The sequence below is a fragment of the Bacillus sp. FSL K6-2944 genome, from assembly GCF_038005385.1.
Classification (GTDB): Bacteria; Bacillota; Bacilli; order Bacillales; family Bacillaceae_G; genus Bacillus_A; species Bacillus_A cereus.
Genome location: NZ_JBBOTE010000004.1, coordinates 403,701 through 444,992, shown reverse-complemented (window position 1 = coordinate 444,992; position 41,292 = coordinate 403,701). Strand labels below are relative to the sequence as shown.

The following is a 41,292-nucleotide window of genomic DNA, read 5'->3' as shown; positions in this document are numbered from 1 at the left end:
TTTATCATTTTAGCCAAGAAGACTCCTTCCTCAAGGAACGCGAAGTTAGTAGGTGGGAGATGAATTGGCTTCGGACAAGGGATGGCAGGAAGCCATCTTAATTGTTCGACATACATAAACTGTTACTTCACTACCTATCGAACACATGTTTGTTGTATAATAGAAACATACCGAAATGGAGGTGAAATGAATGATGATTAATAAAGCATATAAATTTCGTATCTATCCAAATAAAGCACAAGCAACCCTAATCAATAAAACGATTGGCTGTTCTCGTTTTGTATTCAATCATTTCCTATCTCTATGGGATAATGCATACAAAGAAACAGGGAAAGGTTTGACATATGGTACATGCTCTGCCAAACTCCCTGCCATGAAGAAAGAGTTTGTTTGGCTAAAAGAAGTGGATAGTATCGCGATTCAGTCGTCTGTTCGCAACCTTGCGGATGCTTATACACGCCTTTTCAAAAAACAAAACAATGCCCCGCGTTTCAAATCTAAGAAGAACAACGTACAATCTTATACCACAAAACAAACAAATGAAAACATTGCCATTGTAGGAAACAAAATAAAATTGCCAAAACTAGGTCTTGTTCGATTTGCCAAAAGTCGTGAAGTAACAGGACGTATTTTAAATGCTACAGTTAGACGGAACCTTTCTGGCAGATACTTTGTGTCATTGTTAGTTGAAACAGAAGTGCAAGAACTTCCGAAAACAAACTCTTACATTGGAATGGATGTGGGACTAAAAGATTTCGCCATTTTGTCAGATGGAACAACCTATGAAAATCCGAAGTTTTTTCGATCATTAGAAGAGAAGTTGACAAAAGCACAGCGTGTTCTTTCTAGAAGAATGAAAGGATCTTCTCGCTGGAATAAACAACGAGTAAAAGTAGCTAGAATTCATGAATACATGACGAATGCTAGAAAAGATTACTTGGACAAAATCTCGACTGAAATCATCAAAAACCACGATGTTATCGGTATAGAGGATTTGCAAGTATCAAATATGTTAAAGAATCATAAGTTAGCAAAAGCAATTAGTGAGGTATCATGGTCTCAGTTTCGAACTATGTTGGAATACAAAGCAAAATGGTACGGCAAACAAGTCATTGTTGTATCGAAAACATTTGCTTCAAGCCAATTATGTTCTTGTTGTGGATATCAAAACAAAGACGTTAAAAATCTAAACCTACGTAAATGGGACTGCCCTTCTTGCCTTACAAACCATGATAGGGATATTAACGCAAGTATCAATCTAAAGAATGAAGCGATAAGGCTTCTAACCGCAAGGACTGTGGAGATAGCCTAATAAATTAGAGTTCGATAGAACTCTTTACTTAGGAATCCCCCTCTTCTAAACGAAGTGAAAGTGGGGGTAGTTCAATGAATGCATGTGTGTCCTATATCAAATTGTTTTGGTTATACCAATCCGGAACCTTAAAATTTTTATTAAGTTTCTTATTTGGGATAGATATACATATTAAGAATTTGAGAAATAATTATTTTATTATGATAGTTAAAAAGATGTATTTTTCAAGGGATGTACAGGTTCAAAGCCGGAAAGGTAAATTTTGAATAAATTGATATGTGGAAGGAGCTTTGCTTTTTAACGTTTCATTAGTTTGATCATTAAAATAATAATAGGCAAAGGCTTCGGCGAAATATTCTTCGGGGTAATAGTAATAAGAGTTGTTTGAAAAGGAAGCATATTCTTTAGCGTGAATTTTAAAAAATTCTTGGGAATAACTAATGTTTTGAAATACATAGTTATCAATAGCGTGAGCAGTTTCATGAAGTTCTAAATTTATAGAGGAATGCATATGCCCAGGGTTACTATAACCAATACGAGCGACCACAGGATTGCCTCCAATCCCAGGGACATCATCCCAAGTATACCCAGTTCCTTCCCAACCTCTGGGGATTTTTCCTCGTAGATAGGTGTATTCAGACAGATACGTAATAGGGAAATTAATAAGTTTAATACGTACATTTCTTGTATAGAGTGCATATAAAATATTGTTATTAATTTTGCTGATACGCTGAATCATGTATGATGCTTCTTGTTGATTATAATTGCCAGAAGTTTGTACAATAATAAGTTGTTGGAGAAAGTTTGAAGATATGATAGGCATTGTTTTTGGGGGAGTAAATAGTGATGGTGGCAATGTTTTAATATCTTTGTATAAAGCAGTAGTTTGTTTTTCCTCCGTATTTATATCAGTGTGAAGAGGAAATAATACAAGGAACATACATGTGATTTTTAAAAGGTAGTTTTTAGGGGATATAGTAATTCATCCTTTGCATATGATTTTGTTAAAACATTATATGAAGAAATTAAGGTATATGTGCTAAGTATATTAAAGGAAATTAACCCTTGAAAGTGAAGCATAATGTTTTGTGTATCCTATTTGATGAAAGGCTTGTTTTTTATCCATAAAAGGTCTGGTGGCCGTTGACTATCCCTGTTTTTGTTCTTTTAGTTGTTGAGATGTATTTAAAACTTTATAGGAGCGGGGAATTGCTGTTCATCTTACAGCTCTTCCCGAACGAAAGCCCCTCGCCTTTAGGCATGGGATGAAAATGAGGTTGGATACGGAGTACCACTAAAAATTGCAAGGTTCGTGGTACTTTAAGTATCCAAATTATAGGTAGTTTCTTTGGGTCTTTTTGTTGTAATTTTTCGAAAATAAATGATAATAGAAGAATGTTTCAAAGTGTTTGAGAGGAACATCTCCTCATCTCATGTAGTTGCAAAGTTTATGGACAAGTTCTTATTTTGTTTCTATTGCTAGAAATGCATCAAATGAACGATGCTGAAAATTAAAAAATAAGGGGATGAAACGTATGTCACAGACCCTAACAGTGAAAGTGAAATTGATTCTAACAAGAGAACAAATCCGTTTGTTGGAACAAAGCAGTCACGAATATATCAAAGTTATAAATACGCTTGTATCGGAAATGGTGGAAGCAAAGAAAAGTACGAAAAAAAGCACAAAAGATATGGAAGCAACTATCCCAAGTGCGGTGAAGAATCAGGCGATTCAAGACGCGAAAAGTTTGTTTGCTTGTTTAGTGCAAAATAAAAGTACAGAGTCGAGCAACGATTTTGTACATAGATAAAGTGCATAAAAAAAGGCTTGTCAGCTCTTAATAAATCCCTTACTGTTTTCGTTACCACACGAAACAGGAGGACTAGAAAGGATGCTAACAATGCCTGAAATTCATTATATCAAACATTTAAGAGAAAATGATGATTTAAGTATTTCTGAAATTGCAAGAAAACTAGGAAAGAATTGGAGAACTGTCAAAAAGTATGCTGATGAAGAAGTGTATCCTTCGGATACTGGTCCAGTTTGTACAAAAACAGGAATGATGTATGATAGTGAGTTTGGTGAAATTGTAGATTTATGGTTAGAGGAAGATAGTAAGCTTCGCCGTAAGGAACGAAGAACAAGTAAAAAGATATTTAATCAATTAAAAACAGAATATAAGTTTCAAGGTTCGTATCGAACCGTATGTGATTATATCCAACATCGAAGACCACAGATAAAAACAGCAAAAGAAAAACGTTACGAACGATTAGAACATCCTCCTGGAGAAGCACAAGTTGATTTTGGAAATATGACAGTTGTCAAAGATGGAGCATATAAAGATATTAAAGTACTATTGTTAAGCTTTCCCCATAGCAATACAGCATTTGCTTATCCATTACCAGCTGAAAATAAGGAATGCTTTTTAGAAGGCTTAAAACAGCTATTCCATCAAGCAGGTGGTGTACCAACACATCTTAGGATTGATAATCTATCCGCCGCTGTAATCACCATAGGAAAAGGTGAAAATCGTATTTATACAGAAGCGTTTTTACAATTTCAAATGCATTATAACTTTGAAACACAACCATGTAACCCTTATAGCGGGCATGAAAAAGGTAATGTTGAGCGTAAAGTTAGTTATACACGTAATAATTGGTTTACAACTTCACCGGTTATGGAAAGTTTTTCACAACTTGCACAGTGGCTAGAAGTACAAGCATTAGAGGATCAAAAACGACCGCATTATGATAAGAAAATCATGATAGAGGAGTTGTGGAATGATGATAAAAATGCATTAAAGCCATTGCCTTTAGAAGACCTATCGGTCTTTTCACTAGATACTACAACTGTAAATAAATATGGAGAAATTACAGTAGATCAAGAACGATTTGTTTTACGCAAAACAAATGTCAAACAAGTTATTGTCATAAAAAAAGAATGGGATCAATTTACATGTTTTACTTCTGAAGGAGAAGTAATCTTTAAAGAATATAGACCTTACATGCATACAAATAGGCCCATTCCTTGGGAAGAAATTTTTGAAGATTGGGAAAAGAAACCACGTGTAGTACGTTATTCAAGATATTTTAAATACTTACCTATGAGAGTTCAGGATTATCTCCTCTTCCAAACGGAAGAGCGTAAATCACGCTTAGTAGGGATAAAAAGATTGCTCAAAAAGTATTCTTTACAACAATTACATGTTGTTTTAGAAAATGAGGATTGGCTATCAAAAACCCCTTATGAACTTGATGGCATATTACAAGCGAAACAAGTAACTTATCCGCAGAAATGGGAAGAGAAACACACACCATCTGTTTTAGTGGATTATGAAACGGATTTAGAACAATACGATCGGAAACTCTGTCCAACTTTAGAGAGGAGTTCATTTTCACTATGATACACAGAAACCTACAAGAAGCTTGTAAAGTATTACATTTGAGTTCTATTCTAGAGCATTATGATGAAGTTGTATTTGAAAATAAAGAACAATTCTTACAGGATATTTTAAACTTAGAAATTGAAGCTCGACAAAGTAAAAAAGTATCAACTTTAATAAAAAAAGCAAAATTTAGAGAGTTAAAGTGGTTGAAAGATTATGAATGGGGTGAACAAATTCATTTACCTTCTACGACAAGCAAAGAACATATTAGTGAGTTGCGATTTTTTGAAGGAAAACAGAACCTTTTATTACTCGGATCTCCTGGAACCGGAAAAACACATTTAGCAACAGCTTTAGGTTTAAAGGCCTGTGAACAAGGATATCAGGTAAAGTTTTTTCGAGTAGCTGATTTAGTAGGCATATTAGAAGAAGCTTTAAAACAAGGGAATCTAACTCGTATAAAAAAACAAATTGAATCATGTGATCTCTTAATTTTAGATGAACTAGGTTATGTACCGTTTCAAAAGCAAGGAGCGGAGCTCCTATTCCATATTATTGCCGACTGTTATGAGCAAAAAAGTGTGATAGTTACTTCGAATTTAGAATTTGGTCAATGGAATCGTATATTTGGTGATAATCGACTTACTTCTGCATTGGTGGACCGTTTGGTCCATCATGCCCACATTATTGCATTTACGGGAGAAAGCTATCGTTTACGCAATGCGTTGTCTTCTGGAAACACTAAAATTACTATTTAAAAAATCGAGCTGCTAGCCTCTGCACTTTTCGCTGCAACTCTCTGTATTTTCTACTTGCACAAAACAGTTTGCTACAAAAGTAAAGAAAAGCAAGTATAAAATCATTCCGGTTTTAAAGAGACCTGTTTGTGTATGGAACAATCAAAATTACTCGTAACTACTCAGCCACCTTTCGGTGTCTTTTTTAAATTTTACTAGTTTCATATGCCTCCCATTTGTAAATACTGAGTATATCAAACAGGGGAGGTGAATCTTATGGTCGATCGAAAAATTATTTTAGATACATATAAAAAAGGACCTGAAGCTGTTATTTCTTTATTTGAAGAAACATTTTCTAAGTTAGAAAAACGTATACAAGAACTAGAAAATGCTTCAAAAAAAAACTCCAAAAATAGTCATAAGCCACCTTCTACAGATGGTTTGGGTAAGCCCGTTACAAAAAGTTTGCGCAAACCGTCTCATCGTCAAACGGGTGGCCAGTTGGGCCACAAGGGACATACTCTTGGTTTGACAGCGACTCCAGATCATACGATTACACATTCTCCTACATATTGTACTTGTTGTCATACTTCCTTGAACCACGAGCCTGTAAAAGGGTATCGCATTCGCCAAGTGTATGACTTACCACCTATTCAGATCGAAGTGACAGAACATAAAGTAGAACAGAAAGAATGCCCACATTGCCATTCTATCCAAGAAGCCCAATTTCCTTCGACAGTATCTCGTCCTGTTCAATATGGTCCAAATATAAAAAGACTGATTCCCTATTTAACGCATTATCAATGCATTTCTTTGAAGCGAACAAAAGAATTCTTTCAGGATTGTTTTGGACATTCTATAAGCGAAGGAACCCTGGTAAATCATACACAGGCTTTCGCTTCTCAATTGCAGCCATTCATAAAAGAAGTAAAGGAAAAGATTCTGCAGTCTCCTGTTGTCCATTTTGATGAAACTGGTATGCGTGTAGAAAACAAAACACAATGGTTACATACTGCCAGTACACCGGAGGTGACATTGCAACATATTCATCAAAAACGTGGAAAAGAAGCAATGGATGCTGGAGAAATCTTGCCATCTTTTTCTGGAATTGCGATGCATGATGGTTGGAAATCGTATGATGCGTATACAGATTGTCGTCACGTTTTATGTAATGCCCATCTCTTACGAGATTTACAAGGAATTATAGATAGTACTGGAGAACAATGGGCACAACAGATGCAGAAATTTCTAACGCAAGCGTTGACGATGAAAAAGCAATCCGAAGGTACCATGCCAAAAGCGACGCAAAAGAATCTGTTTATTATGTATCAATCCATATTGAAAGAACAACAGATTCTTTCCACGAAACAAAAGAAGAAAGGAAAGCAGACGCCTTCTCAAAATTTATGGAATCGCTTCGTCAAGTATTCTGACAGAATTCTAGCGTTTTTAGAACATCCAGCCATTCCATTTGATAACAATCAAGCAGAACGGGATATTCGGATGACGAAAGTAAAACAGAAAGTGTCTGGGACTTTCCGAAGTAAGAAAGGCGCAGAATCTTTTTGTCAGATACGAAGCTTTATGAGTACCATGAAAAAACAAAAACAATCGGTCTTACAAGCGATAAACCAAGTCATAGAAACTAGAACGGTTCCTTGGAATAACACGACTTCATAAGAGAATTTCTCTATTTGGCATAGATTCTTTCTCTGATTGGAGTATTTTCTTTTCATGTTTTCGAATCGGAAACATGTATTTGGCCTGTTTTTTTATTTGAAGAAGCTGAGTAGTTACAATCATTTGTTAGTATTGAACTTCTTATAGCACTCGCTACTGTACGCTCTTTTATAGAGTGATTACTAGCAAATCTTCTATTTCCATCACCTCGTGATTTTTGATGATTTGAGTAAAGGGCTCCTGAAAGTATTCGGATTTTATATGTTGGATTTGTTCATGAATACAAGAATTCCAATCGCTGTTCATACCAGTGTGCCCTACCCTTTGTATGTTTAGCCTCAAAATTTTTCTTCTCTCACAATCGAAATGGGGTGAAACGAACGAATGATGATACGTTTCGTATCTATCCAAATCAAGCACAAGCGACTCTAATTAATAAAAAATTGGCTTTTGTATGCAATTATTTCATATTCCAAGTGCAATGAAAAAAATCAAGAGATTAAAGACGCAAAAAATTTGTTTACTATAAAAGTAAAGAAAAACCAGTATAAAATTATCCTAATTCTAAAGAGGCGTGTTTGTGTATGGAACAATCAAAATTATTTATTTAATCCTACTTATATTTCAATCTCATTTCAGGTAAATGAAAAGTTGATTCGTATAAGAATCCAAGCTTTATTAAGCGCTACAAACAAACGTAATTTGAAGGTACACTGCGTATCACAAAAAAAGCGAATAAGTGGATAGCCTAAATAGCAGTCACACTTCCTAGTAATAAAAGGACAGGAACGAAAATTTCAGGTATAGACTTAGGTCTCAAGGTCCCCGCGGTAGGTATAATAAATATAAGAAGCGTACGTTGCGTAGTGTACGTAATAAGTAGAAATGAAATCCATTTGGCGAATGGACGATAAAGAGTAAAGACCGATGCAAGATAAAAATCATAAAATAAGTTGTGCAATTAGAACAACTAACAAATATAAAAATGATAAGGACAAGGTATAAAAACGAAAAAAACTACACACTTGGTCATTTTATCGTTTATCACAATTTATTATCTATAAAGAATAGCTGGTATTCAGATTGAATATGTGACGCCAGCTTATAGAAATCAAAGTTATCTGAAATGTACTAAAACGAATGATGCTCGAGATAGAAAATATAAGTGTCTATGTGAGTTGAAGATACATCGTGGGAGTCTCGAATGGTTAGTATTTCTAAAAATGCAATATATTAAGGAAATTTGGATGTGACTGATGTGAACAAGAAAAATAATAACGAGTATATAAAGACACTTTCTGTTCTACTTCCAGAAAAAAGAGTGTCTTTATATGATTTTGTGAAGATGGTTTGAAATGTCCTTTTATACGCACTATGTTATATCCTATACCGGCGTTATAAGATAATACATTTAGTTTATCACAGAAAAAAGAGTTTTGATGTAGAGTTATGTTATGAAAAAATACTTTTGACAAAAGTTTAATTGCTTTAAGAAAGATGCTTAATTTGTAGTATCGTTCAAGAGAAGCTATTTTTTATTTTAAATATATGGCTAATAAATCATTGGAAATTTAAATATGTTTAGAGAGGCGGAAATACTATATGAATGCAAAGCAACTACGTATACAGATTTTGGACGTACAAGATTTACATTGCCAAACTTGTTCGTTTCAAAGTGCTTCTTATACGTATTGTTATAAGCAGTGTTTAATCGGATCGTGGATCGAACAAGCTGGTAAAGCATTGTTATTAATTTCTGAAGTAGATTCTTTAGAAAAAATATATGGAGAGAGTGAGAAAAAATGGGATTATTTATGCGGAGAAGCGGTTAAATTACAAGAAACGCATGTTACCTATCGAGCTATCGCAAAATTTTTAGGTTGCGATGAGAGTACTTTACGAAAACAATTAAAAAAACGTGAAGTACAGTTTATTTGAAGGATAAAGTCAAATAAACTGTAGAAATTGAAAAGAGGGATTATAAATGAATAAAAAAGTAAAATTAGCAAGTGTTTTATTAGGAAGCGCTATATTATTCGCTGCCTGTGGGAACACAGGAGAAGTAGTTACATCAAAAGTTGGAGCGATTACCGAAAAGGAACTTGGGACAAATTTGCAAGAACAATTTGGAAAAGTAGCAGTGTATCAGATGATGGTGAAAAAAGTACTAATTCATGATTATCCAGTTTCAGAGAAAGAAGTAAATCAGAAATTAGAAGAATTAAAAAAACAAACAAACCAAAAAAATGTAACAGATTTAATTAAACAATTTGGTGTACCCAATGAGGAAGCTCTAAAAGAACAATTAAAAGCCCAAGCGGCGTTAGAAAAAGCTGTTAAAAAGTCTATTATTGAAAAGGAATTGAAAGAAAATTATAAGCCGGAAATCAGAGCTAGTCATATTTTAGTGGCGGATGAAAATACAGCTAAAGAAGTGGAAGAAAAAATTAAGCAAGGAGAAGATTTTGCGGCTTTAGCAAAACAATATTCTACAGATACAGGTTCCAAAGAGAAAGGTGGGGATCTTGGAGTATTTGGTCCCGGTATAATGCAAAAAGAATTTGAAGATGCTGCATATAAGTTGCAAGTGGGCGAGGTAAGTGAACCAGTTAAAACAACATTTGGATATCATATCATTAAATTAACAGAGAAGAAAGAATTGAAACCATTTGAACAAGAAAAAGAAAATATCCGTAAAACATTAGAACAAAAACGTTTACAAGATCAAGTATGGCAGCAGCAGTTTATTCAAAAGTTGCTTGAAAAAGCAGATATTAAGGTGAAAGATGCTGAATTTAAGGATGTTTTTAAGCCGCAGAAAAAGGAATAAGTAGATACTACCAGAGGCCATGGGGGGGAGAGTTATGCGGGGATATGCTGTGATAAAAAATTGGGCGAAATATATAGTAATAAGTTTGATTATCACTATCGTTTTACAAATCTTTGTAGTACAACCATTTCGTGTGAAAGGGGAGTCCATGAATCCAACTCTACACGATGAACAATGGGTTCTTGTATCAAAGTGGTCTCATGTATTAGGAAACGTTCCTGCATATGGTTCCATTGTGGTGTTAGACAGTCAATTAGATGAACAACATAATATGTGGAATGATTTATTGGAAACCAATATTGGTCAGTTGTTTGTTGAAAATTCTTCAGTTAATTATATTAAAAGGGTAATTGGAAAACCAGGAGATACGATTTCGTATAAAAATGGAGTTTTGTATCGAAATGGAAACAAGATACAAGAACCGTATTTGTATGAGAAAATGTCCGAACAGGAAAATCAAACATGGCGAGTACCGGCCGGACACTTATTTGTGTTAGGAGATAATAGGAATAATAGTAAAGATAGTCGCATGATAGGGTACATTCCGCTGGATCATATACTAGGTGTTGCACACGATTTTTGATAACCCTATATGTGAATAGGAAATTGAGGTGAAAGTTTGCCGCCAAAGGTAGGTATATTTGTACTGGGATTTTTGGTGGTAAGCTTTTCATTTTGGAAAAGACCTTACGTGAAAATGTATGTTTCCAGTCAACAACGCTTTAAGATATTAAAAATACTTGTTTTATAGTAGTGGAAGGAATGTTTTTAAATTCAAGAAAATCAATAATATATTTTTTATTTAAAACAGCTATTTAGGCAAAAAATACTACTTGTATTCCTCGCTTATTTGATTATACTAAACAAAAAAAGAAAGGAGTACATCCAGTCATGTTTTGAGACAGGGATGGTATAAATTATGTCTACTCAGCAACGACAACAAGAACTTATTAATATGCTATTGCAAGATCAAAAATGGCATACTTTAGAAGAAATTGCTGAACAAATTCAATGTGCAGTAAAGACTGTTCGGCGAGATTTGCATTATTTGAAAAATCAGTTACCTTTAGATTGGCAGATACACGTCATTAAAGGAAGAGGTGTAAAATTATATAAACCTCCTCATTCATCTCAAACCAGTGTGTATTCTTTTTTTAAGCAAGAAGACATGCGATTTCGAGTTTTAGAACAATTGTTACAAGGGAATATTCGTACAGTGACGGAACTAGCTGATGTACTATATGTACAAGTAGCAACTATTTCTTCAGTACTCCGTGAGGTTCAGGAATATCTAAATCATTTTGATTTAGAGTTGCATAAAAAACCTCTGCGTATTGTTGGAATAGAAGCGCATATTGTATATATGTTCTATGAATTGTATTTTACAACCTATGGATGGGATAAATGGCCATTTTCTGACGAATTTGAAATTTTTTCTTACGTAAAAAACATCGAACAAAAACTAGATATTCAATTTTATCCGATTTATAAACAACGGTTGGCTTATTTACTAGCGATTGCTGTGCAACGTAAAAAAAAGGGGGATAATATAAGTGTGTTACCTATTCATGAGGCGCTTATAATTGAAACACCCTTTTATCATAAAATTAAAGCGTTGCCTTCTGTTTTATGTGGTGTTTCACTTACAAAAACAGATAAAGTGGTAATGACAATTGCTGTAAATTGTTGTATGTTTGTTTATTCTAACAGAAGCCGTTATAAAGAAGAGCTTCTTCAATATTATTATAATGGGACATCTATGTTATATCAATACGTCAAAGATTTAGTAGTACAATTAGAAAATGAATTTAATATGCTTTTTCATCGAGATGAAGAGTTTTTGTTTTATTTGTTACAATACATTAGACAAATTTCATATAGGTATCAGTTTATTCCGACAATTACATCGCCTACATCTGAATGGCATGAAAAAGTGAAACAAATACATCCTGTAACATTTGAAAAAGTTCAAAAAGTTTATACATCATGGATACAACAATACCCATTTTTTTCTCGGGTGAACGAAGAAGATATTCTAGCCATCACATTACAATTAGAGGCTGTATTTCAATTATCTCAAGCATTTCGAAAAAATGTATGTTTGTATTTAGGGGATGCTATTTTATGGAAACGATATATACAAGGTGTACTTTATCATGAGTTTGGGAATACACTATCAATTGTATCGGAGGAAGCATTAGATATTCAAGAGTACGATTTCGAAAAAATGGGGATAGATGGTATTTTGACGACGGTTCCACTAGAAAAAATGAAAGTACCTGTGCTACACATATCAGTTATTCCGACTCGAAGAGAATTAGACGATATTAAAACCTTCTTAGAAATGGATTAAGATGGTTTGTTATGTTAATGATATTTCATGCATTATTTCTTGATAGAAAACTTCCACCTCAAGAAATAGACAGAGCAATATGTAATGAATAGGAGAGAGAAATGACAGTTATAGATAAAAGCCTAATATTTCTTCTAGTGTAGTTAAAAAAATGCTGGAATGTATTAGTGGCGGTAAACCCCCCCTTCAGACAGTCGGTGGACTGTTAAGTGGAAGAGGGGTTTACGTTTGCTGATTATATTTTATGATGTAAGGGCCGTTGTAACGATAATGTAAGTCTTTATTTATCCGACTTATTAGCTACATTCTCCATTTAGATTCTCGAACACACACATTTGTGATTTTGTGTAAGAAGGTTCTTTTCTCAAAAATGAGATGTAATGTGAAGTATCTGTGTCATGATTTTGAAAAGTAGTGGCGTAAAAGGTGAATGGTACAGGAAGAAAGTTATAGTTGTTTCAAAAACATTCAATTTTATTCAAAGCTATATTCAAATTGTGATTACCCAAATAACGACGTTACACATCTAAATCTTCGTAAATGAGATTGTCCCTATGATTCGCGTATCATAATAAGAGATAGTAACAGAATTTTTATCCTTTTCTTTTAAGATAAGTTCGATTAGCTCTGTTTGAGGGCTTTGTCCTTTTTTGATTACTGTCGTATGAACTACTATAGATTTAGTGAGTGAAACAAATCTAATTTACTCTTTGTTTACTTAGAAAGAAAAAGATTATAATTGCAAATTATTACAGAAAGCCCTTTTCTATGATTATTAAAAAATTGGAAGTGAACATCCATACTTTTCAAAAATATATCAAAATATCAACTATCCCTCCTATTCTGATTGAATATGAAAAATAGTTTGTATGGGTATATAAAATAGAAAAAAACTTGTTATTTTCAAGCTACCATATTTTATATTAAGAAGCGATCAGAATTTCACCTCATTATATAATTATATATAGTTTTTATTATATAAATGAAAAATAGCTTATAAAATCTATTATGTGGGGCAAAAATCCAGTTGCTTATCTTGTAAAAGGATTCTATAGCTAGAGTTCAAATAATATGGGAAAGAACAATTATTTAGATAATATAATCATTTTTATTTTTTGAATATTATTTATTATTCTGCATCTAATTAATTTATTATACCGTGAAAACGGATTGAGAAGTAAGGAAGAATTCAAAGACCAAAAACTAATAAAAATTGGTTATAATTACAAAAAAATGTTGAAACTATTGATGAGAGATCCAATGTAGATATTATGGAATAAAAGGTTAAAAGTTAGTGAGGTGTACAGTATGAATCCAAAAGAAAAGAGAATTCGTATTTTAGATTTACAGGATCAGTATTGTCAAACATGCGAATATCAAATGCGCTCTTTGAAAGAATGTATTCAAATTCACAACTGTATGGTGGGAAAGGAATTTCAATTTTTAACAAAGGATCTTTTTATAGAGAGTAAAGGACAAAAGACAAAAGAAGAATGGGATGAGGTTTGTAGGCAAGCTGTGGCGTTAAAAGAGCAAGGGTTTGGAGCAGGGAGCATTTCAAAGAAGCTGGATTGTTCGCGTAGTACGTTATATGACCAATTGAAAAGAAGAGGTTTGTGGCAAGGAAAAAATAAAACAGAAATACAGGAACAAAGTCGAAATAAATGGGAGCATTGGTGTCGACAAGCAAAAAACTTAAGGGAGCAGGGATGGAGTTATCCAAAAATAGCACAACATCTTAAAATCCCTGCATCGAATTTACGTAATGAAATGCGTAAACGAGGTTTTTATGGTTAATAGGTGAAGATAGTAAGAGTGAAAAAGTACCAATGTTATTAGGCGAGTATTTCAACCTTTCGGAACTTTTTCTATTTGATAAACGTTCGAAATGGCAATAAGTACTGCAGATTACGAGTTATATGTTTCTCAAGTAAATAGAGGTGTTCATATTTTTAAAAATAGTATTTGTACGCTGGATATATTTATTTATGTTTCTTACTTCGCACATCTTTCAGCATTTAGTGAATTACAATATTGTAAAATAATTATTAACGATTGTGGAAAGAAAAAGATATTTATGAATGCGCTTGTTGCTTATATATATCATACATACAGTCTATGGAGTGATGAAAAAATAGAATATGCTGGATTTTTAGGGTTTGAATCTATGACCAGATATGCATGAGTGGCCTCTATTCTGACTAATTGAGCCAATGGCTTATAGAAATGTATACTGGATAAGATAATAGGGTATTGCCATACTTTGAAAAAGAAAAACACGTTAATGGATTTTTTGATTTGATAATTAATTTAATAACATTCCTTGGTAAACTGACAAATATAGCTGATATATAATAGGGTGTTTTTGCCCATCCCCTCGAAATGGAGGAATAAGTAAATGAATATTGTATACTCCTTACATTATAAAATTATTATATTAAAACTAAATAAGTTATATCGTTTGTAAAATTCTATATTTGATGTTATTTAAACCATACACCTTTCATTGTAACAATCCAATCATCATTTGGTATTTTTTGTGTTATTCCTATACTAAAGTAGCTGTTTTAAAATGGAAGAAACATCCCCTTACAAAAATGTAAGGTTACTGTCATATCAATCAATAGCGATTCATCTTCCAAAAGAGCAAAATAAGTAAGAGAATAACAATTGTAGGAGGATATATATGACGAAACCAGTTGTAGACGTGAAAAACGTCCAAAAAGTGTACGGTAAAAAAGGAGAGAATCAATCATATGCGTTAAAAGGTGTCTCATTCTCCATTCAAGAGGGGGAGTTTGTCGGAATTATGGGGCCATCTGGTTCTGGTAAAACGACATTATTAAACGTAATTTCAACACTTGATAAAGCAACGGGCGGTGTTGTTGAAATCGCGGGTACAGATATTACGAAAATGAAGCAAGGTGAACTTTCTGATTTTCGTTCACAAAAATTAGGATTCATTTTCCAAGACTTTAACCTATTAGAGAACTTATCTATTTATGAAAACATCGCACTTCCATTATCTCTTCAAGGTGTCGCGTCACGTAATATTGGATCGAAAGTAGAAAAAGTAGCGGATATGTTAGGAATTACAGAAATACTTCAAAAGTATCCATCTGAAGTATCTGGTGGACAGAAACAACGTTCAGCCGCAGCACGTGCGTTAGTGCATGAACCTGCCATTATTTTAGGGGACGAGCCAACAGGAGCGCTTGATTCTAAAAATGCAACGAGTTTACTTGATGCGATGACAAACTTAAATAAAGAGCAAGGCGTTTCTATCATGATGGTTACACATGATCCGTATAGTGCAAGTTACTGTCAGCGAATTTTATTCATTCAAGATGGTAAGCTATATAAAGAAATTCACCGCGGCGGTACACGTGAAGAGTTTTATAAAGAAATTTTAGATGTGCTTGCGGACTTAGGTACACAAAAAGCGTAAGAAAGGAGGTCTAGGAGCATGTTATTTAAACTTTCCATGTCTGGGCTAAAAAGTAAATTTCAAGATTATATTGTCTTACTTGTTGGTCTTATCGTATCTATTTCAACTTTTTATATGTTTCAAACGTTATCATTAAATAAAACGTTCCTTCAATCAAATCCACATGCTGAGATAGTTGCAATAGCATTCCAAATCGGTTCTGTTTTATTAGCGATTGTAACGTTTTTCTACATTTTATATGCAAACTCGTTCTTATTATCTCTTCGCCAAAAAGAGTTTGGCATGTACATGATGTTAGGAGCAAAAAAACATAAAGTTACCTTACTTATGTTTATCGAAACAATCGTATTGGGCTTGATTTCTCTTGCAATCGGGATTGCGGTAGGTGTAGGACTTGCAAAAGGTATTGGTCAGTTATTAATGAAACAATTGGCATTTACAGGAGCAGGTTATCAATCATTGTATTTACCATCTATGACTGTTACTTGCATCTTCTTCCTTACATTATTTGTATTATCGGCAATTATGAATGGCATTAAATTATCTCGTATTTCTGTATTACAACTTGTACATGCAGATGCACAAACAGAGCGTATTGTAGTAAAAGGAAAAATGACAGCTGTAGTTGCATTTCTTGGTTTGCTGTTACTAGGCATGGGGTATACATCACTGATCTATATATCACAGCTACAAGGAAAAGATATACTAAGCGTTCCTATGTTCATGGCTATTGGATTAATCACAGCTACAATTGGTACGTACACGCTATTTGGATCTCTTCTCCCGGTTATGATGAAAAAGGTACAAATTAATAAAAAACGTAGGGACAAAGGGTTGAATGCTTTTACTTTTGCACAATTAAGCTTCCGTATGAATAGCCTAGCAAATGTACTCGCCACGGTAGCATTGTTAGTGGCTCTTGGAGCGGGTGGAATTGCATGTGGTATGGCATTTAAAAACGATGTTATAAAACAGACCGATAAAGGAACGATTTATGATTCGATAGTTCATAATCCAACAGTGGAAGAAAAAAAATTGTTAGACGGCATGCCATTTAAAGAGAAACTTGAATATCACTATAAGGTGGATGATACGTATGTTTATTATACAAAAGAAGAGCTAGAGAATAATCGTCCTTTAGTCATAGATAGAAAAAATGAGAAGACAATGAAAGTTTCAGAGAAAATACCCATGAATGCGTTTGTGTTGTCAAGACAATGGGGGAAAGATGATGGAAAACCAAGACAATGGAGTGATGTTTTCCAAACAATTCAACCAGAGTATATGTATCCGAATCATGAAGTGAAAATTGTCAATCAAAACATATACGATAGTATGAAAGGTACAGAAAATACCGTGTTTATTGGGAAAACAGATAATTTTGGTGCATACGTAAAAGAATGGAAAAAACTTGATGAATTACAGCTAGTTAAATATAAAAATGTGAAAGCAGAAGAACTGGGTAGTAAATATCAAACCTATAAAGGGAATCAAAGTTTTTCTAGCGGACTCATGTTTATGGGATTCTTCGTTGGAATTGCGTTCTTAGCAATGATGGCAAGCTGCCTGATGTTTAAAGTTCTGTCTGGTGCATCCAAAGATTGTATACGTTATCAAATGCTTTGTAAAATTGGTGTTCGCCGAGAGTTATTAACACAATCGATTTATAAAGAGTTATTCTTTGTATTCTTAGTCCCAGCAATGGTGGGTATTGTTCACGTATTAGTTGGTATGAATATGTTCAGCCCTCTTTTAATTGATCCGTATTTCCGTATATGGTTACCACTTGTTATTTTTGTATTGATTTACTTGATCTATTACTTCATTACGGTTCAATTATATAAAAAAATTGTACTTCCAAAAGAAGAGTAATTTGACACTCCCACGGCTAAAGCCGCAAGTCCTACACCTTACGGTATAACGGATGGGATTCATGAATGACTAAGCGTTCGCAGTCCATTTCTGTTTTTGAACAGCCTTCAAGAGGAGGGTGTGCCATCACCCCTCCTAAGACAGACCATATAGGTTCTTAGGCTGATCAACCACAGTTGCGTAGCGAATATTCATCGCCCCAACGATATCACGATGTTTCTCAAATCCACATGGGCACTTGTATGTTCTGTCTTGCGCCTTGTTCTTTTCAGAACATTTCGGACATGTTTGACTTGTATAAGAAGGGTCCACATATTCGACTTTTATGCCAACTAATGTCGCTTTGTACGCGATGAATGGTGCGAAACGATGGAATGACCAAGTATGTAGATTTTTTTCGTTTTTACGGCTTGTTCGTGCCGTCTGTCTCATGTTCGTGAGTTGCTCTAATCGAATGACAGAAATAGTATGATCCGTTGCAAAATCGACGATTTCACGACTTACTTTGTGGTCTTGCACCCATCTTTGTTCTTTATCATCAAGTTGACGAAGGGCATTCCGTTTACCATAAACGAAATTGAAATGTGCGTGAAATCAAATGAATCGTTTTGGTTATTCCATACACAAACAGGTCTTTTTAGAATCGGAACGATTTTGTATGCACTCTTTTTCACCTTTGTAGAAAACACACTTTTCGCATCTTTCATGGCTTGATTTTTCACCGCACTTGGGAGATTGGCCTCCATATCTTTTGTACTTTTCTTCGTGCTTTTCTTTGCTTCAACCATTTCAGATACAAGGGCATTCATGACTTTTATATACTCGTGGCTACTTTGTTCCAATAGCATGATTTGTTTTTTTGTTGGCAATCATTTCACTTTGACCGCGATAGTTTGTGTCACCAGTTTCACCCCCTCATTTTTTGATTTTCAACATACTGTTTTATTGTCCCACTTGATACATTTCCAGCAGTAGAAACAAAATAAGAACGCGTCCATAGGCTCGGCAAGTGTTGAAGATGAGGAAACACTTCTCTCACACGTTTTGATGTCACTCCTTTGATTTTCACCATTGTATCAGCAGGACTACGTGTTGGAAGTGTATACAAAAACAAGTGAACGTGGTCTTTGTCACATTCCATTGCGACAATAATAATATCCAATTCGTTACATACCTCTTGGACCAACTCTTTGAAACGGTCTTCTACTTTTGTATGAAGAAAAATCTTTTTTCTGTATTGTGGGAAAAACACAAGATGATAGTGAATGACACGGTTGTTTTGGTGCTTCTATAATCATTCATCATGTTTACAATGCGTCTGTTAGATTGTAAAACTGCAACAAAAAGATAAAAACATAAAAGATACCAACATTTTGGATACTTAAAGTGCCACAAACCTTGCGGTTTTTAGTAGTACTTCGTATCCAACCTCACTTTCATCCCATGCCGAAAGGCGAAGGGCTTTCTCGTTCGGGAAGGGCTGTAATAGTGTAGAATCACTAGACCATAATTGGTTTACTAGGATACACTTCCGTCATCATTATCTATGCTTATTAAACTTGCTTAAAAAAATTTCGTTTACTTCAGCGCATGGCGCATAGTTCAAAAGCACTGCGAAATGTTGGGTTGTACACGATAAAACAAAGTTATTTGAACGATAATAAAATGGCTACTGTAAAAGAAGTGGACAATGCCGTGCAGGCTGATAGGAACTACTCGGGCGTTCAATCAAACTCTGTTCAAGCGATTCGTAGAGCCTTATTTACAGAAATGAAGAGCTTTTTTAAAGCGTTGAAACAGTGGAAGAAACATCCTGATAAGTTCACAGGTCGTCCGAAGTTTCCGAATTATTCTCGTTCCACTGACAAACGAATCATTGAAATCTATCAAGTGCCAAAAGTGGATGAGAACGGGTATTAGATCATTCCAATGAATGTTGCATTCAGAAAAAAATTCGGTTCCATTAAAATACGTATGCCGAAAAACTTAAGAAATAAAAAAATCTCCTACATTGAGATTGTACCGAAGCAAAAAGGTCGGTTTTTTGAGGTGCATTATACATATGAAATGCACGTCTCTCAAATGAAGAAACAACCCACGCCTACGAGTAACGCTTTGAGTTGCGATTTAGGTGTAGACAGATTAGTAAGTTGCGTAACAACTACAGGTGATGCCTTCTTAATTGATGGAAAAAAACTAAAATCCATTAACCAATACTTCAACAAAGTGATACGTAATCTACAACAGAAAAATATGGAGAATGGCCTTTCGAAACGAGTTGTAACGAATCAAATGGCTGCACTTTGGCATAAACGAGAACGACAAATATATGGTTACATTTCACAAACTGTAGGCCTGTTGTTCAAAAAAGTGAAAGCATTTGGCATAGATACGATTGTCGTAGGGTATAACGCTGGTTGGAAACAAAAATCTGATATGGGAAAAAAGAATAATCAAAAGTTTGTGCAAATCCCCTTTTATAAACTGATTGTAGCAATTGAGAATACATGTATAAAAGAAGGCATCCGATTTGTAAAACAAAAAGAAAGCTATACTTCAAAAGCTAGTTTTCTGGATAAAGAGCCGGTTCCAGTTTGGTCTAATGGCGATAAGACTCATTATCTTTTTAGTGGAAAACGAATCACTCGTGGTCTGTACCAAAGTGAAGCAGGAACATGTATCCACGCTGATATGAATGGTGCGTTGAATACATTGCAAAAATCAAGAATTGTAGAATGGGATGACACTCTGAAAGTGAAAACGCCGATTCTATTAAAAGTGCAAAAACGTAAGGCTGTTGCTTCGCGCATAGCTTAGTGGGTGTGTCAACCATCCATGTGTACTCGACTTGTCGGGGCTTGTAGCACACGTCGGATTCATCTGAGTGGTGGCTTCTTCTGCAAGGAAGAACTGCTCTTTTTCGAAAGGGCGTTGCAAGTGGGAAAGCAATCGTTCGTTGCCAGTACCAACCAAAAACATACTTGGGGTGTTACCATAAGGTGGCATGAGTGCTAGAGCGTCAAACTGTCTAGAGATAGACGAAAGAAAAGACCTAGTGTTTGAACTCAAGCCCCCACTGAAACGCCCCATCTTAGTGGGGGGAGTTGACTGTGTGGAATCCTAGAAAAGCATTCTTCTAAATTATTTTGTATGTGCATGTTGATTTACATATTCTTCATAACGCTTTACTGATAGAAGCGAACGAAAACCTGTTCGTTTCATGATTTCCTCTGTAGACATATTTTTTTCTAAACAACGTAGAATATAGGTGTTCCGTAAGTGTTGTGCAGAAATGCCTTTTCTCAATTTCGCTCTAGCTACTTCTAATCGAATCATCTTTTGCACCGCAATGGCTGTTAATGCTTTTGGAGCATCATTGTCATATACCCAACGAAATGTACCTCGTTGAAAATCGAATGCAACAAACAAAGGATCCTTGCTATGGTATCTAGGACGAACTGGTTCAGGAATTGTTTTATAATACGTAAATAAACATATGTTATCTTCTTCTTCTAAAAAGATGGTTCGTTTCGTCCCTTGACTATGTACAACTGTCATTTTATTCTTTCCAAAGTGCACATGTTGCATTTGTAACGATACAAGTTCTTGTAGTGTGAGTCCATAGTTCAAGAGAAGTGATAAGAGAGACTCATTCCGATTTATCAGAAATGGTCGAACGGAAAGTTGCTTATCTGACAATCCCTCGGAAGAAGAAAGAATGTACTTGAGCTTTTTCTCTTCCTCTTTCGTAACAAAATCATTTTTGCATAGGGAGCGATTCGGTGGAGTGATTCCCTGTATTTCTGCAATAGGATGTGGAATATCTAAGAACTGATACAATTTTTTTAATACGACTGCAATTCGATGAATGGTTTTCTGTCCATATTTTCTTTGGTACAGAAGTTCTTGAAAATAGGCTTCAAAATCTTCTTTATCTATTTCGTTCCACATGTTCTTTTTTTGCAAACGATTTGATGTTTGCAGCCATCTCCTAAAGTCCTCAATATCATAGACATATCGTTTAATTGTGGATGGTTTTCTTCCTCGACTTGATAAGAAGAAAGAAAAATGCTGCAAGGTATCCTCAAAATTTTTTTTTATTCATGCTATGTTCACCTCGCTTTTTCTGCAGGAACTTAATTCTATACATTTTTTATTTCAGCTTACTTGGTATTTCCAATCTCTCTCTTCTTTTTTTATCAGGCTTTGAGTGTTGCTTCTTTCGCTGTATTTAATTATTCATTTAATTTTGTGGTCCGAATGTATTTAATTTTATTTATATGTTGGCTATCTAGTCTGGTACTTCTTTAACTCCAATTAGATTTCGGATAATAATATTGAATTTTACTTGTTAAACGGCAAACTAAACGAATAATTCAGTCATTATTATTTTTGTAGAAGAACGGACTATACCAATATGCACTGTGCTTTTTTGTTCATATTTTTTATTATTTAGGAATTTATTATACTATAAATGTGAGCAACTTTCATTTCATATTTTACCTATGAATAGACTATTTCAATAGCCTGTGCTTTTTATTATTTTAGTTAAGAAAATTTCTTCCTTAAGGAACGCGAAATGAGGTTGGATACGGAGTGCTACCAAAAAACCGCAAGGTTTGTGGCACTTTAAGTATCCAAAATGTTGGTATTATATATTATTGCATCTATTCGTTATGGTTAGTTTAGTTAACTGATACAATGTGAACATGATAAATGATTATAGAAAAACCAAAACAACTGTTTCATTCATTAACTATCATTTTGTATTTTGCCCATGATACAGAAGAAAAATTTTCTTCATACAAAAGTAGAAGACCGTTTCAAAGAGTTGGTCCAAGAGGTATGTAACGAATTGGATATTGTTATTGTCGCAATGGAATGTGACAAAGACCACGTTTAAGTGTTCTTGTATACACTTCCAACACTTAGTTCTGCTGATACAATGGTGAAAATCAAAGGAGTGACATCAAAACGTGTGAGAGAAGCGTTTCCTTATCTTCAACACTTGCCGAGCCTATGGACGCGTTCTTATTTTTTTCTACTACTGGGAATGTATCAAGTGATACAATACAACATTATGTAGAAAGTCAAAAACGAGGGGCTGAAACTGGTGACACAAACTATCGCGGTCAAAGTGAAATGATTGCCAACAAAAGAATAAATCAGGCTATTGAAACAAAGCACAAAGGAGATGGAAGCCAACCTCCCAAGCGCGGTTAAAAATCAAGCGATTACAGATGCGAAAAATGTACTTTCTACAAAAGTGAAAAGAGTACATACAAAATCGTTCCGATTTTAAAAAGGCCAGTATGTGTGTAGAATAATCAAAATGATTCCTTTGGCTATACACACATCTCCATCCCGTTTCTGGTAAAGGGCAAGTCAACATGTTTACAGGTTCGTGCTTTATCATTTTAGCCAAGAAGACTCCTTCCTCAAGGAACGCGAAGTTAGTAGGTGGGAGATGAATTGGCTTCGGACAAGGGATGGCAGGAAGCCATCTTAATTGTTCGACATACATAAACTGTTACTTCACTATCTATCGAACGCACGTTTGTTGTATAATAGAAACATACCGAAATGGAGGTGAAATGAATGATGATTAATAAAGCATATAAATTTCGTATCTATCCAAATAAAGCACAAGCAACCCTAATCAATAAAACGATTGGCTGTTCTCGTTTTGTATTCAATCATTTCCTATCTCTATGGGATAATGCATACAAAGAAACAGGGAAAGGTTTGACATATGGTACATGCTCTGCCAAACTCCCTGCCATGAAGAAAGAGTTTGTTTGGCTAAAAGAAGTGGATAGTATCGCGATTCAGTCGTCTGTTCGCAACCTTGCGGATGCTTATACACGCCTTTTCAAAAAACAAAACAATGCCCCGCGTTTCAAATCTAAGAAGAACAACGTACAATCTTATACCACAAAACAAACAAATGAAAACATTGCCATTGTAGGAAACAAAATAAAATTGCCAAAACTAGGTCTTGTTCGATTTGCCAAAAGTCGTGAAGTAACAGGACGTATTTTAAATGCTACAGTTAGACGGAACCTTTCTGGCAGATACTTTGTGTCATTGTTAGTTGAAACAGAAGTGCAAGAACTTCCGAAAACAAACTCTTACATTGGAATGGATGTGGGACTAAAAGATTTCGCCATTTTGTCAGATGGAACAACCTATGAAAATCCGAAGTTTTTTCGATCATTAGAAGAGAAGTTGGCAAAAGCACAGCGTGTTCTTTCTAGAAGAATGAAAGGATCTTCTCGCTGGAATAAACAACGAGTAAAAGTAGCTAGAATTCATGAATACATGACGAATGCTAGAAAAGATTACTTGGACAAAATCTCGACTGAAATCATCAAAAACCACGATGTTATCGGTATAGAGGATTTGCAAGTATCAAATATGTTAAAGAATCATAAGTTAGCAAAAGCAATTAGTGAGGTATCATGGTCTCAGTTTCGAACTATGTTGGAATACAAAGCAAAATGGTACGGCAAACAAGTCATTGTTGTATCGAAAACATTTGCTTCAAGCCAATTATGTTCTTGTTGTGGATATCAAAACAAAGACGTTAAAAATCTAAACCTACGTAAATGGGACTGCCCTTCTTGCCTTACAAACCATGATAGGGATATTAACGCAAGTATCAATCTAAAGAATGAAGCGATAAGGCTTCTAACCGCAAGGACTGTGGAGATAGCCTAATAAATTAGAGTTCGATAGAACTCTTTACTTAGGAATCCCCCTCTTCTAAACGAAGTGAAAGTGGGGGTAGTTCAATAATCGACAGATACAATCGCAACTTCGACTTATTGAAACACAAGTTAGGTACCTTTCGTATCACAAAGAATCCTGCCAAACTTCTTGCTCGGAAGAAAGAGTTTGTTTGGCTAAAGGAAGTAAAATGTATTGTGATGTAGTCGTTTGTTCGCCACTTTACGGATATGTATACATGCTTTTTCAAAAAATAAAATAGTGACTTCGCGTTTTAGATATAAACGAATATGCTCAAAGCATGGGGATGATAATGGACATATTATTTAGGGAGAAAACGCTGCCATGTGCTGTTTACATAAAGAATCCGGTTTTGTCCGATTTTAGAGAGGGTTTAAACTCAATCCGTGTTTAGAAATAAAAAGAATAAATTGTAAAAACTCGATTTTGTCCTAGAAGGGTTCTAATTTATGTTTCTAGAATAACCATGAAACTCTCTGTATTCTTCTCACCACATAAAAATAAAGACAAAGCCGAATGGATGTTGTTCTGAATCGGCTTTGTCATGGGTGTGCAGTATAGGTAGAAAACCCAATTTACCTTCTGTAGGGGGAAGGAGAATGTTGGATTGTCTTTACTATACCATAGATGGTTTAATAATATAATTTGAAAAATTACCTTTGTTAAAGAGATGATAATGGGGGTTTAGGGTATAAAAGAATTTTAGCTATGGGGATACTCATTATTCGTATTTAATCGTCATTTTGATTTTAAATATCGAAATGAGGAGTATATAGTAATGCTTGTTCATGATGTTTATTAAATCTAATTTATGGATTATGAATTTTATTGCTAGTATACAGTATTTGCTTACAATGGATCATCTAGGTCAAAATGAGGACAAGATTTCGTAAGTGAGTGTATTTATTAAACGAAATTAGAATGTACTATTCTAATTTTTAATGAGATGGAAAATATCATAATGTTAAAGTTGGTGAAGGAGTATATGATTGGTTTGCTGAATAAAATAATAACGACTTTCTCAGAGAAATAAATAAAAACAGCCGCATCACCATCTATGAAAGAGGTGCAACTGTACATGTGAAAATTTTCCTTATAACGTTATTGCTATAGGAAACATGATTAGGTTACTGTTACTATAACAGGGAGATGAAAACAACGAACTATACAAATAACCTTTTTCAAAGAGGAAGCACCCGTCTGCATTTTTGAAGATGGTTCTTAGCGAGGAGACTTTTGGGGTTTGGATTGGCGGATTTTTATTGGTTGGTATAACCAATAAAATTTTTTTGCATAGTTTGTTAATATATACTATGTATACAGAGATAATATGAAGCGACCTCCTAGATTATCAAGTCAGGGATTTTAACCCATAATAATGAATGAAAACATTATGAATGGGGTTATACCCTATGATAATAGGAGGCCACTATGGAAAATATAATCTATATTGGGATGGATGTCCACAAGGAAAGTTTTAGCTTATGTGCACTACACGGAACAACTGGGGAAATTGTAAGAGAAGCACGATGTGCTTCAAATGTATCTCTCGTAAAAAAATTCGTTGAGAAACTGAAAACAAAATATGGTGAAGATATAAAAATTAAAGCTGGATATGAGGCTGGTTGTTTAGGGTATTCACTTCATAATCTTCTTGAACAAAATGGAATTGATTGTGATATTTTAGCTCCCACAACAATGTACAGTTCATCAAAAAATAAAATGGTTAAAAATGATAAATTCGATGCCAAAATGATTGCTCTTAATTTAGCAAATGGCACCTATAAAGAAGTATATGTTCCAGAAGAAGAGGATGTTGCCGTGAAAGAGTATATCCGCATGTTAGGTGATTTTAAAACATCTTTGAAAAAAATAAAACAACAGATAAAAGCATTCCTTTTAAGGCATGGCTATGTGTATGAAGGGAAATCAAGCTGGACAATCGCTTATATGAAATGGTTAAAGAATCTTGATCTACAAGGATTATTCAAAGAAACGTTAGGCGAATACCTATTACAGTATGATGTTCTAGTCGATAAAATTGAGCGGTTCAGTCTGAGATTAGAAGAATTATCTCATCGTGAAAGGTACGAAGAACCAATCGCAAATTTAAGATGCTTAAAAGGTATAGATACAACATCGGCAATGACTGTTCATGTGGAAATTGCAGACTTCACTCGTTTTCCCACGGCTAAAGCATTTATGGCTTATGTAGGATTGACACCAAGCGAAAGCTCAAGTGGAGAAAAAATCAGTCGACGTTCGATTACAAAACAAGGAAATTCGACCGTTAGGTCTACTCTTGTAGAATGTGCAAATGCGTTGGTAAAAGGAACAATCGGATTAAAATCGAAGCGAGTGAAAGCAAGACAAAAAGGGCAACGAAGCGAAGTGATTGCTTATGCGGATCAGGCTGTAGAAAGGTTACAAAGAAAATATTATCGCATGATATATCAAGGGAAACCTAGAAATGTTGCCGTTACAGCTATCGCAAGAGAACTGGGGTGTTTTATATGGGGATTAGAAACAGGTAAAATTCACCGAAAATAAAGAGGGAAGGATATGAAGTTGATTGATTCATTCATAGTTAGAAACCAAAGGTATCAATTGATGGCATAGATGAGCTTCAGAGATAGTGAATTACAGGTCTGGCTATCTATGACTCACCTCTTCTGGCATGGCTGAAATTCTGATAAACAAGCTATTTATTAGAATTTGAAAAGGTGTGATCCACGCAGTGAGATTATAAGAGCCTAACGACGAACCATTAACCTGAGGTAACCAATCCACGAATAACAGAGTGGTTAACTGTCGATAGATCTTATTTCTGAAGCTTTTGTATGCCATCAAGAAAAATATTATGGGTGAAAAACTATTGACAAAGGTCACTTCATAACAGGTGAGTATATGGAGAATAATGTGAATATATCCATAACGAATCCACAACCTGAAGAGAGAGATTTTGAAGAGAATCATTTAACAGGTACATGGTTATTTGTATGGATAGTTTTGATTATTGCTTTTGTATTATTTTTTATTACAAGAAAGGATGTAAACAATTATCCTATACCAATGGGGATATCCAATCCGTCAATAAATGGTGTGCAAACGACTGTAAATCAAGATAAAATATATATTACAAATGCAAATACAGGACTTGTATCTATTATAGATTCAAAAACAGATCAAATGAAATCTATATTACCATTTCGATGATAATGTAAAGAGAGAGAATAGTACAATACAGGGTAAAGGACATTGAGTTTATTGAAGGTGGCTGAGGTGTTGTAAGACGGCAGAGTCAGCGATTGTAAATGGTGACTGAAAACAACTGGAATGAGTCCCAAACGAACGTGATTGCATCATTTTGTGGAGGGAATTATGGTTATGATAAATTCAGTTATTAACAGGGAATTTTTAAGTATGACGGCTAATATGCTTCCACAGAAAGTCAAGGATGGTTTTAGGAAGAAAATAAGGAGTAAAAGCCAAGGGAGTGCAAAAGAAAGTTTAAATGCAACATTATCAGAATTAAAAACCAGGATTATGATTGATTTACAAAACAATATAGATGAACAATTATAAGAGCCAAATTTGAAATCCATAAAAAATAGTGGGTTGAAAGGGCTCTTTTTATATGTGAAAAAGAGAAGAACACAGAGTGGTCAATGTATTTCATGAATCGTCAGTATTTATTAAGGTCCTTTCTGGCAGATACTTTGTGTCATTGTGAGTTGAAACAGAAACGCAAGAACTTCCGAAAACCCAATCTTTAAAAATCTGAAGTTTTTTCGGTCATGAGAAGAAGAGTTGGCGAAAGTGTAGCGTGTTCTTGCTGGAAGAATAGAAAGATCTTCTCGTTAACATAAGCAGCGAGTAAAAGTAGCTAGTATTTATGAATACATGACGAATACTAGAAAAAATTATTTGGACAAAGCCTCAACTGAAGTTCATCAAAAACTACGATGTGATTAGTGTAGCGGATTTGCAAGTATTGAATAGGTTACAGAATTATAAGCTAGCAAAATCAAATAATGGGGTATCATGGGTGCATTTTGAGAACTATGCTCGAATACAAAGCAAAATGGCACGGTAAACAAGTCATTGTCGTATTGAAAACATTTGCTTCCAGCCAAATATGCTCTTGTTGTGGATATCAAAACAAAGACGTTAAAAATGTAAACCTAGGTAAATGAAGCTGAACTTCTTGTTTTATACACCACGATAGAGATAGGGACGCGAGTATCAAGCTGAAGAATGAAGTGATAAGATCTCTAATCGCAAGTACTGTGGAACTAACATAATAAATTAGAATTCGATAGAAGCCTTTACTGGGGAATTCTGCTTCTTCTAAACGAAGTGAAAGTGGGAATATAGAATTAATTATTCCAAGAGGCAATGCAGAAAAAAATAGAGATTACCCTGATTTTAGTCAATGGATCTATAAATATGAGATTTCTATTGTTCGATTTTGAAAGAAAAATAAGTTTGAATCTATAAACGGTACCCCGTTATAAAGGACGCTTTAAAATAGAAAATTAGTTAATATCAAGAAGAGAATTTCTATATTTAGCAAAGGTCATATTTTTAAATTCTCTGCATGTAGCCTTTGAAAAAGAAGAAATATCCTCTAATATAATTGATTCTTTAGGAATGTAGCTGGGTAGCGATGCCCCTACAACCAGGATCTTGTGACTAAGTATTTAAGTTCGTCTTAATTACGGACAAACTTAAACTTTATACATTTCAAAAATATAATATTATTAAAGTGTACTATATAAAATGTAGAATTAATTTATGTTTTATATTTAATTTATTAGGGGAGGGAACATGCATGGCAGGTTTTTTAGGTATGATTACAGTGTATGCAGCTTTGGGATTACCAGCTATTGTCACGGGATTATTGGGAATCTAAGTGAAATGTAGTTACAATAGAATATGGCTATACAGAAAGAAATTTGATCACTTTATCAGTAAATGAAGAAAAATATGCTATCCTTATTTTTTAATTGGGATAGCATATTTTTTAGTTCTGTTGTAAAGTTTTTTGAGCTAATCTATAGGACAGTAAGAAGAATCGTATGATAGGTGGGTTTTTTAAAGAAAAATAATGAAAAAAGATAGTATCTTAGTTATTGCAATGCGCATATTTAAGGGAAATTCAGAATTAAAACTTAACAACAGAGAGATTGCTCTAGTACACAGAGCTCTTTCATTAAAAGTAAAAACTGTTTTGCTATTTATCCTTTTCGGCAAAAAGACTCCATCTGATTTGTGTTACGGGTGAGACTCAACAATTCAGGTGGAGATGAATTGTCGTCAGAAGGTAGGCTAAATGCTTTTGTTCCGTTTAGTTTCAAACATTGAGTTGTTAAAGGCAATTAATAATTACAAAAGTGTTAGTTCTCGTTTCGTGAACCGAGATTTCCCTAAGATAAAACATGATCTACGGAAAGCAATGTTTTGGTTTCGAAGTTATTGCTTTTTAACAAAGGGCGGTGACCTATAGATCCCATTCGTAAGTACATTGAAGCACAAGGAAAGAAATAATTTTAATAAACTCTTTCAGAAAGGTAGTGAAAGTAATGGATAAAAAGAAAGCGGTAAAAGTATGATGTAAACAAAAGAAAAGAGAAAACATGCAACGATTCGTCCAGAAATAAAATATCGGACGAGTTTGTTTCACAGCTAAAGAATTTCGTGTACTTTAGCGTATGTCATATAGTTCAAAAGCGTTGCGAAATGTTGGATTGTACACGATGAAACAAAGTTATTTGAACTATAATAAAATGGTTATTGTAAAGAAGTGAACACTGCCATGCAAGCCGATACGAACTACTTGGGCATGCAACAAAACTCTGTTCAAGCAATTCGTAGAGCCTTATTTACAGAAGTGAAGAGCTTTTGTAAAGCATGGGAGCGGTGGAAGAAAAAACTGAAACCTTCACAAGTCGTTCTAAGTTTCCGAATTATTCTCGTACAGTTGATACATTCTTAATTGAAAGAAGGCATCCGATTTTTAAAACAAGAAAAATCCATGTGTATGCGACTTGTCAGAACTTGTAGTGCACATCGAATTTATCTGAGTGGTGGCTTCTTCCACAAGGAAGAATTGCTCTTTTTCGAAAGGGTGGTGCAAGTGGGAAAGCAACAGTTTGTTGCCAGTACCAACTAAAAACATACCTAGCGTTCTAACTCAATCCTTACTGAAACGCTTTATCTCAGTGGTGGGGTAGTTGACCAAACTAATATAAATAAACTTAGTAAGAGAACAGCAACATTATTAACCAATTTTTTAACGTATAAGATACCGGTTAATTCGCATCTAAAATATGTCTAAATGTATAATTTGTTTTTTGATGTAATGAAGTCTAGATACTTCCCTAGAGTTAGGGTTTTAAAATAATTGGTATAAAAAACCATTTAATTAACTATCCTAGTAAAAAGAGAGTAGGCTGTACAATCCATCTTTTTTATTGAAAGGAAACAAGGAGTTTGTTTCCTTTTTATTCTTATCTTTGTATGAAAAGGACTGTTAATGCATGTATTACGCAACTTTAATCAAAGGCGCATCTTACTACGCTTTTGGGAAACGTTTTCTATTACACAAAGAATGTAAAATTACCAAAAGAGAATATCAATATTTAAGAAAAAATGAATGGTTTCAGGTACGTGAAGAAGAAGAGGGTCATTTTTTGTCTCAAAATAGCGAAGAATAGGAACGTTCTTCCCTCAATAATGTGAAAGTGTGAAACAATAATTTTAGGTGAGAGATGAATGTCTATAGGAGTCAGCCTACTTTTTTATATTCTACAATAAATTAAGGTGCAACCTATGTTAATGAGCAGAACATATATTCGTATCTATCTATATAAGAAACAAGAGATATAAATTGTTAAAATGATTAGTTGTAATCGCTTTGCCAAAAGTTGTGAAAGAGAAGGGGATATTCACTTGGGGGAAATTCTACGGAAATCCTTTTCCATCTATAATACGTGCATACTATGAGAGGATGAAAAAATAATGAATTCAATCCGAAAATCCCTAATTTTTACATTGGTTATCAATATCATAGTACCCTACATCAGTTATATAGTATTAGCTCCATATACTAGTCATATAAACGCATTAATTATTTCATCGATAGCCCCGTTGCTTGAAACGCTATATAGTTTAATTCGGATGCACAAAGTAGATGTGTTCTCAGCTGTTATTTTTTTCTCATTGGTTCTGAGTATTATTGCTGTTTTAATCGGCGGCAATGAGAGATTCATTTTACTCAGGGAATCTTATATAACAGGGATAATGGGCAGTGTTTTTTTAGTTTCTCTTTTATTTTCGAAACCATTAATATTCTATTTTGCGAGGAGGTTTTCAAATAATCCACAATTAGATTACAAGTGGGAACAGAGTGCCAGTATGAGGCGTACATTTCGTGTTTTAACAGGGGCATGGGGAATTACGTTACTCTTTGAGGCGATGATTAAAATTGTGCTAGTATATTCATTGCCAGTAGAAACCTTTCTACTGGTTTCTACATTTATTACCTACAGTTTGATTGGACTTATAATCTTGTGGACCATTCATTATGTAAAAGCAAGACGTGCGCTGTAGGTAAGCACTTTGATATTTAAAAATATTCCTTACGTTGATGAATGTGGGACAGCCTTTAAAGAATTTCCCGAAAGAATTCTCCTTCCTCAAGTGTGTGAAGGGCGTAGCCCAACGGTAGGTGGGAGATGAATGTCGGTTTGGCGTAGCCAAAAGGTTTTCCTTTTTATTTCGCCTCTGATATAAGCAGTCTTATAAATTATAAAGGTTGGTATATAAATGAAATGAGATAGGAATAACCATTCCGTATTCTTGTTGTATTATCACCTTGTGTTGGTCGTAAAATACAGAAGAAATGTGTTTGATGATGATATGTCAGACTATGCAAAAGATAGGTTTGTTCGACTATCTGAAAACTATAACATCACATGAGTTGAATGGAATCATGATGTAGACCACGTTCATATTTTGTTCAAGGCCCACCCTAATACAGAAGTGACAAAATTTATCAATGCTTATAAAAGTGCAAGTTCTCGACTTATGAAAAGAGACTTTCCACAAGTGAAAAAGAAACTTTGGAAAGAGAGGTTTTGGTCAAGAAGTTTTTGCTTGCGAACTACTGGTGGTTCGCCAATAGACGTAGTAAAAACATATATTGAAAATCAAAGTGAAAAGTGAGGTGAAATGATATGACAAAGCAGAATAAAGCATATACATTCCGTTTGTATCCAACAGAAGATCAAGCACATCTTATGCGTAAAACCTTTGGTTGTGTACGTTTCGTGTATAACAGAATGTTAGCTGAACGGAAAGAAGCGTATGAAAAACATAAAGATGATACGAATCAACTAAAGAAACAAAAGCTTCCCACTCCTGCAAAATACAAAGCAGAATTTGAATGGCTAAAAGAAGTTGATTCATTAGCTTTGGCAAATGCGCAACTCAACTTGCAAACTGCCTATAAAAATTTCTTTCGTGGTCAAAATGACTTCCCAACATTCAAAAGCAAAAAAGCCAGAAAGTCTTATACAACGAATGTAGTGAACGGAAATATTATGTTGCTTAACGGTCCTATCAAATTGCCAAAACTGAAAATGGTACGTATCAAGCAGCATAGAGAAATACCGCAAGGCCATATCATCAAGTCCTGTACGATTTCTATGACACCTACTGGTAAATACTATGTGTCCATTTTGACTGAATACGAAAAAGAGATCGTACAAAAAGAAGTAGAAACAGTTGTTGGATTAGACTTTGCGATGGATCAATTATACGTCAGTTCTGAGGATGAGAGAGCCAATTATCCTAAGTTCTATCGTGAAATGTTAGACCGTTTAGCAAAGGCTCAACGAGTATTATCAAGACGTACAAAAGATTCAGGGCGTTGGAATAAACAACGTATCCGTGTAGCTAAGCTGCATGAAAAAGTAGCAAACCAACGTAAGAACTTCCTTCATCATAAGTCTAAAGAGTTAGCGACTCATTTTGATGTTGTAGCTATGGAAGATCTAAATAGGAAAGGAATGTCGCAAGCACTTCATTTTGGAAAAAGTGTCGCTGACAATGGTTGGGGTATGTTCACTTCTTTTTTAGCTTATAAACTACAGGAACAAGGCAAACAACTTGTGAAAATAGACAAATGGTTTCCTTCCACAAAAACATGTAGCAGTTGTGGAAATGTGAAACATATGTCATTGTCTGAGCGAGTCTATTCTTGTATATGCGGTGTAAATCTCGATAGAGACTATAACGCAGCTATCAATATCAAAAATGAAGCAATACACCTATTGGCATTAGCATAGATAGCAATAAAATACAAGGGAGTTAGCTCGGCTGTCTTAGGACGAATTCGTTAGCTACCAAAAGTAACGACTAACCGAGAAGCCCCCACTTCAAACAGTCCGTTAGGACGTTAAGTGGCGGGTAGTTCACATTGGACTTAAAACTAGTGATTTCGAGTAAATCGATAACTTTGTGATTTTTCAAATGCTGTAGTAAGGTATCTTATGGATTTTTGTTACAGAATATGTATTCTGCGCCACGTTTTAATTTAAACCAATAAAAAAGGTTCTGGTGCAAAAAAGCGAAATGATTTGAAAATGCTCTTTCAAACTTGGCAATACTGGTGCTATTACTAAAAAAAGGTGTGTGATCAGTATGGAAAAAGAAAATATATTCAAATGGAAACAGTATCAGCCTGATATCATTGTATTAACCGTACGTTGGTACCTGCGGTACAACTTAAGTCTTCGTGATTTAGTGGAAATGATGGAGGAAAGAGGATTATTCTTAGTACATACAACAATTATGCGATGGGTGCATCAATATGGACCAGAATTAAATGAGCGTATTCGAAAACATTTGAAACCAACCAATGATTCTTGGCGTGTGGATGAAACATACATCAAAATCAAAGGAGAGAAAATGTACTTATATCGCGCGATTGATTCTGAAGGAAACACGATTGATTTTTATTTAAGTCGTAAAAGAGATGCGAAGGCTGCCAAACGTTTTCTAAAGAAAGCCTTGGCTTCTGTTCATGCCACAAAACCTCGTTCGATAACTGCTGATGGCGATAAAGCCTATCCTGTTGCAGTACGTGAACTAAAGGAAGAAAAGTGTATACCACACGGTATACCACTTCGTGTAAAAAAATACTTAAACAATATCGTAACTACTCAGCTTCTTCAAATAAAAAAACAGGCCAAATACATGTTTCCGATTCGAAAACATGAAAAGAAAATACTCCAATCAGAGAAAGAATCTATGCCAAATAGAGAAATTCTCTTATGAAGTCGTGTTATTCCAAGGAACCGTTCTAGTTTCTATGACTTGGTTTATCGCTTGTAAGACCGATTGTTTTTGTTTTTTCATGGTACTCATAAAGCTTCGTATCTGACAAAAAGATTCTGCGCCTTTCTTACTTCGGAAAGTCCCAGACACTTTCTGTTTTACTTTCGTCATCCGAATATCCCGTTCTGCTTGATTGTTATCAAATGGAATGGCTGGATGTTCTAAAAACGCTAGAATTCTGTCAGAATACTTGACGAAGCGATTCCATAAATTTTGAGAAGGCGTCTGCTTTCCTTTCTTCTTTTGTTTCGTGGAAAGAATCTGTTGTTCTTTCAATATGGATTGATACATAATAAACAGATTCTTTTGCGTCGCTTTTGGCATGGTACCTTCGGATTGCTTTTTCATCGTCAACGCTTGCGTTAGAAATTTCTGCATCTGTTGTGCCCATTGTTCTCCAGTACTATCTATAATTCCTTGTAAATCTCGTAAGAGATGGGCATTACATAAAACGTGACGACAATCTGTATACGCATCATACGATTTCCAACCATCATGCATCGCAATTCCAGAAAAAGATGGCAAGATTTCTCCAGCATCCATTGCTTCTTTTCCACGTTTTTGATGAATATGTTGCAATGTCACCTCCGGTGTACTGGCAGTATGTAACCATTGTGTTTTGTTTTCTACACGCATACCAGTTTCATCAAAATGGACAACAGGAGACTGCAGAATCTTTTCCTTTACTTCTTTTATGAATGGCTGCAATTGAGAAGCGAAAGCCTGTGTATGATTTACCAGGGTTCCTTCGCTTATAGAATGTCCAAAACAATCCTGAAAGAATTCTTTTGTTCGCTTCAAAGAAATGCATTGATAATGCGTTAAATAGGGAATCAGTCTTTTTATATTTGGACCATATTGAACAGGACGAGATACTGTCGAAGGAAATTGGGCTTCTTGGATAGAATGGCAATGTGGGCATTCTTTCTGTTCTACTTTATGTTCTGTCACTTCGATCTGAATAGGTGGTAAGTCATACACTTGGCGAATGCGATACCCTTTTACAGGCTCGTGGTTCAAGGAAGTATGACAACAAGTACAATATGTAGGAGAATGTGTAATCGTATGATCTGGAGTCGCTGTCAAACCAAGAGTATGTCCCTTGTGGCCCAACTGGCCACCCGTTTGACGATGAGACGGTTTGCGCAAACTTTTTGTAACGGGCTTACCCAAACCATCTGTAGAAGGTGGCTTATGACTATTTTTGGAGTTTTTTTTTGAAGCATTTTCTAGTTCTTGTATACGTTTTTCTAACTTAGAAAATGTTTCTTCAAATAAAGAAATAACAGCTTCAGGTCCTTTTTTATATGTATCTAAAATAATTTTTCGATCGACCATAAGATTCACCTCCCCTGTTTGATATACTCAGTATTTACAAATGGGAGGCATATGAAACTAGTAAAATTTAAAAAAGACACCGAAAGGTGGCTGAGTAGTTACACAATATCATTGAGCAAGATCATCGGTTTATCAAAAAACGGATTCGGAATATGCTAGGATTGAAATCATTCCCTACAGCTATAAAAATGATTACTGGAATAGAAGCTATGCATATGATCAAAAAAGGACAAACTCTCCAAGGGGAGAAGTCTGTCCAAAAGCAGATATATCTTATCAATGAACTCTTTGGTTTAACAGCATAAAGTTCCATTCCGTTAGGAATCTTCTATTCTTTTTTCACATTCCACTATTGTTGCACCAGAACCTAATAATCGCATTTGAAGTTTGCAACATATCTTTTTTTCGCTTCATTGGAACCTGTTTCACCATCTTTAGTTGTACAAGTTTCTTCATTAGACGTTGTACGGTTTTATAAGAAACCTCCATCTTTGCAGCTAGTCTATTTTTGCATAGGAAACTAACACCTACATATTTACAGCTGTAACGCTTTAAGATTTCGAGTAACGTAAAGGAGTTTAGCTTGTACGTCGGTACGCTTCATCGACATACGTATAGTGTCTTTGTATGTGCGTACGGTTTTGTTTAGTTCTTCCACAGTTGTGGAATGATTTTTTTGTTGCAATAACATTGATACGTTTTTCCATTATAGGGTCTCCTTTAGTGAAACAAAAAAGCAACATCACCAATAATTTGGTAAACGTTGCTAAAGAAACCCTACATGATGTACAATAATTCATGAGAGTATGGCAAGTGTTTATCTGAGGGGTTCAGGTGGATGGTATATAGAGTGTTAGTCGCACTTTATATACACGCTGTACTTTTGGTTGTTAGAATTTTTTAATTCAACTTGTAGGAATGCATTATACATAAGTAAATTTCTTATAGCGGGGTACCCACAAATTGCCCACATACTAATCATTTTGTAACTTTTATTATCGGTAACAGTAAATAATCGTTGATTTTCATGTTTTTTTCGAGTTCTTCGGTTGGTACCTTAAGGCGAAAAAGAAAAATGGTTTTTACAACCAAAAAGAAATGGAAGATTCTTCACACTTTTACTTGTAAGTGAGTAAAGTAAAGCATGGGCAGAAAAATATGTCATCTCTGGAGAGCACATTGGTCATGTGCTTTCTTTTTTGTTTAATTTACCAAAAATACAAAATCTTTTTTTAGACAAGTATGTAATGGGAGCTTTTTCGCTTATAGGAATCCCTTTCTTATGAATAAAGTTTGATGTAAGAGTAGCCATGTTAGCCATGTTATGTTGGTTGTTCTCTTTTTGATGAGAGAAAACGTGGTGCTGCATGGACGTATGACAGTATTTTTTGGTTTAAAAAACCATTTTTTCAGGAGGGGTGAGACACTTGTCCATTTGTTTGCATACAATATCGTATCAAACAATAGAGAGTGAAATAACTTGTTTAAAGAAGGGCAATTATTAATTACATTTTATGAGCATACAAATGCGCAAACGAAAAGCGAAATCCATACGCAATTAGGCGGAAAGAAAATAGATGAAATTCCTAAGTTCCATATGGATTTAATTGAAGTTCCTGCAGGAGAAGAGGAAACATTCCAAGCATTATATAAAAACAATTTGCATGTTCGATTTGTTGATTTTCATATCATCTATACCATAGGAAGTTGCAAAAAACATCGCTTTTCAAAATATGGTTGCTGTCATTACGAAATGAATCAGGATATAAAAAATGATTGTATACTAAATGATTATTATTATTTTCAGAAATTTAAAAATTTAACAAACCAATGGGGGCTACAACGAATTCATCCGACAGAGGCGTATTGTGTAGCGAAATATAAACCATTAAGAACGAAAATAGCGATTTTAGATACAGGAATTGACCCAACTCATCCAGATTTAATAGGAAAAATAATAGATCCGATCAATGTAGCTTCCGATGATCCTACAGACTATATGGACAGAGCGGGACATGGCACTTTTGTAGCAGGCATAGCCGCTGCCACTACGGATAATCAAATCGGAATGGCCAGTGCAAGTTATAATACGGCATATATTGTCCCTATAAAAATTCGTAACGAAAATGCAGAAGGGGTATTAGCGATAGATGTAATCAAGGGGATTGTATATGCAATAGAAAAAAAGGTAGATGTAATTAATATGAGTTTTTTTACGGATGATCCTAGAGGTTATTTAGAAGCGCTTCAATTGGTAATTAAAGCAGCCTGGAAGCAAAATATTATTTTAGTAGCCGGAGTCGGAAATGATGGAACGACGGCCCCGTTTTATCCAGCTGCAAATAATTTTGTGCTAGGGGTGAGTGCAACGGATCCAGCTAATCAATTAAGTGTTGTAACTACTCAGCCACCTTTCGGTGTCTTTTTTAAATTTTACTAGTTTCATATGCCTCCCATTTGTAAATACTGAGTATATCAAACAGGGGAGGTGAATCTTATGGTCGATCGAAAAATTATTTTAGATACATATAAAAAAGGACCTGAAGCTGTTATTTCTTTATTTGAAGAAACATTTTCTAAGTTAGAAAAACGTATACAAGAACTAGAAAATGCTTCAAAAAAAAACTCCAAAAATAGTCATAAGCCACCTTCTACAGATGGTTTGGGTAAGCCCGTTACAAAAAGTTTGCGCAAACCGTCTCATCGTCAAACGGGTGGCCAGTTGGGCCACAAGGGACATACTCTTGGTTTGACAGCGACTCCAGATCATACGATTACACATTCTCCTACATATTGTACTTGTTGTCATACTTCCTTGAACCACGAGCCTGTAAAAGGGTATCGCATTCGCCAAGTGTATGACTTACCACCTATTCAGATCGAAGTGACAGAACATAAAGTAGAACAGAAAGAATGCCCACATTGCCATTCTATCCAAGAAGCCCAATTTCCTTCGACAGTATCTCGTCCTGTTCAATATGGTCCAAATATAAAAAGACTGATTCCCTATTTAACGCATTATCAATGCATTTCTTTGAAGCGAACAAAAGAATTCTTTCAGGATTGTTTTGGACATTCTATAAGCGAAGGAACCCTGGTAAATCATACACAGGCTTTCGCTTCTCAATTGCAGCCATTCATAAAAGAAGTAAAGGAAAAGATTCTGCAGTCTCCTGTTGTCCATTTTGATGAAACTGGTATGCGTGTAGAAAACAAAACACAATGGTTACATACTGCCAGTACACCGGAGGTGACATTGCAACATATTCATCAAAAACGTGGAAAAGAAGCAATGGATGCTGGAGAAATCTTGCCATCTTTTTCTGGAATTGCGATGCATGATGGTTGGAAATCGTATGATGCGTATACAGATTGTCGTCACGTTTTATGTAATGCCCATCTCTTACGAGATTTACAAGGAATTATAGATAGTACTGGAGAACAATGGGCACAACAGATGCAGAAATTTCTAACGCAAGCGTTGACGATGAAAAAGCAATCCGAAGGTACCATGCCAAAAGCGACGCAAAAGAATCTGTTTATTATGTATCAATCCATATTGAAAGAACAACAGATTCTTTCCACGAAACAAAAGAAGAAAGGAAAGCAGACGCCTTCTCAAAATTTATGGAATCGCTTCGTCAAGTATTCTGACAGAATTCTAGCGTTTTTAGAACATCCAGCCATTCCATTTGATAACAATCAAGCAGAACGGGATATTCGGATGACGAAAGTAAAACAGAAAGTGTCTGGGACTTTCCGAAGTAAGAAAGGCGCAGAATCTTTTTGTCAGATACGAAGCTTTATGAGTACCATGAAAAAACAAAAACAATCGGTCTTACAAGCGATAAACCAAGTCATAGAAACTAGAACGGTTCCTTGGAATAACACGACTTCATAAGAGAATTTCTCTATTTGGCATAGATTCTTTCTCTGATTGGAGTATTTTCTTTTCATGTTTTCGAATCGGAAACATGTATTTGGCCTGTTTTTTTATTTGAAGAAGCTGAGTAGTTACTAAGTGTTTTTTCAAATTGGGGTATTAATGTTGGAATTACAGCACCAGGAACAGATATTTTATCTACAATTCCTACCTATTTTCCTGATGTGGATGACAAAAACGCGTATTTTGTATTAAGCGGGGCATCTTTTTCTACCCCATTTGTAAGCGGGGTGGCTGCCATGTTACGAGCAATCAAACCATCCGCGACGAATCAAGAAATCATACAAGCTATACAACGGTCTTCTAAAAATATAAACATCGTTCATAAAGAGTGGGGTCCGTTTTATGGATACGGGTTATTACATGCCAGTGAAGCGGTCAAAGAGCTATTGTCTCCTGCGGTTTTATCAAGTAATGTTTTAGGATCATTTTATGGACAGGTTACCAAAAATGAAGAACCGATTTCAAATATTACGCTATATGCAGTCAATAACAGTACAAAGCGTATAGAAAGAATCTATACGCCGCCTCATTATAACCTTTCTAGTACACTATCATCACCATCAGACGGCATGTTTCGTATCGTTAATTTGCCAAGAGGAAGGTATTCTATTTATGCAGGTAGTGTAGATCCAAACTTGCTCTTAATAACTGCGGATATTGTACCTGGAGCAGATGTATATGTGAAATTAGTAGTTCCAGAGAGTGCAGAGGACATGTTGGTAGACAAAGAGGGAGAGGGAAAAGAACGTAGTTAAAACATGTAACAAATGTATAAAAAAGTAGGGGGAATTACAAATCGTCGTAACTACTATAAAAATTATAATGGAAGACGTACAACATATCCTTCATGTATGATAAGTCTGGTAAATAATAGATAAACAAAAAGCATCAGTGATGGTGCTTTTTATTGTGCGGAAATTCTGTATCAAAATATTTGAGAAAGGAGTATGTAACATGAAGTACTGTGACTTTAATGGCTGTCATCACAAGGTAAGTAAGGGACGCTATTGCGGAGAGCATAAACGTAACAAGTCAAGGAAGAAGAAAGAGGAGAAGAACATCTATCATCACGATAACAAATCTTTCTATAACTCAGGTGCATGGAGGTATGTGAGATCAAAGGTATATGAAAGAGCGAAAGGGTGTTGTCAAAGGTGTGGAAAGTTCGTCTTTGGTAGAAGAGCTCATGTTCATCACATCATACCAATAAAAGAAGATCCAACTCTCAAATTAGAA

24 protein-coding genes and 16 pseudogenes (1 of these 40 cut by a window edge) are annotated in these 41,292 nt (G+C 34.9%); 34 read left to right on the top strand and 6 right to left on the bottom strand.

What is annotated here, in order from left to right; genetic code table 11:
• The first annotated feature begins 190 nt into the window (after positions 1–190).
• Entirely contained in the window at positions 191–1,312 is a 1,122-nt protein-coding gene (gene tnpB / locus MHH55_RS32520) for an IS200/IS605 family element RNA-guided endonuclease TnpB (RefSeq protein WP_340882145.1), read from the top strand.
• A 241-nt stretch (positions 1,313–1,553) separates the two neighbouring features.
• Here the strand turns inward: tnpB (MHH55_RS32520) and MHH55_RS32515 are convergent, their stop codons facing one another.
• Positions 1,554–2,135, bottom strand: a complete 582-nt coding sequence (locus MHH55_RS32515; protein WP_340828774.1) for an anthrax toxin lethal factor-related metalloendopeptidase — start codon at positions 2,133–2,135, stop codon at positions 1,554–1,556.
• 712 nt (positions 2,136–2,847) lie between these two features.
• On the opposite strand from MHH55_RS32515, the pseudogene MHH55_RS32510 reads away from it, so the two are divergent.
• From MHH55_RS32510 to MHH55_RS32450, 13 genes and pseudogenes are all read left to right on the top strand, one after another.
• Positions 2,848–3,090 (top strand): annotated as a pseudogene (locus MHH55_RS32510) (RNA-guided endonuclease TnpB family protein); the annotation flags it as partial.
• Positions 3,091–3,204: 114 nt separating this feature from the next.
• Entirely contained in the window at positions 3,205–4,716 is a 1,512-nt protein-coding gene (gene istA / locus MHH55_RS32505) for an IS21 family transposase (RefSeq protein ID WP_078188121.1), read from the top strand.
• Complete coding sequence (gene istB / locus MHH55_RS32500) at positions 4,713–5,456, top strand: IS21-like element helper ATPase IstB (RefSeq protein WP_172404313.1); 744 nt, start codon at positions 4,713–4,715, stop codon at positions 5,454–5,456. Before istA ends, istB begins: the two co-directional genes overlap by 4 nt.
• A 67-nt stretch (positions 5,457–5,523) precedes the next feature.
• Positions 5,524–5,610 (top strand): annotated as a pseudogene (locus MHH55_RS32495) (transposase); the annotation flags it as partial.
• A 101-nt stretch (positions 5,611–5,711) separates the two neighbouring features.
• Positions 5,712–7,115 carry an IS66 family transposase gene (gene tnpC / locus MHH55_RS32490; protein WP_100910632.1) on the top strand — a complete coding sequence of 468 codons (1,404 nt, stop codon included), beginning with the start codon at positions 5,712–5,714 and terminating at the stop codon, positions 7,113–7,115.
• A gap of 486 nt (positions 7,116–7,601) precedes the next feature.
• Positions 7,602–8,308: pseudogene (locus tag MHH55_RS32485) on the top strand (RNA-guided endonuclease TnpB family protein); the annotation flags it as partial.
• A 409-nt stretch (positions 8,309–8,717) separates the two neighbouring features.
• Positions 8,718–9,053, top strand: coding sequence for a hypothetical protein (locus MHH55_RS32480; RefSeq protein ID WP_078187315.1), 336 nt, complete (start codon positions 8,718–8,720; stop codon positions 9,051–9,053).
• A gap of 46 nt (positions 9,054–9,099) precedes the next feature.
• Entirely contained in the window at positions 9,100–9,945 is an 846-nt protein-coding gene (locus tag MHH55_RS32475; protein WP_078187314.1) for a peptidylprolyl isomerase, read from the top strand.
• Positions 9,946–9,979: 34 nt separating this feature from the next.
• On the top strand, positions 9,980–10,528 hold the full coding sequence (gene lepB, locus MHH55_RS32470) for a signal peptidase I (protein WP_078187313.1): 549 nt from the start codon (positions 9,980–9,982) through the stop codon (positions 10,526–10,528).
• 336 nt (positions 10,529–10,864) lie between these two features.
• Entirely contained in the window at positions 10,865–12,298 is a 1,434-nt protein-coding gene (locus MHH55_RS32465; RefSeq protein ID WP_078187312.1) for a BglG family transcription antiterminator, read from the top strand.
• Positions 12,299–13,606: 1,308 nt separating this feature from the next.
• Positions 13,607–14,095, top strand: coding sequence for a hypothetical protein (locus tag MHH55_RS32460; protein ID WP_078187311.1), 489 nt, complete (start codon positions 13,607–13,609; stop codon positions 14,093–14,095).
• A gap of 889 nt (positions 14,096–14,984) precedes the next feature.
• Positions 14,985–15,746 (top strand): ABC transporter ATP-binding protein, encoded by a 762-nt coding sequence (locus MHH55_RS32455; protein ID WP_078187309.1) that lies wholly within the window; start codon positions 14,985–14,987, stop codon positions 15,744–15,746.
• Between the two features lie 18 nt (positions 15,747–15,764).
• A complete protein-coding gene (locus MHH55_RS32450) occupies positions 15,765–17,618 on the top strand; it encodes an FtsX-like permease family protein (protein ID WP_078187308.1) in 1,854 nt (617 codons plus the stop codon).
• Between the two features lie 135 nt (positions 17,619–17,753).
• On the opposite strand, the pseudogene MHH55_RS32445 reads toward MHH55_RS32450, so the two are convergent.
• A pseudogene (locus tag MHH55_RS32445) lies at positions 17,754–18,466 on the bottom strand (RNA-guided endonuclease TnpB family protein).
• Between the two features lie 59 nt (positions 18,467–18,525).
• A pseudogene (gene tnpA / locus MHH55_RS32440) lies at positions 18,526–18,923 on the bottom strand (IS200/IS605 family transposase).
• A 261-nt stretch (positions 18,924–19,184) separates the two neighbouring features.
• Between tnpA (MHH55_RS32440) and MHH55_RS32435 the strand changes: the two are divergent.
• Positions 19,185–20,435 (top strand): annotated as a pseudogene (locus MHH55_RS32435) (RNA-guided endonuclease TnpB family protein); the annotation flags it as partial.
• A gap of 324 nt (positions 20,436–20,759) precedes the next feature.
• On the opposite strand, the gene MHH55_RS32430 reads toward MHH55_RS32435, so the two are convergent.
• Positions 20,760–21,695 (bottom strand): tyrosine-type recombinase/integrase, encoded by a 936-nt coding sequence (locus MHH55_RS32430; protein ID WP_254849765.1) that lies wholly within the window; start codon positions 21,693–21,695, stop codon positions 20,760–20,762.
• A 632-nt stretch (positions 21,696–22,327) separates the two neighbouring features.
• On the opposite strand from MHH55_RS32430, the pseudogene tnpA (MHH55_RS32425) reads away from it, so the two are divergent.
• The 14 genes and pseudogenes from tnpA (MHH55_RS32425) to MHH55_RS32360 form a co-directional block, all read left to right on the top strand.
• A pseudogene (gene tnpA / locus MHH55_RS32425) lies at positions 22,328–22,718 on the top strand (IS200/IS605 family transposase); the annotation flags it as partial.
• A 76-nt stretch (positions 22,719–22,794) separates the two neighbouring features.
• Positions 22,795–23,030, top strand: a pseudogene (locus MHH55_RS32420) (RNA-guided endonuclease TnpB family protein); the annotation flags it as partial.
• Between the two features lie 186 nt (positions 23,031–23,216).
• Positions 23,217–24,338 (top strand): IS200/IS605 family element RNA-guided endonuclease TnpB, encoded by a 1,122-nt coding sequence (tnpB, locus tag MHH55_RS32415; RefSeq protein WP_340882104.1) that lies wholly within the window; start codon positions 23,217–23,219, stop codon positions 24,336–24,338.
• 1,461 nt (positions 24,339–25,799) lie between these two features.
• Positions 25,800–26,918 (top strand): IS110 family transposase, encoded by a 1,119-nt coding sequence (locus MHH55_RS32410; RefSeq protein WP_340880263.1) that lies wholly within the window; start codon positions 25,800–25,802, stop codon positions 26,916–26,918.
• 357 nt (positions 26,919–27,275) lie between these two features.
• Positions 27,276–27,584: a hypothetical protein gene (locus MHH55_RS32405; protein ID WP_078187828.1), complete on the top strand. Its 309-nt coding sequence runs from the start codon at positions 27,276–27,278 to the stop codon at positions 27,582–27,584.
• 165 nt (positions 27,585–27,749) lie between these two features.
• Positions 27,750–27,953: a hypothetical protein gene (locus MHH55_RS32400; protein WP_078187826.1), complete on the top strand. Its 204-nt coding sequence runs from the start codon at positions 27,750–27,752 to the stop codon at positions 27,951–27,953.
• 121 nt (positions 27,954–28,074) lie between these two features.
• A pseudogene (locus MHH55_RS32395) lies at positions 28,075–28,672 on the top strand (RNA-guided endonuclease TnpB family protein); the annotation flags it as partial.
• Positions 28,673–29,706: 1,034 nt separating this feature from the next.
• Positions 29,707–29,918 (top strand): annotated as a pseudogene (locus MHH55_RS32390) (IS200/IS605 family transposase); the annotation flags it as partial.
• 89 nt (positions 29,919–30,007) lie between these two features.
• Positions 30,008–30,371, top strand: a pseudogene (locus MHH55_RS32385) (RNA-guided endonuclease TnpB family protein); the annotation flags it as partial.
• Positions 30,372–30,910: 539 nt separating this feature from the next.
• Complete coding sequence (locus MHH55_RS32380; protein WP_078187824.1) at positions 30,911–31,087, top strand: YqbF domain-containing protein; 177 nt, start codon at positions 30,911–30,913, stop codon at positions 31,085–31,087.
• A gap of 304 nt (positions 31,088–31,391) precedes the next feature.
• Positions 31,392–31,982 carry a VC0807 family protein gene (locus tag MHH55_RS32375; protein ID WP_078187822.1) on the top strand — a complete coding sequence of 197 codons (591 nt, stop codon included), beginning with the start codon at positions 31,392–31,394 and terminating at the stop codon, positions 31,980–31,982.
• 249 nt (positions 31,983–32,231) lie between these two features.
• Positions 32,232–32,597 (top strand): annotated as a pseudogene (gene tnpA / locus MHH55_RS32370) (IS200/IS605 family transposase).
• Between the two features lie 11 nt (positions 32,598–32,608).
• Positions 32,609–33,721, top strand: a complete 1,113-nt coding sequence (locus MHH55_RS32365; RefSeq protein WP_078187820.1) for an RNA-guided endonuclease TnpB family protein — start codon at positions 32,609–32,611, stop codon at positions 33,719–33,721.
• A gap of 355 nt (positions 33,722–34,076) precedes the next feature.
• Positions 34,077–34,634 (top strand): annotated as a pseudogene (locus tag MHH55_RS32360) (IS6 family transposase); the annotation flags it as partial.
• Between the two features lie 72 nt (positions 34,635–34,706).
• Here MHH55_RS32360 and tnpC (MHH55_RS32355) read toward each other — a convergent pair.
• Complete coding sequence (gene tnpC, locus MHH55_RS32355) at positions 34,707–36,110, bottom strand: IS66 family transposase (protein WP_100910632.1); 1,404 nt, start codon at positions 36,108–36,110, stop codon at positions 34,707–34,709.
• A gap of 98 nt (positions 36,111–36,208) precedes the next feature.
• Between tnpC (MHH55_RS32355) and MHH55_RS32350 the strand changes: the two are divergent.
• Positions 36,209–36,415: pseudogene (locus MHH55_RS32350) on the top strand (DDE-type integrase/transposase/recombinase); the annotation flags it as partial.
• A gap of 64 nt (positions 36,416–36,479) precedes the next feature.
• Here MHH55_RS32350 and MHH55_RS32345 read toward each other — a convergent pair.
• Positions 36,480–36,817 (bottom strand): annotated as a pseudogene (locus MHH55_RS32345) (helix-turn-helix domain-containing protein); the annotation flags it as partial.
• A 773-nt stretch (positions 36,818–37,590) separates the two neighbouring features.
• On the opposite strand from MHH55_RS32345, the gene MHH55_RS32340 reads away from it, so the two are divergent.
• The 4 genes and pseudogenes from MHH55_RS32340 to MHH55_RS32325 form a co-directional block, all read left to right on the top strand.
• The gene (locus MHH55_RS32340; protein ID WP_078188125.1) at positions 37,591–38,550 is read left to right on the top strand and encodes a S8 family peptidase; all 960 of its coding nucleotides are present in this window, start codon (positions 37,591–37,593) and stop codon (positions 38,548–38,550) included.
• Positions 38,551–38,607: 57 nt separating this feature from the next.
• On the top strand, positions 38,608–40,011 hold the full coding sequence (gene tnpC / locus MHH55_RS32335; protein WP_100910632.1) for an IS66 family transposase: 1,404 nt from the start codon (positions 38,608–38,610) through the stop codon (positions 40,009–40,011).
• Positions 40,012–40,142: 131 nt separating this feature from the next.
• A pseudogene (locus tag MHH55_RS32330) lies at positions 40,143–40,811 on the top strand (S8 family serine peptidase); the annotation flags it as partial.
• A 199-nt stretch (positions 40,812–41,010) separates the two neighbouring features.
• Positions 41,011–41,292 carry the 5' portion of an HNH endonuclease gene (locus MHH55_RS32325; RefSeq protein ID WP_078188110.1) on the top strand. The gene runs 93 nt beyond the window's last position, so the window shows 282 of its 375 coding nt (coding positions 1–282); the start codon lies at positions 41,011–41,013; the stop codon falls past the right edge of the window.

Excerpts from the sequence above, each read along its gene's own strand:
- tnpB (WP_340882145.1), top strand. The coding sequence starts at position 191 with ATGATGATTAATAAAGCATATAAATTTCGTATCTATCCAAATAAAGCA.
- MHH55_RS32515 (WP_340828774.1), bottom strand. The coding sequence starts at position 2,135 with ATGCCTATCATATCTTCAAACTTTCTCCAACAACTTATTATTGTACAA.
- istA (WP_078188121.1), top strand. The coding sequence starts at position 3,205 with ATGCTAACAATGCCTGAAATTCATTATATCAAACATTTAAGAGAAAAT.
- istB (WP_172404313.1), top strand. The coding sequence starts at position 4,713 with ATGATACACAGAAACCTACAAGAAGCTTGTAAAGTATTACATTTGAGT.
- tnpC (WP_100910632.1), top strand. The coding sequence starts at position 5,712 with ATGGTCGATCGAAAAATTATTTTAGATACATATAAAAAAGGACCTGAA.
- MHH55_RS32480 (WP_078187315.1), top strand. The coding sequence starts at position 8,718 with ATGAATGCAAAGCAACTACGTATACAGATTTTGGACGTACAAGATTTA.
- MHH55_RS32475 (WP_078187314.1), top strand. The coding sequence starts at position 9,100 with ATGAATAAAAAAGTAAAATTAGCAAGTGTTTTATTAGGAAGCGCTATA.
- lepB (WP_078187313.1), top strand. The coding sequence starts at position 9,980 with ATGCGGGGATATGCTGTGATAAAAAATTGGGCGAAATATATAGTAATA.
- MHH55_RS32465 (WP_078187312.1), top strand. The coding sequence starts at position 10,865 with ATGTCTACTCAGCAACGACAACAAGAACTTATTAATATGCTATTGCAA.
- MHH55_RS32460 (WP_078187311.1), top strand. The coding sequence starts at position 13,607 with ATGAATCCAAAAGAAAAGAGAATTCGTATTTTAGATTTACAGGATCAG.
- MHH55_RS32455 (WP_078187309.1), top strand. The coding sequence starts at position 14,985 with ATGACGAAACCAGTTGTAGACGTGAAAAACGTCCAAAAAGTGTACGGT.
- MHH55_RS32450 (WP_078187308.1), top strand. The coding sequence starts at position 15,765 with ATGTTATTTAAACTTTCCATGTCTGGGCTAAAAAGTAAATTTCAAGAT.
- tnpB (WP_340882104.1), top strand. The coding sequence starts at position 23,217 with ATGATGATTAATAAAGCATATAAATTTCGTATCTATCCAAATAAAGCA.
- MHH55_RS32410 (WP_340880263.1), top strand. The coding sequence starts at position 25,800 with ATGGAAAATATAATCTATATTGGGATGGATGTCCACAAGGAAAGTTTT.
- MHH55_RS32405 (WP_078187828.1), top strand. The coding sequence starts at position 27,276 with ATGGAGAATAATGTGAATATATCCATAACGAATCCACAACCTGAAGAG.
- MHH55_RS32400 (WP_078187826.1), top strand. The coding sequence starts at position 27,750 with ATGGTTATGATAAATTCAGTTATTAACAGGGAATTTTTAAGTATGACG.
- MHH55_RS32380 (WP_078187824.1), top strand. The coding sequence starts at position 30,911 with ATGTATTACGCAACTTTAATCAAAGGCGCATCTTACTACGCTTTTGGG.
- MHH55_RS32375 (WP_078187822.1), top strand. The coding sequence starts at position 31,392 with ATGAATTCAATCCGAAAATCCCTAATTTTTACATTGGTTATCAATATC.
- MHH55_RS32365 (WP_078187820.1), top strand. The coding sequence starts at position 32,609 with ATGACAAAGCAGAATAAAGCATATACATTCCGTTTGTATCCAACAGAA.
- tnpC (WP_100910632.1), bottom strand. The coding sequence starts at position 36,110 with ATGGTCGATCGAAAAATTATTTTAGATACATATAAAAAAGGACCTGAA.
- tnpC (WP_100910632.1), top strand. The coding sequence starts at position 38,608 with ATGGTCGATCGAAAAATTATTTTAGATACATATAAAAAAGGACCTGAA.